This window comes from Chlorogloeopsis fritschii PCC 6912 (assembly GCF_000317285.1).
In the GTDB taxonomy this organism is placed as follows: Bacteria; Cyanobacteriota; Cyanobacteriia; order Cyanobacteriales; family Nostocaceae; genus Chlorogloeopsis; species Chlorogloeopsis fritschii.
This window is the reverse complement of the sequence record NZ_AJLN01000101.1, coordinates 1-57671: the sequence shown is the minus strand read 5'-3', so window position 1 is coordinate 57671 and position 57671 is coordinate 1. Positions and strand designations below refer to the sequence as shown.

Sequence of the window (57671 nt, the reverse complement as noted above, 5' to 3'; positions counted from 1 at the left end):
ATATTAGACGGCTACGTTGTCACCTGCTACAACGATGTCCTGACGATATTAAAAGATCCAGCTCGATATTCTTCCGCCGAAAACCTCAAACCTATTGTTCAGTTTACGCCTGAGGTGATTGGAGTCCTCAGACAAGGTTTTCCCTTTGTTGCTGACTTAGTTAATAGCGATGGCGATCTTCACAAACGCTTACGTGCTCCTTTCATGAAAGTATTTGTACCAGAACGGCTGCAAGCGTTGGAAGATTCTATTCGTGCTATTGCTAATAGGCTAGTAGACAATTTTATCAATGACGGACAAGTCGATATTATTTCCCAATTTACTTATCCGTTACCGCTTGAAGTTATCCTCACCATGTACGGTGTACCTCTAGAGATGATGGCAAACATCAAAAAGTGGTGCCTTGATATGACAACTTTGTTGTCGTCGCAACTGACACCAGAAAAACAGCTAGAGTGTGCTCACAGCTTTGTTGCCATGCAGCACGCCGTTGCAGGTTTAATCGAAGAACGGCGGAAAACTCCTCAAAACGACTTAATAAGTGATATCCAAGATTCTGACTTGAGTATGAACGAGCAGGTCATTATTTTATGTGGATTAATACTTGCTGGACATAAAACTACTAGCCATCTCATTGCCAGTACCATTAAACTTTTGCTCGAACAGCCTCAGTTGTGGCAAGCAGTGTGTGATACTCCATCACTTATTCCTGCTGCCGTAGAAGAGGCACTCAGGTATGATGCCCCTGTTCCAGCAATGATTCGCACTACTACTGAAGAGGTTTCCCTAGCAGGAGTTACGCTGCCCCAAGGTACTCGGCTGTTTTTGATGTATGGCTCTGCCAATCGAGATGAAAATCAGTACAGTAATGCGGATAGTTTTGAGATTGAACGCTTTAAACAGACAACTGCTAACCATCTCGCATTTGGTCATGGGGTTCATCATTGTATTGGTTCAAACTTAGCCCGTCGAGAAGGGCGGATTGCTCTAGAAGTATTGTCTTCGAGGTTACCAAATTTAAGACTTCGCTCAAATCAACAACTAACTTATATCCCAGCATTGATGAACCGTAGTTTTACAAACCTCTATGTGGAATGGGATGTCACTTGATTGAAGTTTTCTGAAAATTATTGATATTAAAAAGGCTGAAAACTCGCCTCTAAACTCTCGTTACCAGGTTGAACCTAGTAACGATAAAAGTTTGAAAATTAAATAATAACTTTTTCAGTCTTATTTTTGAAATCATATTGGCTATCAAATAATATTGATAGCCAAATAGTCTAAGTAATTAAGAGGCCATCTTTATTTCTAAATCCATCCAAATCTATATTTTCTCATAAAAATGACTTAGATGAATTTTGTTTTTAAATTATCAAAAATACGAATATTCAGTATCAATAGATAACAGAATTTATATTAAATGAAATATATAATAATGAAGCAAGCAGATGAGTAGCTCTGCCATGATAAAAAAAACTAAACAAGCCAGCAATGGTAATCAAGACAAGAATTTTTACATCATTATTTGCTTGACGCTGATAGCAATTATCGGGGGAACTATTTATAGTCCTGCACTGCCAAGCATAGCAAATAATTTCAATGTTTCCAGTGACCAAGTTTCGCTAGTATCGACACTATTTCAATTTCCAGGTGCAATTGTAACTCCTATATTTGGGGTTTTAGCTGATAGTTTTGGCAGAAAGCAAGTTCTTGTTCCTTCGCTGCTAGTATTTGCACTAGGCGGAGTTTTCAGTGGTCTTGCCCCTAATTTTCGTAGTCTTGCAGAATGGCGATTGATACAAGGTATTGGTACTGCTAGTTTAGAGTCTCTACAACTCACTATCATCAGTGATATTTATAAAGGGGAAAAATTAAACTCTGTAATGGCATTTGTTGCTAGTTTGAATGGAATTAGTTCAGCAATTTTTCCTCTCATTGGTGGTTTATTAGCTTCTTTTAGTTGGCGATTTCCATTTTTAGTATCGTTATTTGCTATTCCAGTAGCACTGATGGTGTTAACAACACTAAAGCTGCCACAGCAGGAACATCATGCACAAAATTTCCAACTCAAACCCTATTTGAAAAATACTTGGGGCAGTATTAACAATCGTCAGGTAATCGGACTTTTATTTGCAGTGATGTCTCTGTTCATGGTGCAAGTAGGAGCCTGCTTAACTTACATTCCAATTTTTGCAGGAAAACAACTTGGTGCTTCTGAGCTATTAATAGGTATCACCCTGACGAGTCTATCCTTGTCTCTTGCTATAACCGCTTCCCGATTGAATTTGTTATTACGGTATTTATCGCAAGTACAACTTATTAAAATCTCTTTCCTTCTATCTGGTTTAGGATTATTGATTATCCCTTCAGTTCATAACATTTGGTTGCTGTTAATTCCCATTTTTTTCCTTGGTGCAGCTCAAGGTATTGCATTTCCATCTACTCAAACTTTGTTAGCAATGCTTTCTGCTCAGGAATCTAGAGCTGGTTTTATGGCGGTGAATTCAACAATTCAGTCGTGGGGACAAACACTTGGCCCTTTGTTAGGAAGTATTGTTGATGCAATTTGGGGAACACAAGCAGTCTTTTATGCTAGTGCTGTTTTTTCTTTTGCCTCGTTTATAGTTTTCAACGCTCTGTTGACTTCCAAACAGTAGGATAAAATTGTAGTGTTTTTAAACGCAGAGAGAGTTTGAGCGTCGCCTTCCGGCGATTAAAGCTTCGGTGGGTACGCAGAGTAAGCGTAATGGGACGCAGAGTATTTTCTCAAGAGAATTCGCTACGTATTAATGGAATGTTTACTGAGTGTTTGGCGATCGCAGCATCCTCATACTGTAAAATCTACGTTGATTAGGATTGCATGATTTCAGCTAACAGCAAATTTTAGTGAGCGATCGCATTATCAAATCTGCTAGTGTTTTGTGTCTTTGTGATCGGAACTAAACCGCTTGATTATTCTTTAACCTACTCTAAGTCTTCTCAAACAAGCTAGTTTAAGTAAAGAAAGTTAAATTGAGTATTCAATTATGGAACGACAACCTATAAAAGTTATTGGAGGTGGACTGGCTGGAACAGAAGCAGCGTGGCAGATAGCCCAGGCGGGAGTGCCTGTAATACTGTATGAGATGCGCCCCAAACGTTTTAGCCCTGCCCATCATACAGAACACCTGGCAGAATTGGTATGCAGTAATTCTTTTGGTGCAGCTAGTAGCGATCGCGCTGCGGGACTTTTACATGAAGAATTGCGTCAACTCGGTTCTATTGTGATTGCGAAAGCTGATGAACACGCCGTTCCCGCCGGAGGAGCACTAGCTGTAGATCGGGGACAATTTGGTCAAGATTTGACAGAAACTTTGTCTCGTCATCCGTTAATTGAATTATGTCGAGATGAAGTACGTACTATTCCGGAAGAAATTGTAGTTTTGGCAACTGGCCCTCTTACCAGCCCTGATTTAGCGGAAGATTTGCACAGCTTCACAGGGATGGAATACTTAAGCTTTTTTGATGCTGCTAGCCCGATTGTGGTTGGAGAAACGATTAATCGTGATGTTGCTTTTCTTGCGTCTCGCTACGACAAAGGCGAAGCTGCCTATTTGAACTGCCCGATGAATAAAGAGCAGTACCTGCGATTTTGGCAAGAACTTTGTGCTGCCGAACAAACGGAATTAAAGGATTTTGAGCGAGAAACTGCAAAATTTTTTGAAGCTTGTTTGCCGATAGAAGAACTGGCACGACGAGGAGAAGATACCATGCGTTATGGGCCTCTCAAACCAGTTGGTTTGTCCGATAGTCGCACGGATGAACGCCCTTATGCTGTCGTGCAGTTGCGGCAAGAAGACAAAGCAGGTCAACTTTGGAACATGGTTGGATTCCAAACTAACCTGCGTTGGGGTGAGCAAAAGCGCGTATTTCAGTTGATTCCGGGTTTAGAAAATGCTGAATTTGTGCGGCTAGGGGTGATGCACCGCAACACTTTTATTAATGCTCCGCAGCTGATGCTGCCTAGCTTGCAATTTAAAAACCGTCCTACATTGTTGGGCGCTGGGCAGTTAATTGGTACTGAAGGCTACACTGCCGCCGCTGCTGGTGGCTACTTAGCTGGCACAAACGCTGCACGGTTAGCTTTAGGTAAAGAATCCTTGATTCTACCACCAACAACAATGATGGGGGCATTATTTGAATTTATCAGTTCAGCTTCACCCAAGCATTTTCAACCTATGCCGCCTAACTTTGGGATTTTGCCAGAACTGGGAGAAAAAATCAAAAATAAACAACAGCGTTATGGACGTTACCGCGATCGCGCTCTTGCTGACTTAGCAACTTGGAAAGCAAATCAACATTTGTCTTAAGCTAAGTTAAGGCTTATGACTTGCGTTGATCTTGAGTGTAATCGTCTCTAGTAACTGCTAACCCATGTATGCCAATAGCAGCGATAATACCGCCAATAAATCCCCAAGTGCTGTTAGTAAATGCATTGATGCGGTGAACAGTACTTCGATGGTAGGCTAAGTCTAGCTGCCTACTATCACCTCTTCTTTCCCTGGCTAGTCTTTCTATATATCTTTCGGTTCTTTCCATCGCCGCATATTCAGCGTTATAAGCGTAAATCGATGTTCCTACTACCATCAAGCCTGGAAAAACCAAAGCAATTAAAAGAATAGCTCTGCCTATATTCATACAACCTCGATCGGGTGATATGTCTAAATTTAATGCTGACATAGCTAAACTTTTGCATTAGTATATAACGAACAAATTGTGGATAAAATTATGAGAGATTATAGATCCCCGACTTTTTAAAAAAGTCGGGGATCTGACCACCTGTGACTGGTCAAAATTAATTTGGTGGAGTACTAGCCCCTAGTCTCTAGTCCCTAGCCCCTATTTCCAATTCAAGTTGGCTAACTCTGCTTCTAGATGAGCAAGCTGAATTTCTTGCTGCCCGGCAATTCCCAGACGACGCAAGTTGAGAGACTGATTCATCGCTTCTTTTTCACCAACAATAGCAATAAGTGGAATCTTGCGTGCAGACAGTTCTCGAATTTTTTTGGCAATCGTGTGATCGCCTACATCGAGTTCCACTCTAGCTCCTATCTGTTTCAGCCTTTTGAAAATCACTTCTGCCCAATCTGCCGACTTTTCGGAAACTGAAGCAACGGCAATTTGAACGGGAGCAACCCAAAGTGGTAAAACTCCATTGTGATTTTCCAACAAAATGCCAATCCAGCGTTCCAAAGAACCAAGAATTGCTTGGTGTAGTATAACTACCTGCTCTAAATCTCCTTGGTGATTAACAAAGGACAAGTCAAAAAGTTGAGGCAGGTTAAAATCAACCTGAATCGTGCCACACTGCCAAAATCTTCCCAGATGATCTTGCATACTGATTTCAATTTTGGGACTGTAGAACGATCCTTCACCAGGCGCTAACTCGTAGGCATAATCCAGCGATTGAACTGCTTCAATCAAAGCAGATTCAGCCCGATCCCACAGTTCATCTGAGCCAAGACGTTGCTCTGGACGTAGAGCAATGCGAATGGAAAAGTTATTATATCCAAATGCTGCATAAACCTGCTTAACCATCCTAAGAAAATTGCCAATCTCATCTCGAATATCGGCTTCTCGGCAAAAAATATGAGCATCATCTTGCACAAATTGGCGCAGGCGCATACAGCCGGATAGCGTTCCAGACGGTTCGTTGCGATGGGCGATGCCGAATTCCATCAATCGCATTGGCATTTCCCGATAACTCCGCTTGTGAAATTTAAATATATCAATGTGTGCTGGACACGACATTGGTTTTAATGCATAATCCGGTTCTGCATCAGCATCAAAACTCCCCACGAAAAACATATTTTTACGGAACTTTTCCCAGTGCCCCGATCGCTCCCAAAGTGCCCGACTCAATGCTAAAGGCGATCGCACTTCCTCAAAGCCGTGAGCTTGGTAAACCCGTCGCATAAAATCTTCAATCAGCCGGAAGAGCTGAAGCCCGATCGGATGCCAAAATACCATTCCCGGACTATGTTCTTCAAAGTGAAATAAATCCATTGCTTTTGCTAGTTCTCTATGATCGGACATTGTTGTATCTCCTGTGAATTGTTTGATATAAAAAAACCCCTCTAGAGCAAACCTAGAGGGGTTGTTGAGTTTAAATTGCAAGGCAGCAACTATCCTCACGTCCCTCCAGGCGCGATTGTGGTGGTAGTTGTGGTAGTGAGGTAAATAAACCAACAAATCGACATTTGTTTGCTCCTAATTGGTGTTGCCGTAAAAACTCAAAACCCTCCTGGGCAATGCCTGGAGGGTAAATGCGGTGCTGTCGAATTTCAAATCAACGCGATGCCTCACAACCCTCCCGAATTGGTAGTTTGGGTGGTAGTGGTAATCGTTGTTAGACGCACGTTGACTTGCATTGCTAGTTGAAAGCTTTTTAAAAGTGGATATTACCTAATACAAATCCATTTAAACAAATTTCTGATAAAAATAGGGGCTAGGAGCTAGAGGCTAGGGGCTAGGGAAGAAAGTTTTTTCATGTGTTCTGGTATATGCAGTTTAATTTCAACGGAGTATTGAAATAAGTGAATCGAATTTTGGGAACACTACTCTTGATGTTTTGAGCGATCGCTTTTCTGACTCTAACAACATGAGAGTGCTATTTTTAGGAAAAAAGAGAACTTTTCGCTATTTATTTGTTGTATTTTGTGTCATTTTATGCTTAATGTTCTTCTCAGAACTTCCAGCACTGCCTGCAAAGCCGGATGCAATTAAGGGACTGCAACAGCAAAAGCAACAAATCGATCAACAGCGTCAGAGTATTAAAAAAGAGCGCGATCGCCTGACGAATTTACAAAAAGTCGTAAAAGAGCAGCTAAACGGCTTGCAGCAAAATCTGAAAGCTACCAATAGCCAGATTCAAAATAGCCAGTTACAGCTAAAACAAGCAACGGAATATCTGCAACAACTAGAAGCTAAATTAGCAACAGCAGAAGTTTCTTACTACGAACAACAAGCGGCAACCATTGCCCGACTGCGCTTTTTGCAACGCTCTCCGACTAATCAAGGGTGGGCAGTTTTGCTGCAAAGTCAAAATGTTGGTGACTTTATCAGCCGTCGTCGTTCTTTGAAATTAATTTTTCAGGCAGACCAAAAAATTTTAGTAAAGCTCGCAGCACAAGCTAAACAAATCAATAAACAAAGAACCGAAGTAGAACAGCAAAAAAATCAAATTGCGCTCATTCAACAACAATTACTAGCCCAACAAGCTAATACTCAAGCCCAAGCAGGATTGCAAAAGGAATTAATGCAGCGTCTCAATAGCGATCGCTTGGCATTAGAAGCAGCACAAACGCAATTAGAGAAAGATTCACAAGCAATAGCAGCTTTAATTCAACAAAAGATAGCAGCCGCCGCAGCCAAAACAAACAGCCGGAAAAACTTTATTCAAGGAACTGGAATATTTGCATATCCTAGTAATGCTCCCACTAGCAGTCCTTTTGGTTGGCGAATCCATCCTATACTTGGTTATCGCCGCTTTCATGCAGGTTTAGATTTTGCCGCTAGCTACGGCAGCACAATTCGAGCCGCAGATTCGGGAACTGTAATTTTTGCAGGCTGGTATGGTGGTTATGGCAGAGCAGTAATTATCAACCACGGTAACGGCATCACTACTCTTTACGGACATTGCAGCGAATTGTATGTTACAGAAGGACAATCAGTACAGCGCGGGCAAGCGATCGCCGCAGTTGGCTCCACGGGGTTATCTACTGGCCCTCACCTCCACTTTGAAGTCCGGAAACATGGTACACCAGTAGATCCGATGGCTTACCTTTGATGACGATACCTCTCTAACTCTTATTCCTCCGCGCTCCCTGTGCCTGGAGTGGTTTTATTCTTCCATGACTCGTGCGTAAGTTCTAAGCAGGTAAAAAATACGTCTGAGTTGATGGCGCGATCGCCTCTTCTTGCGAAGCTCCACCTAACAAGCTATATTTTTGCCACAGTTCCATGCCGATAATGCAGGCAATCAACCACACTAAACCTACAGCATAGCCAGCTGCTACATCAGTAGGCCAGTGTACGCCCAGATACAGCCGACTAAAACCGATCGCAATAATTAAGCCAGTCATTGAAGCAAAAATTTGTCTGCGCCATTGCGGAAACTGCTTTGCCAGTACATAAGCTAAAAAGCCGTAAATCACCATCGATCCCATTGCGTGTCCGCTCGGAAAGCTGTGGTGCCCCACATGAATAATCCAATCCCACAGTGCTGGGCGTGCTCTGCCAAACAGTAATTTCAGCCAATAATTTAAGCCGAGCGCACCAATGGCAGCTATACCCAAGCTAGTTGCTTCCCTACGACGTTTATAAAACAAAGGCCCAATTGCCAACCCTAAACAAATTAACAGCAAAACTGGTGGATTGCCAAAAGAGGTGATACCAAGCATGATGGTATCTAGAATTGGCGTGTGCAGCCTTTGAATTGCTAGTAAAATGACTGCATCAAGTCCAGATGCGTGCATGAGTAGGGTGCAAAAGACCAGGCTAGAAATAACCCCAGATACAATTGCAAGTTGTCTGCCTGCTTTTACTTTTCTTTGCGTAGGCGTTTGGGCTGAGTCAACCATCTGGCTTTTGGCGTAACCAATGGCTGCATTGGCGATCGCAATACCAGTAATTACTACAGCATTAGTTAATCTCCCAGTCGCAATCGATAACCCAGCGGCAGTGGTAAGTAGAGCTACTGACGGCAATTTAAATTTTTGGATAAAAATATTACGTTTTTCTTGTCTTTGTAAATTCTTGGCTTCTGCTAGGACAGTCTTGAGCGAAGTTGTTCTTACAGGTAATTTTCTATCTTCGATTCTGTAATCTAAAACAACATCTAGAATGAGTGAGGCGATCGCGTTTGGGCTTTGAGGTGAATCGAAAATCACAAGAACATTTCCCGTGAAATGATTGGCACGAACCTCTGCGATTTTTTCTTCCTGTGACAATCTCAATTCCAGGTAACTTTTAAGAGCTTGAGAGCCGTAAAGTCCATTTACTTTATATCTAGCTCTGCCTTTAACGGTAGTGTGTATTGGTTGAATCAAAGGATTGTCATTAGGAAATTTATCGATTTGAGTGCCCATTTTTCTAAGTAAACTGATTTTTGTTGTGATTTGGGAGTACAGAATCACCCTCAAAGGATTTTTCAGAACTAAAAAGCTCTTTTCACCACAAGCTGCTAACAGCGAGTTCAGAGCAATATTTAAATCCTATCGCACTCACCTCAACGATACGAAGGCGATCCAACAGACTAGAACTTGATATTCAGATGAGAGCGAAATCTGAATCATCCAGTCTTAATATGCTACAATTTTTCTGTTAAAATCTTATAAATGAACAGTACGAGGGCGCGTAGCTCAGTGGATTAGAGCGTCAGATTCCGGTTCTGTAGGTCGGGGGTTCGAATCCCTCCGCGCTCGTTTTTTGAATGAATCGACCACGGATGGACACAGATAAACACAGATAAATTATCCGTGTGCATCTGTGATCGTTATCGCCTGATTATTTGGTGAGGCTCAAGGTGAGTTCGGCTAATTCACATTAGACGTATTACTTACATTCTAAAGACTCACGAGTAGACACACCTGTTTTAGAATTAACACCACTTGCCTTAGCACAAAGTTTTTTCAGTTCCGAGCCATCTAAAACTGCATTGGTGAAATCGGCACCTGTGATGTCAACATTATCAAAAGTAGAATACAACATCATTGCATCTGTAAAAATGGCATCACTTAAATCCGCGCCCTCAAAATCAACCAAATAGGCTATGCCATTTGTCAAATCAGCACCATGCAGGTTTGCTTCGTGTAACCATGCACCATTAAAAACAGCACCTCGCAAATCAGCATTACTAAAATTCGCTTTCTCCAATTTGACTTTAGAAAATTCCTCAGCAATTAGGGTTTGGTTAGAGAAATCCTGATTGGATAGTTCTTTATAGCCTGCGAAACGATTCATGCTAGAAGACTTTGCTGCTTCTGCGGATAGGGGAAACAACAGCAGCACAGTAGCTAAAACAAAGCTAGCTAATACTCGCCAAAATTTCATAATGCCAACTTAATAAATCTCAACACTCATACCATTAATTATTAAACCGCACGATGAGCGTTAAGTAGTGCTGAGTATTAAGTATTGCGATCGCGTACTCCAGAAAGGTTATTTTTGATGACTAACGTATTTCTAGTGCTTCATGGCAGCAACAACCCGCCACTTCATCTGTAGATTTAACTTTTGCCACAGTCATCATCGGTATTTCGGTAAGCAAGCAAGACGGATAAAAGTGCCATTGCTCAGTTAAGACGTTCAAGTCTTTAATCAAGCCGGTGTGTATATCCAAAACCCAACCATGTACTGCAGGCGCTTTTTGCTCGTGCATCGCCTTCCGCATGATAGAAGTTTGGTATATATTTTTCACCTGTGCCAAGACATTCAATTCCGCCAGGCGGTTCAAACGTTCTTCTGGGGTTGGCAAGGTATCTATCTCGTCTTGTTTTTGTAAATACAACTCTCGAATCGGAAATCCTTAAAGTAAGTGGGGTTTTCAGCTAGTTTTTCCGCTACCCAAGACTGATTATTTGCGAGGAGTTCTTCAATCTTGTGATATTTCATTAATAAGTCCAGAAAGTCATGATTCTAATTTATTTTGCTTGCTAATCTTCGAGATAGTTAGCAAATATGACTTAATCTTTAGCTATTAAAATTTGGATTTGGATAATAAAGTTAATAAATCTGTGGTAGCCATAAGCTTAAGTCTATAGTTTTCTATATTATGGATTTTTAATACCAAGTGGTAAGTCATGAAATGCGTACACAATAACTCAAAAAAATGTGATATTCTTCACTAAACAATTACATAATGCTCCCTAAAGATTGCGATCGCTTGGGCATAAAGTCTAAGCATTAGCCATCGTAACTTTGATCTTCTTGAGGCAGTCTTGAATAAAAATCCCCGACAAATAGCCGGGGAAGTTAGTGTTTTGACACTCTTGCACTTGATTTACCTACGATACTCACTCTTACATCGATAGACTTGCCAAAATGCCAAAACCCATGGGATCAAGTTACGTGGCTGTTTTTTGTCTATATATTGCAATTAGCACTTTATAAACAGATGGAAATAGGGTAAATAGTGTATGAAACACTTCACAACAGTTTATATGCATACTTTTGCACAATAAAAGACCCCTGCGGTTAAACAGGGGAGGAGACTTTTCTAATTCTCTATGTTCTGTGCAAGAACGGATTATTCACCTATAGTACTTTTGCTTCAATCCGGAAAGTTGCCAAAATGCCAAAATCAAATTCCATTGCTTTTGAGTGCATTTACTCTTGAATGAGGATCGAAAACTAAAATCTCACTGAATGTAGGCAGAGAATTATCCCTCAGGTTAATTCCGAATCCTCTTGGATGGAGAGTACTCAAGCAACAGCCCCGCGATCATGGGTATCTAGATGGGGTGTTATTCAGCTTTTTAGCGATTAAATCTGCCGCTACCGCGATCGTCATCCTTGATCATAGATGCTCCCTAACGATCTAAGGTTCTTCAATTCCATCTACAAGCAACAATAACAAGAACAGGAAATTAGGACAGTGAATTAGACAAATCTCAAAAAGAAATCTAAAGAAATTTGTGCATCTTTGATCACAACAAATTTACAATACACAGAGAAGTCAGTAAAAGCTAAAATTTACACCAATAAGTTAATCCTAATTCCAAGTTTTGCTATCTCATCGCATAATTTCTCCTTACAACTACATAGCAAATAATACATAACTGCTGTCGAGTGAATACTGTTGCAGGTAGTGTTGCAGAGTTTGACTGTAACTTTTACAACTCTAGCAGCGTTAAAAATAGCAACAAAAGTTATTCTTTGCGGATGTCATACACTCAATGTTGACTTTCTAATCGCTTCATTTCGTGTTGTACATCTAAGGCTATTTGTAAAGCTTCATTTAGCAGCTTGCCATGTTCACTGGCTTGTTCAGTAACTTGCATGGCTGTTAAAGCGGCTAAATTATTTATAAACAAATCGGTATTTTTAAGAATAAATTTTTTATTTTCTCTTAAAATTCTTTCTGTTTTCAAGGCTCTAATTAAATCTGTTCTCGTTAGTTGTAGTGCTTCAATCACTTTACTTCTTTCTTTGATTTCTACTCCGGAGTTTCCAGCCGCTTCTATTTGATCGTTAATATCTATAGCTTTGACAACTGCATTATATCTATCAACATCATTTAAGAGAATATTTAACGAATGCGTCATATTCTCTTCAAGTATTTTAAGTTTTTGTTTCCAGATTATGTATAGTGAAAGTTGGATGATAGCTCCACCAAAAAAGCAAAATAATATTAATATTATCCACGAAGGTAAATTTGTTAAATTAGCAAAACTTCTGCCAACGAAAACATCAAATATAATATAACTTAAGAGAAAGATAGCCGTTCCAATAAAAACTACTGTAGCACCTTCTGGCCCTTGAATTTTAGCAATCCAATCCCTGATAATTTTTTTGAGAGGATTAATCAGAATTGTCATCTCATTATTAACAGGTAAATTAGTCAATAATTGTAGTTCATTTTGACTAATTTCTAAGCCTTTTAAATCATCACGCACAGTTTCCAATCCCTGTGAAGATAGTTTTTCAGTATTATATCTCAATCCAGTTAATGGTATAAGGATTGAATTACACTTCGGAAATGATTTTCTTAATAAAAATTATTTCTAACTCAGCACTTAATCAGTGCTTCATATTTGAGTAAAATAGCTCAACAAATTGAGAGAAGATATTTCTAAGTAAAAAAATAAACACTATTATTTTAACTGCTAATACCTTCTCTAGAGCTATTGAGTCACAATCACTCGGTTGGTTACTTTACCAATCAAGTCTTTGTCACATCGTCATACTATGTTAGTGTACTGTTCCTATTCTGTATTCATCTGTGAAAAGTTTGTAAACGAGCAGCAGCTTTCCAAAGGGTGTAGACTGGCGTCGGCAACAGGGGATAATTATTCTCCTTGTCTGGTGTATCCCCCTGTACTCTTCAAGCACCCCTAAGATCAGGACTAGCTTTAATACTTCACTTCGTTGCCAATACCTAGCTCTTTTTTGCTGTGTTTTAACTGTTTCCAAAGCGTCTGAATTTGCTTGTAAGCTTCTTCCGGAGAGAGTTTACCGGCAGTTTCGAGAGCGCTAATGTAGCCTACTTTGCGTGCAAATTCTTGCAAATTGGCATCAAAGGCTAAGTACTCTGGTTTAACTTTTCCGTGGTAACGACTCTGAGCGTAAATAAAGTTATTCTTATCTTGTTGATTTGATTGAATCACGTTATGCCACTAAATCTATCTTATGATTGATGAACTATAAATATTAAAACAGTAATACCCAGTCACTATCCTGTATCCTTTTGTAGAAATTACTCTATCTTTAGCTAGATTTTTAAGAGACATAAAATTGTAAAGATAACTACAAATTTATTCTTGGATGTAAATTGACAGAATTGAATAGGGCTGAAGAGAATTTTAGCGATCGCTACCCAGATAATATCAATTTTTCAATCAAAGCGACAAACCCTTCTTACGTGTCTTAGAGAACTGTCAAAGCTCTACCCCTACTCTTTCCTAGCAACATTTTTATATCAGGTTATATTCGTGACTGGGTAACTGAAATAACGTTACAATTTATTTATTATTTAGGATATTAGTAAAAGTCTATTTGCATCTGAAATTATTCTTGTTTATCTTGAAATTAAGAAAATTTTCAACTTCTGTAAGCAAGTAGTGGAAATTTCCGGTGGATATAGATAAGGCAAAAATCGATAAGTTTGCTGAGATGGCACAGGCAATAGACAAACGTATAGCTAACTTATACGAAAATGCTAGCGCCATACCTCCAATGCCCGATATATTACCAGATGCCCTTCTGGAACTTGCTATGGTTTCCCAAAAAATGCACTATGCAATGGAGGAACTATATCACCAGAATGAGCAATTGGTACATACACAAAATATTTTAGAAACGGAGCGCCAGCATTACCAAGAATTATTTGAGGAAGCCCCATTCGGTTATTTAGTAACTGATATAGAAGGTAAGATCCAACAAGCTAACAATACTGTTGTCAGATTATTTAATATCGACAAGCGGTTGTTGGTGAGTAAATTAATGATTAATTTCGTTGCCTTAGAGGAACGTCAACACTTTCGCAATTTTCTCAGACAGCTGAGTGAACCAAATAAAAGCCAAGAATTAGTTATACGCCTGCAAAAACGTAGTAAAGGGTTTTTTGATGCATCATTGATAGTGGTAGTTGCCCGTGACAACCAAGGTAAGCCTCAAACCCTGCGCTGGCTGTTGCGAGACATAACTAAGTACAGGCAAGCAGAATTGGCTAGAGACTACGATTTCGGTAGCGATCGCCCCACTCATAGATATTCTAAAGGTGAAATTGTTCCTCTCAATCCACAAATAATTTGGTATGTTCGTAAGGGTGCAATCAAGCTAACTACTGTTTGTGAAACTAGTGAAGAAATGCTTGTGGGTTTAGCAGTTCAAGGAATGGTTTTTGGCTCTCACATGACTTCCTTATATACTTATCAAGCTACTGCTCTAGTGGATGCTGAGTTAGTATCAATTCATCTATTAGAAATTACAGCTTCTCCACTTTTAAGCCATATTATTCTACCAAAGATAAATCAACGTCTAAAACAAACAGAATCTTTTTTAGCTATTTTTGGCTGCCGTAAAATCAAAGATCGTCTTTACCTTATTTTGCAACTCTTGAAGCAGGAAGTTGGTGAAAAAGTAGCACAGGGAACTCGCTTATCAATTCGCCTAACTCATGAAGATTTTGCTAACGCCTGTAGCACATCGCGAGTAACGATTACAAGATTAATGTCTAAGCTAAAACAACAAGGAAAAATTTGCTTTGATGATAAAAAACATCTCATCTTGAGAAATATAGATTAATTAATCTAAGTAGGTACAAATAAAGCTAACTAGTTAGGATAGTCATTAGTCATTAGTCATTAGTCATTAGTAAAGATTTCAAGTCTATTTACGTTTCGTAACCCGCATTCTGTTTATTCCCACCAACTTACTTATCAAAGTCTGTTTCAAAAGTCTAATTAGGAAGTGCATCCGTAGAAAGATATATCTTTAAGCTTTTTATAAAAAACTTTTTGCATCAATTTCAGACACAAATATTTCTTAAAAAAATAAGTTCAGCTTTAAGGATGAGGCTACAGCATTACAACTTATCTACGATAAAAGATTATATCCATTAGCTTTCGTAAATAAAACTAACTTCATAACCAATCATCATATATAAGTATGAATACTATGTTTATTCAAGATGTACTCATTTGTTTGCAACTATCTGTAGACTGCTTGAGAGCCAAACAGCCTTCTGATTGTTTATCAAAGCCTTTATGTGGATGCGCTCATCCAGGGAAAGAACTTCAGTGTGAAGATTGTGAACATCTTGAGGCTTGTCTATCTCGTTTCCAGCCTCTTCAGTCTCACAATGACTCATGACCAAGGACAAATGACGACCCTTATTAGTTAATTTATACCGATCTACTTACCAGCCTTTTTCTGTTGTGAAATTGAAAGGGTATATGTATGCTCACCTTTAGACAATTCCCCTACATGGAGCGAGTAGGTTCCCTTTGGCCAATAACCGGACATTTCTGGTTTGCCTCCAGAGTAACTATCTGCTAGTACGCAGAAGCGCCCCCCAGGCCCGTCAATCAAAAGTGTTGGCTGTCCAGAGCTTTCCACGGTTAACCTCAAGTAGGGCAGTGATTCTGTCACTTGGATCACTTGACTGGGTGCGGCTCCAATGTTACCACAATTACTGGAGTTTTGACCTCCAGACTGACCTTTTAAAATCAGTGGATCTGGCTCGAAATTAGGATTAATTTTTACAACTTCTGCTTGACTAGAATTAGCATTGATGGCGATCAAACTCATTGCCAAAATCAAGACAGAGGGAACACTTTTAAATAAGGTATGTAGCTTCATAATTTATACGTATTTATGTTGCTCTTGATGATTTCAAGAGCGATAATCAGACTTATATTCTAAATTTACAGACGGTTACAAATCTGTTTTGTTCCGCTGGAATTTGTATAAAATTTTGATTAACTACTGAAAATTGTCCAAGTTAATCAAATAAATACGGAATTTTTAATTAGCGATCGCCAACTTCAAAGCAAGGACTTTCGCTAAGATCGCTAAGACAACAGCTAACAATTAAATGTAGCTGTTCTGTAGTTGAACAAGTTTGCGAACTGAGGCCAAAATATATGAATCCTCAACCTGAAGAAGAGTTGCAGCAACGCCTCCAAAAACTAGAGGCAGAAATAAATTCATCTTCTGAGAGAATATCCCAGTCTCACTCAAAACAGCACTCGTCTCAATCTGGTTTACCAAGTATTAATTCGCCATTGGAGCGATTGTTAGGTTGGTTCAATACCTTATCTGGAACGGGAAAGCTCGTAGCTGTGAGTGTAGGGGTTTTATTAGGTTTTGCCGTTCTGCAAGCTGTGCTGAGGTTTGTAAGTTCGGCAATTAGTTTGGCACTTTTAGCTGGACTGGTGTACTTTGGATACAAATTTATTGTATCTAGTAGCCGACAGCGCAAGCAATAGTATATTAAAACACGCCTAAGTAGCGTATATATAAATTCAGGGAAAAAGGGAAATATGCAATGACAAGCCCAATTGTGAGGAGAATTAGTAATCAATCAAGTCCCAGTCGGTCAAATAATGAACCGGGAAAAAGTAAATCGTCGCGCTTTACTACTAGGCGCATTGCCGCTTGGGCAACGGAAATGACATTAGTAGTTGTCAGTGGGTTGGTACCTTTTAGTCTCGGTGCATATCTTAATTCTAGAAGCGATATCAACCGAGTCCCACTTAACCCTGTACTGATAATTACAGAAAGAGAAGTTGCCCGTCCCTTGGCTTTACCTGTCAGCTATGGTACACGCAATGTCGCATGGCCAACAAATTTTTTGTGGACAGTGGCGATCTTAGCACCCCTAGCAATTTCTGGTTGGCAGCTATATCTCCTTGCTAAGACAGGTAGCAGTACTGGTAAACGTCAGTTTGGTATTCGCGTTGTCAACGAGCAAGGAGATCCCCCTGGGATTGTGGCTGTTTTGGTGCGGGAAGGTATTGGTCGTTGGACTTTGCCTGTAAGCGCAGCCTATTTGATTTGGCGCTACAGTCCATTTTTCCCTTATTTAAGTGCTTTCATTGCTTTAGGTGGCTTATTTATCTTAGCAGAAGGAAGCGGTTTTTCGTGGCAAAAAGGACGCCGTGCTCTGCATGACACGATTGCAGGTACTTATACTATAGATGCTACTAAACCGTTTACACCTGAGCAACTGCAAGAGCAAAACCAAGAGCAGTCTGAGTGGCCAAAAGAAGACGATGAAGACGCGGCGATCGCATCAATTGTGATGACGCCAGAAACAACTCCACCAGAAACTGCAAATCAGTGGACACAGTTTCGACGCAACCCAAATATGAAACTTTTGGGAATGGCGTTTTTGAGCATGACTGGTGTATTGATAACTTTAGTCGGTACTCAAATCTACATCCAAACTCAACAAAATCGCCGGGTAACAGAACAGCGTAACAGCCAACAGTTTCTTGCGATCGTCAACCAATTAAATCCCAACTCCAGTGCAACAATTGAAGAGCGCCGTAGTGCCATTATGGCAATGGGAACTCTCAAAGATCCCCAGGCGATCCAATTTCTTGTAGATTTATTGGCTAAAGAAACCGAACCCACTATTGTAGAAACAATTCAACAAGCATTGGCAAATATTGGCCCTCAAGCCATCCCCGATTTAAAACGCATGAATCAGTCTCTGGCTGCGGATCTGGAGTCCACAAGCAGTAGCCCATCAACCGAACTGCAATTACGACAACGACGGCTACAAGCCAACCAAGAGACAATCAATAAAATTCTTGCACTATATAGTGGTAAAAATAACGATATCGATCTCAGCCGCGCGGTATTATCTCAAACCAGATCTGGAGATACCCCTTTATTCAACTTAGTACTAGACAAAATTGACTTATCGGGAATAAATTTTAAAGGTGCAGAGCTATCTAGTGGTAGTTTTAAAGGTAGCAGTTTCCGGGGAGTGGGTAAAGATGGACGCTGGGATACCTTTGATGATTGGATTGCAGACTTGAGCGGTGCTCAAATCAAAAAAGCCAATCTCAGTGAAGCGAATCTTAGCCGTGTCTTAATGGTGCGTACAGATTTGAGCCGCGCTACCCTCAACAAAGCTAATTTATCCAATGCGCGTTTGGTTGGTGCAAACTTAAGTAGCGCCCAGTTAGTAGGAGCAGATCTGCGCGGGGCAGTCTTAGAAAATGCCAGTTTAACTGGGGCTGATTTAGGCGAAGCAAAATTGAACGATGCCGATTTGTATGCTGCTCGCTTAGGGCGTGTGATTGCGATCGGTACACAATTATCCTTTGCTAACTTAAGCAAAACTGACTGGCAAGCAGCAGATTTATCTGGAGCAGATTTGGATCGTGCCAATCTCAGCCATGCCAATTTGAGTGCAACTCGCTTAACTAATGCTAATTTACGCTCTGCCAACCTAGAAGGTGCCAACTTCCGAAACGCCGATCTCAGTCTTGCAGATTTACGGGATGCAAATCTAACAGGTGCTGATTTTCAAGGCACAATTCTCTTTCCTAACAAGCAAGATCCCGCAGATCAATTTGTTCAAACTCCAACTATAGGCTCACAATCTGCTGTAGTTAAAGGAGTTGATTTTAGTCAAGTGAAAAACTTAGATACCAAGCAATTGGCTTACATTTGTACTCAAGGTGGTATTCATCCCCGCTGTCCCTAAGATTGAGACAAGAAATTGTGAGTTTTCTGGAACCAAGTCGCTTAAAAATAGTGGCTAGGGGCTAGAGGCTAGGGAAGTGGTTTTTCATCAATTCATCGTGTAATGAAATCACATGGGTGTCTAATTTTTTGAACCTTAAAAAATCTCTGATACCCCCTAATTCTCTGTTAGAAATCAAGGAACTAGGGGGTATCATAATTAGGAGGTATTTAGAGAAAAATATCATTCATTACTGATATCTTGCACGCCCATGCAACAGCCTGGCGGAGCCTCCAAACCCTGGTTACCAGGTTGAACCTGGTAACGAGAATTAGAGCCTCTGGCTCTTGTTGAGAATGATGCAAGATGTTCAGATTACTAACCCTTTGGTTTAACCAGTTACTTATGGGAAGTAAATGCGCAGAACAGATTCCCAAAACTAAACTGGTTCACTGCTAACTTTGAATCTAAAATCCCAATGGTGTGAGGAATCGGGAAATGAGGCGTCTTAAAAATTTAGTGTCAGTGCTTTTAGCTGGTTCAATTTTGAGTTTTACTCAATTTACCCTACCAGCCCATGCTCAAGCAGCCTACGGTAGCTATGTAGGTATAGGCCCAGCAGTCGGCTTTGCAGACGGTGCTAGAATCGGAGGAGTTGTTGCCTTTCGTTACAAACTTTTGGAGTCACCTATTTCTCTGCGCGGACAAGCTTTCCTTGCAGATAATGTAGCGCTTGTACCAACTGTTTCCTACGACTTCCCCTTGAATTGGCAAACTGATGGCTATTTGGGAGCCGGACTAATCTTTGCTGGTGGTGATACGCCGTCTCCTGTAGGTAATAAAATTAGTTTTGCCTTGCAACCAGGTATTGATTACGTTGTACCCAATAGCAACACTGTTCTTTTTGGCAACGCGATTATTGGCTTTGATGCTTTGCGTAACGGCGGTACAACATTCTCATTACAAGGTGGTGTAGGCTGGAGATTTTAACTGCTAATAACTAAAAACACAGATCCCGACTTTTGTAAGAAGTCGGGGATCTTTACATTTATACTTAATACTTGATGTAAATAAAAATGCGTTAATTTTATTTGAGATTCGGAGATTTGTAATTTGTTAATATAGAGCCATTGACCGTTAAATATAAAACTTTAATGTAGTAGCGTATTTTAAATTTTCCAATCAAAACATATAAATATAAAAGACAAGCCATGGTACAGGAAATTAGATCTAATGAACCGCAATACATCTGTGTTGTAAAGATTGAACGCATTACAAACAATCAAGATGAAGAAATTATGGCATTTGGTGTATCTGAGGATGATGCAAAAAATCAAGCCCAACATTTATTAGCTAAAAATTATGGATGCAATGAATCGCAAATTCTGGAATTAATTCAAGAGGCGAGAATTGAACCAATAGGCCAGTGGTGTGCTCCTCAAGAACATCAAGACTAGGGCATTTTTACTCCAGAAATTTCTACTTATTTTACACTCCGAAAAGTTGTTCTTATTATGTGGATCTAAATACATATTGGCTTATTCTCATTGCTACTAAATTGTGAAATCGCTCATGCGTCGAATGCTATTTTGGGTAGTTGCCCCTATGAGTGTCCTAACCGGATGCTCTGTTGAGCAGGTAGTTCAACCTGAATCTATTAGTTCTGAAGCTCCTCAAGCCGACTCTGACTTAGTGACAAGGGGAAATACCCTCTCGCCATTGGAACAACAAGTGATTGTCGAAATGAATAAGGCGAGGACAAATCCCGCAGGTTATGTGGTTGTACTAGAAAACTATAGAAAGCGCTTTGAAGGTAATCGAGTCAGAATTTCTCCAAATGTCTATTTACAAACTCAAGAAGGTGTCAAAGCTGTTGATGAAGCGATCGCTTTTCTTAAATCTGTTCATCCTGTATCAAGTTTAATTGCATCCAAAGGTATGTCTTTGGCAGCAAGAGATCATGTCAATGATCAAGGAAAAAAAGGCATAACCGGGCATTATGGTAGTGACGGTAGCGATCCCTTTACTCGCATTAACCGTTACGGTAGTTGGCAAAAAACTGCTGGTGAGAACATTAGCTATGGTTCACACACGGCACAGGATATCGTTATGCAGTTAATTATTGATGATGGCGTGAGCGATCGCGGTCATCGCAAAAATATGTTTAATCCTGCTTTTAAGACTACAGGGGTTGCTTTTGGTATTCACAGCACCTATAGGCAGATGTGCGTTATTACTTATGCAGGGGGATATACAGAAAAATCGGCTTAATATTTTATGACAAAATTAGAAAATATAGAACAAATAAACTAAATATGAGTACGGAAAGATTAGATCGCAAAATTCATGCCACCTCACCTGCTGTTAATCTCAATGTCCACATCCAAGGTACTGGCTTTCCCATTCTTTGCTTACATGGACATCCTGGTTCTGGTTCTAGTCTTTCTGTTTTTACCAATCATCTTTCCAAGCGCTTTCAAACTATTGCCCCTGACTTACGTGGCTACGGCAAAAGTCACTTTGATGGCAATTTTGATATGACTGACCATTTGATAGACTTGGAGGCGCTTCTAGACCGTTTGTCTGTTGATAAATGCTTGATATTGGGATGGTCGCTAGGTGGCATTTTAGCAATAGAATTGGCACTGCGACTACCAGAGCGCGTTAGCGGGCTAATTTTGGTAGCAACAGCTGCTAGACCGCGCGGTAATCATCCGGCTATTAGTTGGCAAGATAATATCTATACTGGAGTCGCCTCTGTTTTGAATTGGATCAAACCAAGTTGGGAGTGGAATATCGAGACTTTCGGCAAGCGATCGCTGTTTCGCTACCTGATCCAACAACATACTCCTACCACCTACAGCTACATAGCCAAAGATGCTGTGCCAGCTTATTTACAAACTTCATCGGCTGCAACTCGCGCTCTGTATACGGCAATTAAAGCAGGATACAATCGAGTCGCCGATCTCAATCAGATTCAGTGCCCCACTCTGGTACTTTTTGGCGATCGAGACTGCCATATTACAGCTGATTCCAGCTTAGAAACAGCTCTACACCTCAACAATTGCCATTGGCAATGTTATGCCAATACCGCCCATCTTTTCCCTTGGGAAATACCCACTCAAGTATTAAACGATATCGACCTTTGGCTGAGAGCGCATCCGCAAGTGATTAGTCATAGCTAATAGCTAATAACTAAGAAAGTATAATTTTAGTTATTAGCTATTAAAACTTAGCAATTAGCCTGTGACTTACATTTGACCGCTAAAGGCAGGCCTTACTTTACGGTCAACTCTTTCCCCCAAGTCTTCGGCAATAGTCAAATTATCCGGTTTACAGCGCTTGATGTTGACAATTATTCCTTGCGCTCCTTCTTGTTCCAAATCTTCTACATAGCCTTTCATGGCAGCTTTTGCATCTGCAGAACTTAAAAATGGGCCAAAGTAGTAGGTGCAGCGGGGATTTTGTGTGACAACCTCTACCCACCAAGCCAAGCCGAAGCCTTGGAATGCGTTAATCAACAATTCCTTAAAGTCATCCAAAATATTTTTCATGGTTTTCGCTGATTTATAGGGTTTTAAAGGTTTGCTGCTAATTTTCTTTTTACATTTCTTTATACTCTGTTACTCTTCTTTTTTCCAGGGAGTTCTCTGTAGTTTATCGAAATGCAGTGTATTTATCCATCTTTTGCGATAAATTTCATACAACGCCATGCCTGCTGCGACTGATGCATTCAGGCTAGGTGTTTTGCCCTGTAAGGGAATTGATACCAAAACATCGCAGTAGCGTTGTGTTAACATACTCAGACCTTCACCTTCTGAGCCAACTACCAAAACGATAGCACCACTAAAATCAACTGTATGTATTGGTTCGCTCACATTAGCAGCGGTACCGTAGATCCAAAAGCCTGCGGCTTTCAATTCTTCTAGAGCGCGGTGCAGATTCACTACTCTAGCAACAGGAAAGTTTTCTAACGCACCAGCTGCTACTTTCATGACTGTAGAAGTGATCCCCGTTGCTCGGCGTTGCGGGATCACTAATCCTTGAGCGCCGATCGCTTCGGCTGTGCGAATAATTGCCCCCAAATTATGGGGATCTGTGATTCCATCAGCAGCCACAATGACTGGATCGGTTACGGCTTTTGCCTGTTCAATCAATTCGTGTAAATCAATGTAGTCATAGGGAGCAATTTGTGCTGCTACACCTTGGTGATTGGCTTGCTCGGTAATTTGATCGAGGCGCTTGGGATCAACTTCGTCCACAATCGCGCCATTTTCCTTCGCTTGTAAAATCAGGGAGTGAAAACGGGAGTCATAGCGCAGGCGGGGAGTAATCCAAATCCGGTTGAGGCGGCGCTGACTTTCCAAGGCACTCAACACTGGATGGCGTCCGTAAATGAGATCGCTATCTTGTGTTTGCCTTCTAGTTGGTTCTCTATCTTGTGTTTGCCTTCTGGTTAGTTCTCTATCTTGTGTTTGCCTTTTGGTTGGTTCGCTATCTAGAGCTTGCTTTTTAATTGGCTCTTTAGCTGGTGTTTGCTTTTTAATCGGCTCTTCATGGTTACCTTTAAAGGTGCGAAGAGTTTTAGAAACGACTCGTTTGCCCTTTAATTTCAAGGTTTGCCCACGATTCGTTTCACCAGAAGTCTTAATTATTTTTTTTGTTTTATGCGCCATAAAAGTCTTGTGTTAAGCGTATGGGTGGGCATCCCTAACTCATCATCTCAATTTACCGAACTAAAATAAGGTATTTGTAACTACTTTTCTAAATGTAGTTTTTGTAATAGTTCAGTTAAACGTTGACAATCAGTGAGATATAGGTAGCCAATTAAAGTTTCTAAACTTGTTGCTTGTTGATAAGTTTCGGGATCAACTCGTTTTGGGCGTCCTGTGGCGGCATTTCGACCCCGTCGGACAATTTCTAATTCATTTTGTTGTAAATGCGGGATGAGCGATCGCAAATGTAGCGCCTGCTTTTCCGCTCTGACTTGTGCCACTACCAACCGATGATAAGCTTCGCTTTTTTGAGGTGGCAGCAAATAGTACATTCTAACATAGAATTCATAAATAGCATCTCCCAAATATGCCAAAGCTGCAGGAGAAAGCTGTTGCAGTTGTGCCTGGGGAATTTGTTGAGATATATGCTCTGTATTTGCCTTCAGTAATTGGCACCAAGATGAATCTGGTTTGGAAGGCTCATCTGGTTCGTATAATAACTTTTCCTCCTTTGCTTTCACAAGTTAATCATTCCTGGCAGTCTATAATTTGGAAGGCTTTATTTGCGGATTTGCTTTTGAGTGCAAACTGTAGCGCAGGTCTATCAAGCATGATCCAGGCTACAAAATGAACTTACTAATTTTAGCGTTTTCATCAAGAATTGGCATTTTGTCAACTGCGGGTTTCAAGAACATTTGGCAAGGAAATAGAAATTTCTGGACGCTGCTGCCTTGTGTTTTCCTACAAGAGCAGTTTTCCTTAGCATAGGACGAACTCTGGAGGTGTGAAACAGAGAGTTTTGATTTTTTATACTTTTTTTGGGATTGTTCTCCACAACTTTTTTTGAACTCTAAAGGCGATCCTCAATTCCCGCGGATAAAAATTAAGCTATCCGATATTTACATCTGGATAGCTAATTTCAACTCATCGGTCAAGCAATCAAGACTACTTGATGTTTTCTAGAGCCGCTTCAACTGATGGTTGCAGCGCGAGAAACTTCTCTAAGCGAACAAGCTTGACAGTTTGAGTGACACGGGCATTAGTGACAATTTGCAAAGTACCGTTGGAGTTCTGTGCTTGCTTGGCTAGCTGCACCAGAGCTCCCAAGCCGGAACTATCAACAAAGTCGATTTGCGAGAGATCCAGAATAATATGCTTTGGCCCCTCGTCAACCTTACTTCCGAGTACTTTGCGAAATGTCGGCTCGGAAAAAGCGTCTAACAAACCTGTGAGGCGGAATAGCTGACAGTTATCCCGGACTTCACGAGTACCTCTCAGGCTCACGGTTAGATTTAGTGGTTCAGCAATAATTCCCTCCTCATAGTTAAGGTGAACGCTCAAGTATAGATGTTTTTTGTGGAAGTTGTCTAGATTGGGTACAGGGGATGGGGGATTGGGGATCGGGTATTAAGCTTTCTTTATTCCTAGTCCCTAGTCCCTAGTCCCTAGTCCCTAGTCCTTTCTCCATTTTTACTTTACTTCAGCCGCTTGTGATTGACGTGCCGATCGCATTGCTTGGACAAACTCTTCAAACAAATAATCGGCATCGTGGGGGCCGGGAGATGCTTCTGGGTGGTACTGTACTGAGAATACAGGTAAGTTCTTGTGGCGTACACCGGCAACCGTGCGATCGTTCAAGTTCAGGTGGCTAATTTCCACAACTTGTTTGGGCAAAGAATCTGGATCAATTGCAAAACTGTGGTTTTGGCTGGTAATTTCCACTCTGCGCTGTAATCCGGCAGGCTGATTCAAGCCACGGTGTCCAAATTTAAGTTTAAACGTTTCTGCTCCCAGAGCGTGACCTAAAATCTGATGTCCCATACAAATACCAAACATCGGTTTTTGAGCCGACAGTAGAGCTTTGGTAGTTTCGATTCCTTCGGTCACAGCTGCTGGATCGCCGGGGCCATTAGAAAGAAAGATACCATCTGGATTATATTTGAGAATTTCCTCTGCTGGTGTATCGGCAGGAACAACTATCACCCGGCAGTTGTAACTTGCCAAGCGACGTAATATATTGCGCTTGATACCAAAGTCTAGAGCTACAACAGTTAATGTTTCCCCTGGATTAGCTGTGGCATCAGGGTTAAATTCCCAAACAGAGTCAGTAGGCTCTGACCATTCATAAACCTTTTGTGTAGTCACTTCACGGACAAGATTTAATCCACTCATGCTTGGAGCTGCTAGTACCCTTTCTAACAGTTCGGCTTCATCCATAATCTCTGTGGAAATTCCACCATTCATAGCACCAAAGTTGCGAATTTTACGCGTAATACCACGGGTATCAATGCCATAAATGCCGGGAATTTGGTGTTGTTTGAGGTAGTCAGGCAAAGATTGTGTAGAGCGCCAGTTACTTGGACGGATGCATATATTGCGGGCGATCGCTCCTCGTACTTGGGGTTGTTGTGATTCTTCATCCTCTTGATTAACGCCTGTGTTCCCCAATTCAGGATAAGTAAAAACCACTATTTGACCACAGTAACTAGGATCGGTCAACACTTCTTGATATCCGGTCATACCAGTGTTAAATACTACTTCTCCAATCACGGTGCCCGTAGCACCAAAAGACCAACCGCGATAACTGGTTCCATCAGCAAGGACAAATAGAGCAGGTGTTGCATCAAGCAGGGGCATAAGCAGTTCTTATTGTAAAGACAAGCAGCAATTCGTCAATTTTATTTTGTCAACGGACTTCAGAATAGGTAAAGCAAAACTTAAGGAATTATAATTCAGAGTTTGAAATACTGAATTTTGTCATAGTTATGCCGCGTCAATCTTAACCTAATTAAACTCAAAATTTTCATGGGTGTCCCCATGGTATATTAAGAATGCGTCAGAGACTGAAAACCCGCTTAAAGTTAAGCTTAAGATATATGAATGGCTAGAAAGTAAGAATGGTAAGAGTGTAGGGAAGTCTTCTGCTTGAAATGCTTAGAAATTTAAATACCGTAAAGTTGAGCATATAATACTGCTCAACCTTTGTTAGCGGACAAGGCAACCGAAGCTGTCTTTTCGACCTCTAATCCTACACCGCAGGGTAAACCCCTGGTTAAGCCCAGTGGGCAATGCATCACAAATTATTATGCTTCAGTCTTCTTTATCCCAAGCTGCGCTAATTTTTCTCTCTACTACAATGGTTGTTTTAGCTGTTGCCTGTCGCGAAGACAAACAAACTGTTGTAACGGCTTACAAGCAAGAGTCTAAACCGACGGCATCCAGTAGAGTTGAGCCTAACACCACAACATCGGCACCAACTGCAAGCCCAGAACCAATCAAAACATCTGCTGAAATGGCAGCCAGCATATTTGAATTGGGGCTAGACAAAGCTGCCAGTGCCCACAGTATTAGCCAATCTGCTCAATCAATAGAGGATTGGAATTTAGTAGCCAGTCAATATCAGGATGCGATCGCGCTCATGAAGCAAGTTGAGCGTGATAGTCCCTACTTCGCTAAGGCTCAAAGCAAAATTCTGGAATACCAACGCTTGTTCAGATCCGCTCAACAGCAAGCCTTTCCTGTTGCTTCACCAGCACCTAAAGTCAAACCACAAAAGTTAGTAGCTGCTGCTCCGAAAACATCTTTCACACCTAATATTCCCCAACTACCTCCACCAGGAGAAGAAGAACCACAGCCCTTTTCAACTTCTTTAGATACTTATACAAATAATCAACAACAAATATTTGTTACTCCTCATACTAAACGTAGTGAACCAGTAGTATTTGTTGCCCCAATCAAACGCCGAGTTGGAGGCACGCCAATTATTGAAGTTACCTTTAATGGCAATCAACAATTTGAGATGATTGTAGATACAGGTGCAAGTGGTACTGTCATCACCCAACCTATGGCTGCTGCCTTAGGAGTTGTGCCTGTGGGGCGAGCAAAGGCAAACACTGCCAGCGCCAAAGCTGTAGAATTTACAGTTGGCTACGTGGATTCAATCGAAGCAGGCGGGATAACAGTCAGAAAAGTTGGAGTAGCGATCGCTGGTTCCGAACTAGAAACTGGATTGCTAGGACACGACTTTTTTGGCGATTATGAAATCACAATTAAGCGTGATGTTGTAGAATTTCGTCCCCCATCCCACTCGCAGCAACTCAATCCTGCAGAAACCGAACTAACTGCTCCAACTTCACCCAAGCCGCGCCGCTTTGAAGAATATCCTTAGCTACTTGTATACCCTGAGCATGATCCAGCAACGGTATTGCACCACCCACTTGCAATGCCAAAGCAGCATTTAAAGCTACTACATCTTGTTGCTCAACAGTTCCTTTGCCTTGAAGCACTGCTTTGAGAATCTCCGCATTTTCCTGAACATCGCCACCCTTGAGTGCTGTTATGGGGGCAGGAGTTAAGCCCAATTCTTGAGGGTTTACTGAAGTTAGCTGGATCTCACCTGCCGATAATACAGCCAACTCAGTGAAATCACCTAAACCAGCTTCGTCTAATTTTTCTCGCCCGTGTAGAACAATTGCCTTCTGCGTACCCAGTTGTTGTAAGGCTTGAGCAATTGTTAACAACAATTTGGGATCGAAAACGCCAATTACTTGCCCAGTTGGATGTAAGGGATTTACCAAAGGCCCTAGTAAATTAAATACCGTGCGCACTTTGAGAGTTTTTCGCAAAGAGGCAACTGCTTTGAGCGCAGGATGCCAACCAGGGGCAAACAAAAAGGTGATCCCCACCTCAGAGAGCGCTGCTTCTACCTTCTGGCTAGAGGAACTCAAATTTACGCCCAAAAATTCCAACACATCTGCGCTACCGACGCGACTCGATGCTGAACGGTTGCCATGTTTAGCAACTGGTATACCATAGGCAGCAGCAACAAAGGCTACTGCGGTAGAAATATTAAAAGTTGAGGCTCCATCTCCCCCCGTGCCACAGGTATCGATGAGAGGGGTTGAAGAAGACACGGAGAGAAAATTCCCCGCGTCTTGTCCTCCAAGAGACTGAGATTGCAATACTTCCGCCATTCCCGCCAATTCTTCGGCACTCACACCTTTACAATGCAATGCGGCTAAAATTGCCCCCGATAATTCTGGAGCGATCGCTTCATTGAGCCATCCTTGCATCAATTCTGCTGCTTGAGTACGAGACAAGGATTGACCATCTAGTAATTGTTGTAACAGGATTGACCAGCTAAGTGAGGATTCTGGGGCAGAAATTGACGAATAATTCATAAATCTAAGATTGATACTCCCATTTTTGGTATGGGGATGCTTGGCAAAAGACGATGTGCGACTGCCTTTGTGTAATTGCGTCTTAAATCATTACACACTGTTTTAGGCTTCTGCTCAAGCTTTGTCTAGATGTTTTGCAAATTTTATTGCCTACTCATGTATCTACTGACATGGATAAAAGTAATAATTAACACGATTTTCTTGAAAATTTATTTAGCAATAGCTGTAGAAAATCGAAAAAATAAAAGAATTTGCAAATTGCCGTGATTTCACTATGGTGTTTTTAAAGCCAAATAAATTACAAGTTTTTACAAAGGCTAATTATCATGAGTTGTTGCAGCCAATCTTCTGCAACAGCAATAGCGGAGAATGAAGAACTACTTTAGTATGCTGACAGATACCGCTTCGATGTTGATTTGGATGGCAGGATGCGACACACTTTGTAACTACTTCAATTCTGTTTGGCTGGAATTTACTGGGCGATCGCACCTGCAAGAAGTAGGCAACGGTTGGCTAGAAGGAGTACATCCAGAAGATAGACAACAACTTTACGAGCTTTATTTAACTGCCTTAGAAAAGCGTCAAAATTTTCAAAGACAATATCGTCTGCGCCGTGCTGATGGAGAATACCGTTGGATTTTGGATACAGTAGTACCACAATTTACAGCAGATGGTAGCTTGATTGGTTATATTGGCTACGCTGTGGATATTACTGATGTCAAATTTCAACTCGCTACAGCATCGGAAAATGAAACTAGTTTTGAGCTGGAACTGGATACAGCCCAGATGGGAGTCTGGAATAGGAATCTTAGAACGCTAGAAATGACACACAACCAGGAAGAAGTTGTTGGTGATTTAGCTAAAACAGAAGATTGCGTAGAGCAAGGGGTAAAAAAAATAAACGAGGATAATGTGCAACTGCAAGATAAGTTTTTCCAACTGTCGTTGGATATGCTTTGTGTTGCTGGATTCGACGGCTACTTCAAACTACTCAATCCGGCTTGGGAACAAACCTTGGGATGGACAGAGGTAGAGCTAAAAGGCTCACCATTTATTGATTTTGTCCATCCAGACGATCGGGAAATAACTCTTGCCGAAGCTCAAAAACTTGCTCAAGGTATTGAAAACGTTTCTTTTGAAAATCGTTACCGCTGCAAAGATGGTTCCTATAAATGGCTGTTGTGGACATCGAAAACATTGTCTGAACAACAACTAATCTATGCCATAGCCCGTGATATTTCGGAGCGCAAACAGGCAGAAGAGTCGCTACAAGCAAGCTATAACCTTTTAAATTCGGTGATTAACAACGCTGCCGATATCATCCTTGTTAAGGATATTCAGGGGCACTATGTGATGGCTAATTCCGCTTTAGCCCGCTTTTTCCAAAAATCGATTGAGGAAATTATTGGCAAAGATGATAATGAGTTTTTTGAAGCAGAAACAGTGGCTCGAATCAGGGAAATAGATTTGAGAGTAATCGCTACAGGAGTTGCCGAAACGTTCGAGGAATTAGTACCCCAAAATGGAATAAATTACACTTACCTGACAACTAAAAATCCTTGGCGTGATACCCAAGGTAATATTATTGGTTTAATTGCCATCACTCGTGACATTAGCGATCGCAAACGCAGCGAAGAATCCCTACAAGCTCTCGTGGCGGGAACAGCCTCAGTCACGGGCGAAGAATTTTTCCCTGCTTTAGTACGTCATTTAGCCAATGCTTTGGGAGTCGGCTATGCCTTAGTTGCCGAAAAATTAGATCAAAATCCAGACAAGGTAGTATCTTTAGCGTTCTGGGAAATAGATAAACTAGGAGAAAACTTTGAGTATGAGTTAGCCAATACTCCTTGCGAACTTGTTTACGAAGACGGAGTACGTTGCTTTGCCCATAATTTACAGCAACTGTTTCCTCAAAGCCAAGATGTAGTGGCTATGAAGCTAGAAAGTTACTTAGGAATGCCGATTTCAGATACATCTGGCAATGTCATTGGTCACTTGTGTGTATTTGATACAAAACCGATATTACAACAAGAATATGCTCAAGCAATTTTAAAAATCTTTGCTGCACGAGCAACAGCAGAACTACAGCGCCAGCGTATGGAATTTGCGCTGCGACAATCGGAGAGAAAGTTTAGAGAACTAGCCTCCAAAGAATCACTACTCAACTGTCTTGCCAGCCAAATTCGTGCTTCGTTGGATATTAATACTATTCTGGAAACCGTTGTCACAGAAATACGCAACTTATTGCTAGTCGATTTATGCGTTTTCACTTGGTATCGTTCTGAAGCACAACCTCCCCACTGGGAGACTGTTCAAGAAGCCAGGAACCCTGCTGTACCAAGTTTACTGGGTTTACGATCAAATACTGAAGAAATAGGGCCGATCGCTCACAAGATTTTCTATAAAGAAATCATCAGGCTAGATGACGTTCAAAATACACCCGATCCCAAATCGCAACAGGTTTTCCTCAGTTTGGGATTAACAGCCATACTAGTACTGCCAATTCATACTCAATCTGGTGAGATAGGTGCTTTATCTTGCAATCACTTTAGTGGCTCCCGACATTGGATGGATAGTGAGGTAGAGTTGCTATTGGCGGTTGCGGATCAAGTTGCTATAGCTATCGATCAAGCGGAACTTTATAAACAAAGTAATATCGCCGCTCAAACTGCTCAAGAGAAAGCGCAGCAGCTAGAAGAGACTTTAAGTGAACTGCAAGCAACCCAAACGCAACTGATTCAAACTGAAAAAATGTCGAGTTTAGGACAGCTGGTTGCTGGTATTGCTCACGAAATTAACAACCCAGTTAACTTTATCCACGGAAATATCAATCACGCAAGTGAATATACACAAGATTTACTGCATCTAGTGGAACTTTACCAGCAGCGCTATCCCAATCCAGCAGCAGAAATTCAAGAGGAAATTGAGGCGATCGATTTAGAGTTTCTCAGTCAAGATTTGCCCAAAATTCTTACTTCGATGAAAATTGGCACCGATCGCATTCGCCAAATTGTTCTGTCTTTACGCAACTTCTCTCGTTTGGATGAAGCCGATATGAAAGAGGTTGATATTCACGAAGGAATTAATAATACTTTATTGCTACTACAAAATCGTCTCAAAGCTAGACCAGAACATCCAGAAATTCAGGTAATTAAAGAATATGGTAATCTCCCACCTGTAGAGTGCTACGTTGGGCAACTCAATCAGGTATTTATGAATTTATTAGCTAATGCGATCGATGCTTTAGAAGAGGGATTAGAGACTAGAGACTGGGGACTAGGAAGAACTTTTCCCGATACCCAATCACCAGTACCCAATCCCCAATCCCCGCCTCCACAAATTCGCATTCGCACTGAACTTCAAGGAAATCTTGTCTTGATCAACATAGCTGATAATGGCCCTGGAATGAAAGAAGAAGTACGACAAAAGTTATTCGATCCCTTCTTCACTACAAAACCCGTAGGTAAAGGTACGGGGATGGGACTATCAATTAGTTACAAAATTATCGTTGAAAAACATCAAGGTCAACTTCGGTGTATTTCAGCACCAGGTAAAGGAGCAGAGTTTGCGATCGCTATTCCCCAACGACAGCCTCAATCCTAATTATTAGACTGAACTATACAGAATTACTGCAAAATATCATTACAAAACTGTGGTAAATGTCATCTATTGTAATGATAGATATACTTTTGATGTATTCTTTCTTAAGACTACGACAAAATATGAAAATTTCGTACTTTCCTTTAGATTTTGCAACAAAATTGCAATCTCTGATAACATCGATTAGAAAACATTAACTTGGTCATTTATACAGAAATCCAGGTATTAATTATTTTTTATTCTTTTGGATAAAAGAACAAAATCTCGGACAAACTTAAGTAAATTTAACCAAATCTTAGTCAAAAATTATCTAATTAGCTGTTAATCTATTAATAATTCACTTTTTGCTGCAACATTTGAACCCTCCAAAACCTATTTTTTGCAAGTTTTGGAGGGATTCTTTATCTAAAGATGAAAGTGTACAGATTCCTATAGACGCTTCCCTGGGTGAGATGAAGTAAGAAGCCTTTATACTTCATACTTAACTTTGTTAAGCTAACTAGCGCCTATGGATTGTGATGCAAGAGTGTTTCCAAAGAAAAGCTGCTCTGTTATAGATACTGCCAAGCCATACTTGCTCAACCAAGTTGCAGTTCAAGCCAACGAGATCGACACTAACCCAAATATTTTAATGGGTGCGTTGCGCGGTCTAGGAGAATTGGGTTTACTAGCATTGCGCGTTCCACGTCATTGGGGTGGAAAAGAAGTTAGCGAAGCAACTTTTGGTGAATTTCAAGAACTGATAGCGCGGTATTCTGGTGCATTAGCTTTCCTGCAAACTCAACATCAAAGCGCTGCTAGTATGCTTGTTGCCAGCAGTAATTCCCCTGTTCGGGAAACATATTTACCTCGGATGGGGAATGGTGAAGTTTTAGTAGGGGTTGGCTTTTCTCAACTGCGACGTGAAGGTGAACCGCTAACTATGGCGGTACCAGTACCAGGAGGATATCAACTAGACGGAATAGTACCTTGGGTAACTGGATGGGGTATATTTCAAGATTTTATTGTCGCAGCCACATTACCTGATGGTTGTGCTGTTTTTGGAGTTGTACCTTTTCACGAAACCGAACAAAAATCGGGAGGTAGAATAACATTTACTTCCCCAGCCCAACTAGCGGCAATGACATCAACTAATACTGTCACTGCCACCTTAACTCGCTACTTCTTGCCTCAAGAACTTGTCATTGATATTAAAACAGTCGGTTGGATTCACGAAAATGACAAAAACAATGTTCTCCGCGCTACCTTTCTAGCTACAGGTTGCGCTCTCGCAGCTCTGGATATTATCGAGTCTACCGCACAGACTAAATCCTTACCCGCGATCGCTAAGTCTTTTGTATCTCTTCAGCAAGAACTAAGTGACTGTCGCAACGCTATTCATCAAGCACAACAACATCCTGGTTTAGAACTAGAAAAAAAATTACAACTGCGAGCTTGGGCAATTGATTTGGCAACACGCATAGCTCATGCAGCTGTTACTGTTTCCAGTGGTGCTGCTAATTATTTACATCACCCAGCACAACGAGTATATCGTGAGGCGTTGGTGTTTACTGTTACAGGACAAACTAGTGCTGTAATGGAAGCGACATTGGAGAGGTTAACGCGTAGGTGGGGAGAGGAAGAGGAGGTGGGGACAAGGAGACAAGGAGACAAGGGGAATGGAGAGGAGGCGGGGAATTTTCTGGCTGCGTACAAAAGTATTACTTACTCACAAATCATTCACCTCAGCCACGTCATTGACTCTGATATACCTCAGTGGCAGGGCGATCCGAATGTAGAGTTTGAGACTGTAGCAGAATTAGAAAAAGATGGTTATTACCTTCGGCGTTTTTCCTTAGGGGAACATAGTGCTACCCATATCAACGCTCCTAAAAGTTTTCACAAGTTTGGTTTAGGCATTGATCGATACCCTGCCAAATCCCTTGTTGTACCTGCGGTGGTAATTAATATTAAACAACAAGTAACAGTCAATCCAGATTATACGCTGGCGATCGCAGATATTTTGGCTTGGGAGAAGCAACACGGGGAAATTCCACCTGATAGCGTTGTCTTACTATATACAGGTTGGCAAGAAAAATGGAGCGATCGCACTGCCTTTATGAACCAAGATGCTCAAGGAAATATGCATTTTCCTGGTTTTGGTAAGGATGTAATTCAGTTTCTACTCAATGAACGTCAAATAGCTGGAGTTGGAATTGATACTCACGGCGTAGATCCTGGGCAAGATACCACTTTTGCCATCAATAGTTTGGTATTGGAGAAACCGCGTATTGTCCTAGAAAACCTCACTAATTTGGATCAACTACCACCGAAAGGAGCTACCCTCGTAATTGGGATTTTAAGGTTACGAGATGGTTCTGGTTCTCCCGTTGGGGTAATAGCCTTAAGCTAGTCACAATTAAATTTGCTAATTTAGGCTGTAGGTTTTTGGAGAGCAAACCTAGACATTGTTTAAGTTGACGGTAACCTAGAAAACCAGCCACAATTGCTACAATTTAGTACAAAAGTTCCAGCCTATCAGTCGGAGTGCTGAATATTATGACTACTCCGCTCATTTGCAATAATTACATTAACGGTGAATGGGAAGGTGCTGCATCGGCAGCTACCCTAGAAAGCCGCAATCCTGCTAACAAGCATGAAGTTGTTGCTACTTTCCCACGTTCAACAGCAACTGATGTAGATGCAGCAGTCAGCGCTGCCCGCCAAGCTTATCGTAGTTGGCGACTTGTCCCCGCCCCAGCTAGAGCAGAATACGTTTTTAGAGTTGGGGAATTACTAAGCAAATATAAAGAAGAACTAGCACAATTAATTAGTCGGGAAATGGGTAAGCCCCTCGTGGAAGCGCGGGGAGATGTGCAAGAAGGTATTGATTGCGCTTTTTATAGTGCGGGTGAGGGGCGGCGGTTGTTTGGGCAAACTGTACCCTCGGAAATGCCCAATAAATTCGCCATGACGGTACGGATGCCCATCGGTGTTTGCGCCCTGATCACTCCTTGGAATTTCCCGATCGCGATCCCATGTTGGAAAGCGATGCCAGCTTTAGTGTGCGGCAACACCGTCATTCTCAAACCAGCGGAAGATACTTCTGCTTGTGCCACTAAACTGATCGAAATTTTTGCAGAAGCAGGTTTGCCACCGGGAGTTGTTAACTTGGTGCATGGAGTAGGTGAAGAAGTAGGAAAAGCTTTAGTTGAACATCCCAATGTGGATTTGGTATCGTTTACAGGTTCCTCTGAAACTGGTGCGGAAGTTGGCGCTACCTGCGGGCGCACTCACAAGCGTGTGTGTTTGGAAATGGGTGGAAAAAATGCCCAAATAGTCATGGAAGACGCAGACTTGCAACTTGCCCTTGATGGTGCAGTTTGGGGAGCATTCGGTACTGCCGGGCAACGATGCACCGCTACAAGTCGCTTGATTCTGCACCGGGATGTCAAGGAAAAATTTACCACCATGCTCAAAGAACGTGCCAGTAAGATTCGCTTGGGCGCTGGCAGCGATCCTAATACCGAAGTTGGGCCGATAATTAATGAAAGGCAACTGCAACGGGTAAATAAATATCTAGATATTGCTCGTGAGGAAGGAGCAACAGTATTAATTGGTGGAGAAATTGCTCGCGAGGGAGAATTACAACACGGTTACTTCTTTGAGCCGACTATTCTCGACAATGTCACACCCCAGATGCGAGTTGCCCGTGAAGAAATATTTGGCCCAGTGGTAGCTTTGATAGAGATTAGTAATTTTGAGGAAGCTATAAATATCTTGAATGATTCAAACTATGGTCTTTCTTCTTCAATTTACACCCGCGATATCAACCGTGCTTTTGCTGCCATGCGCGATATTGAAGCCGGAATTACTTATATAAATGGCCCTACTATTGGAGCAGAAGTACATTTACCCTTTGGCGGGGTGAAGCATACTGGCAACGGACATCGCGAAGCAGGCACCACCGCTTTAGATATTTTTACGGAATGGAAAACAGTATACGTAGACTTTTCCGGCAACCTACAACGTGCTCAAATTGACAATCGGGAATAGTTAGACAAAACAACACAGATCCCCGACTTTTCTAAAAAGTCGGGGATCTTACAGAGCGCATTTTAAGTTTTATATTTAGGACTTACGCAAAATTTCTCTCAAAACCTCTTTCCTCCGTGTCACGGACACTTGCTACAACGGAGGGAACCCTCCGAAGTTCTGAGCCTCCTTCGGAGGAGCTTGCGCTAACGGCGGAAGCCGCCGCACCCTTGCGGGAAGCCCTCCGGGTTCGCCAGTTCCTTTATGCCGGGGAACCCGTCCACCGGACTGGCTCACCGCTCCGCGTCTACAGACTTCTCTCCGCAACGCAGTGTTCTCCCCTGCGCCCTCTGTGGTTTATTATTCCATAACTCGTGCATAAGTTCTTTTGCAAGCTACCCATTACTATAATCACGAGTCAAAATAGAATCAAATACTACTGCAAGCGCTTGGAAATCAGCGTTAATTTTGAGTAGCAATTATTTCAAAATTCTAAAAAACAATGTTAAGTATCTCTCTAAATAAAAATTTACCACGATCGCCTCGTTTGGTAACTTCTTTACCTGGCCCCCGTGCAAGGGATATTGTGGAACGCGATCGCGCTGTAACTTCTCCTTCCTATACCCGTGACTACCCTTTGGTTGTGGCTCGCGGTGAAGGTTGTATGGTAGAAGATGTGGATGGCAACGTCTTTTTAGATATGACTGCGGGAATTGCCGTCACTGCCACAGGGCACGCTCACCCGGAAGTTGTGCAAGCTATTCAAGAGCAATCTGTGAAGCTGTTGCATATGTCGGGTACTGATTTTTACTACGAGCCGATGGTGGAATTGGCAGAAAATTTAGCTAATCGCGCTCCTTTCCCCGATAATGCGAGAGTATTTTTTACCAATTCCGGTGCGGAATCTAATGAAGGTGCAATTAAACTAGCAAGATACTACACCGGACGTTCTCTGATTGTTGCCTTTTTAGGAGGATTCCACGGACGCACCTATGGGGCAATGTCTTTAACTGGTTCTAAAGCAGTACAGAGAGCAGGATTTGGCCCTCTTGTTCCAGGTGTAACGCATATTCCCTACGGTACTCACGCTAGCTTAGATTATCTAGAAAAATATCTATTTCCGGCAATGTTACCACCCCATGAAGTGGCGGCGATTGTTGTTGAACCAATTCAAGGTGAAGGCGGCTACATTGTGCCAGAGGATGGATTTTTACAACGCATTCGCCAAATATGCGATCGCTATGGCATTCTCATGGTAGTTGATGAAGTGCAATCGGGAATGGGACGCACCGGACGCTTATTTGCGATTGAGCATTGGGGTGTGATGCCTGATATTATTACTACAGCCAAGGGTATTGCCAGTGGATTACCTTTAGGGGCAATTCTTTCTCGCTCAGAAATTATGACTTGGCCTCCAGGTTCCCATGCTACTACCTTCGGTGGTAATCCCGTTGCCTGTGCTGCTGCTCTTACTACCCTACAACTTCTAGAAACAGGCTTGATGGCAAATGCCTCCCACATGGGAGAACTCTTGCAAGCTGGCTTGACTCAGTTGCATGAGTCGTTTCCCAGAATTTCGCTGCCACGCGGTAAAGGTTTGATGGTAGCAGTAGATTTACTAGATAAGGAAGGAAATTTCGATCCCAAATTGCGCGATCGCATTATCCAAGCAGCTTTTTTACACGGTTTATTGTTGTTAGGTTGCGGCAAGGCTGCGATCCGCTTCTGCCCTCCTTTGGTTATCGATAGTGACCAAATTCAGATAGCTCTAAGTATTTTCAAGGAGATATTAAGTAGTTTAGAGTGAGAATTTATAACTTGACTAGTCATCCTAAAGTTGGAGCAAGCCGACACCCTTAAGGATGGGCTACACGGACAAAACCAGCCTACGCAGCCTATAACTCGTAGGCTGATCTAAATCGTATGGACAGCGATCGCAACTCAATCCGGGTTCGGGCAATATACTTAAAATCTTCACTAAAAGATATTTTGCCCGATGATAGCAAACACTGAATAAATTCAAGTTTTATGTACCTTTTCTATAAATAATAAGTAAAAATACGGTTTTTTACCTTTAGTTAACCTAAATCAAATTTTTTCTTAATCTTTGACCGATATTTTTCAAAAGTAACTGTAATCGCTAATCGATGTAATTCCAGGTAATAAATTCCCCAAAGTGCTGAGTGGGTTGTTTTTTCATGCTCTCATTTTGGGATCAGGGATAAATCGTACCTAAATCTAATTGGTATCTCTCGGCTCAACGCTCAATTATTTCCGAAAATCATGACCATTAACATCAAAAAGCTTATCGGTTTAGTTGCTCTATCTGCTGCTTTGTTGGTGGCATTGGCAACTCCAGTAAATGCAGTTTTGCTCAAACCTATTGGTACTTATAGCACGGGTTTATTCGATGCAGGGGCTGCGGAAATTCCTACCTACGATCCAAAGACTCAACGTTTATTTGTAGTCAATGGTGCCAGTAATAGCATTGATGTCATTAGCATCAAAGAACCTACTAATCCTTCTTTGGTATCAGCAATTGATATTTCTCGCTTTGGTAGTAGTGTTAATAGTGTCGCCTTTAATAACGGCATACTGGCAGCAGCAATCGATGCGGATAATCCACAAGATCCAGGCAAGGTGGTATTTTTTGATGCTAATGGAGAATTTATCCAATCTGTGACTGTGGGAGCAATACCAGATATGCTCACTTTTACACCGGATGGCACCCGTGTATTAGTGGCAAATGAAGGCGAACCAAATCAAAACTATGACGTTGATCCTGAAGGTTCGGTTAGTATTATCAATTTGTTAGGTTCGAGTCCTGGTAAAAAACCTGCTGCTGTAGTGCAGGGACAAATTCTTAATCATAATGCCGACATTGCACGGCGTTTCAATCCTAGTGTAGTAAATGTTAGCTTTACTAAATTCAATAGTCAGATTGATAAACTACGTGCTGCTGGAGTGCGAATTTTTGGGCCGAATGCCACGGTAGCACAAGATTTAGAGCCAGAGTATATCACTGTTGCTGATGATGGTAATAAAGCCTGGGTAGTCTTGCAAGAGAACAACGCGATCGCAGTTCTCGATTTAATTAATAATGAATTTACCGACATTATCCCCTTGGGCTTTCAAGATCATAGTTTAGGAGAAAATGCCCTCGATGTTAGCGATCGCGATAGCGTCATTAACATTGCTAACTGGCCTATCTTGGGTATGTACCAACCCGATGGTATTACATCCTATAAAGTTAGAGGTAAAACCTACATTGTCACCGCTAACGAAGGTGATGCTCGTGATTACGATGCTTTTAGTGAAGAGGTGCGATCTGGTAATAATAGATATCAGCTAGACTCCAATGTTTTTCCCAATGCTACCGAACTCAAGCGTCCAGAAAATTTGGGTCGGTTGACTGTTACTAACACTCTAGGTGATGTGAATGGGGATGGGCGATTTGAGCAGATATATTCGTTCGGATCTCGCTCCTTCTCGATTTGGGAATGGGATGAAGCTAACAACAAACTTAGCCGAGTTTACGACAGCGGCAGTGAATTTGAACGCATCACAGCCCAAAGATTCCCTAACTTCTTTAACTCTAACCACGTGGAGAACAGTTTCGATACCCGCAGTGATGACAAAGGGCCAGAACCAGAAGATGTGAAGATTGCTAGAATTAATGGTCGCTTCTATGCATTTATCGGATTGGAACGTATCAGTGGTGTAATGATTTATGATGTTTCTGATCCCCACAAACCCGTTTTTGTCAACTACTTCAACAATCGTAACTTCAATGTGCCAACAAACTTCGGCGATCAAACTAACCCAGCTGTGGGAGATCTAGGTGCAGAAGGTTTGCTGTTCATCCCCGCTACAGATAGCCCTAATCGCCAGCCATTACTGGTTGTGGCTAATGAGGTAAGCGGAACAACAACTCTATTTTCCATTGATATTCCCAGAGGGAGAAGATCCTTTAACCAGCCTGGATTGATTTTTGGCATCATAGCCTTTGGTTCCATGGGCATCTGGAAATTCAAACGGCAACGCTAGATTTGGAGTGGGGCATCTTGCCCTTCCTCAGTGCAGAATTTGTGATTGAAATTCCTATGAAACAGAAATTCTGCGCTAGTGTTGATACATGAATTAGGATGTCCCTATGAAGCGTCTACTTGCCCATCACCTTTGGGAATTGCTTTGGCAAGAATATAGCACCAGGGTAAGTTATGCTCGAACCTACGCAAAGATGATAACTAATGCTGGTGGAACTGTCGCCAATGACCATATCGCCTTTCGGTCTTTACGCTTAACGGTGGATAGTTCACATGGTAAGGTGAACCTGGGAATAGACTATCTGGCTCAACTTGCCGAAGCTTTAGGTTACGAAGCCGCAGGGGAGTATACTTTTCCAGACAGCCATCTTTACGCTCGTCATTATCGCCATCCTCAACAAGAAGAATTTGATTTGCCCAAGTTGTTCATCAGCGAGTTGATTGTAGATGAACTGCCAGAAAAGACTGCACAACTCATTCAGAAAACAGTATCAGGTGTAAATCTATTTAGCTTTTCAGCCATATTTGATACATACAGTCACGATCGCGATCGCCTTGCCAAGGAACTGCAAAAAGTTTTTACCTATCATTGGCAACCTCCCCATCGCTCTGTTGTAGAAGAAGTTAACAAAGTCACTCAGTACGGTGCTTGGGTGCTGCTGCACGGTTATGCAGTCAATCACTTTACAGGCTATGTTAATCGGCAAAACACTCCAGAATATCCAGATATCGATACTACAGCTCGTGGTTTAGCTAATTTAGGCGTACCGATGAAAGCCGAAATAGAGGGTGATGTTGCTTGTGGTTTGCGGCAAACGGCAACGCAAGCAGTGACTGAATACGTGACAGTCTTAGATGATATTACGGACACAGAAATTCAAATTCCCTGGACTTACGCTTATTACGAAATCGCCCAGCGTTATATGGTGGAAGTAGAGCCTGGTAAGCCAATGCTGTTTGATGGTTTTTTGGGAAAAAATGCCCAGCAGTTGTTTGAAATGACTCGTGTCAACAGGTAAGGTTTGGTTGAATGTCGCTCGTTTCCTCGTGTCGCGTCTCTACATAAACTTCTTGCAAAAATCAGGATCTAGGTTAATTACAACCACAGATAGACACAGATTTTATCAGTGTTCATCTGTGTCCATCTGTGGTCGATTTATTTAAACTAGAACTTACACACGAGTTATGAAATATTAAACCGCAGAGGACACAGAGAACACGGAGTCAAGAGGTTTTTGGAGGGATTGTACGTAAGTCCTATAAACATAGAATGAGCGCAACGGGTTATCGCGGAAAAAAGTCAGAATAACCCCAATTACGCCGGGTAGAATGAGATGGATCGAAACCTTCATTGCGGGAGCGACGCCGTAAGTCACCTACATCCGGTGAGGCATTGATAGCATCTTCAATACTAATTTGACCAGATAACATGAGCTGACAAAGGGCTTGGTTCATTACCTGCATTCCCTCATGAGTGCTATCTTCCATCAGCTGGAAAGCTTCAGTTTCCTCGCCCTTCAACAAGAAATCTTGCATAGCAGGTGTATTGATTAATACTTCCATCGCTGCAGCCCGCCGACTATCTGTTGTTGGCAGCAACATTTGAGCAATGACTGCAACCAATGATTCCAGGATTTGAACGCGCATTGTTGCTTGTTCTTCGGGATTGTAAATGTTAAGCAGGCGATTAATCGCACCAATAGCACTCTTAGTATGAAGAGTACCTAAAACCAAGTGGCCAGTTTGTGCTGCTTTTAGAGCTGTATCTACAGTCACGCGATCGCGCATTTCCCCAATCAAAATTACGTCTGGATCTTCCCGCAATAGCGATCGCAAAGCTTGGTGAAATTCATGGGTATGCAATCCCACTTCCCGTTGACTAATTAAGCATTGTTGGGAGGTGTGAACGTATTCGATTGGATCTTCAATTGTGATAATGTGTTTTTGGGTTGTTTCATTGAGATAGTGAATCATCGCCGCTAGAGTGGTAGATTTACCAGCTCCTGTCGGCCCCGTCACTAAAATTAATCCTTGCTTATTACTAACAATATGTTTGAGAACTGGCGGCAAGCTTAAATTGTCAATTGAAGGCACCTCAAGGGTAATTAGCCGTAATACCATCGCACCACCGCTTAAGCTTTCAAAACAATTGACACGACAGCGCAAAAATCCAGGATAAAAAATAGCCGTATCCAGTTCTTTAGTTTCTGTAAAATGCTGACGCTGCAAGGGGGTAAGAATCTCTGACAAGTAGGCTTCAAAAATTTGCGGCGTAACTATTTCTCCTGCCTGATATGTCACCATCTGCCCCCCAATCCGAAATCGGGGTACTTCACCAACGCGAATATGAATATCAGAGGTTTTACGGGCATGGGCATCGCGTACCATCTGCTGAATGGAAGGAAATTTTACGGGAGTTTGTCCTATTTTTCCTAAAAGAAAGTGATTTGGTGGTGGTGGTAGTGGCAGATCCGAAAGTTTAGAAGTCCCTACTTGGGACACGATCTGGTCTTCCATTTCTGTTCCCTCTGGCAATATAAATCACATATAAATTTTTCACTAACGGTTTGCATTAAGTTTAAAAATAACAATTTAAACCGTGTAGTTACTTAGATTCTAAATCTTCTCCGTTAATCTACTCATTTTTGAGATTGACTTCATAAAATCTTCAGAAAAACCTTTATTTGTATGAGTTTTAAGCGTAATTGAGTTAGTCTTAAAAGTAAATATTTAGCTATTATTGATTGTTTCGATTTTTGGATACAAGTATTATTTTCAACTCACCATCGTCTGCTTAATTGTGTATAAACTATGAAAATTATTAAACGTATTACTACCTGGTTAGAGATTTGTGCTAGCACCCCTGCATATGGTGGTTGGATATTAGTGGGAATTGCTATTTGTTTTTTTGGAGCTGGCATCAATACAATGGCTGGTTGGCTTTACGTTATTAGTGGTGTCAGTTTTGCTTTGTTGGGTGTAGCAGCTGTTTTACCACCGCGATCGCTCGTGGGTTTAGTTGTCAAACGGCATCCGATTGAGCCAATCACAGCCGGAGACAGTTTGACGGTTGAATTAGAAATCATTAATTCCAAAAAGCAGCCTGTGAGCTTAATCCAAGTTACAGATGTGCTCCCTTTCGTTTTAGGGAAACCACAACAGCAAGCAATAGAAACAATTCCTGCCCAAAAAAGCTACCGTTGGATCTACTATCAACCCACTGTGCGCCGGGGAGTTTATCGCTGGCATACAGTCGATTTGGGGAGTGGTGCGCCCTTGGGATTGTTTTGGTGTCGCCGCCAGCGTGATTGTGCTGCCACTGCAATTGTGTATCCTACAGTGCTACCCCTCACAAACTGTCCCCTCATCGATGAAATTGGGCAAGAAGACAGTCTCAAAGGCGATCCCTGCGGTAAACCATTGCAGACAGCAAACGAAGGACTCGTGCGATCGCTACGTCCATATCGCATTGGCGATCCTATGCGTCTGATTCACTGGCGTACCAGCGCCCGCTACGGAGAATTACGATTGCGAGAGTTAGAAATGATGACTGCCGGGCAAGACACGATAATCGCCCTTGACAGCGCTGCCAGCTGGGAAGAAGACAATTTTGAGCAAGCAGTAATTGCCGCAGCTTCACTGTATTTTTATGCACAGCGACAGCAAATGCAAGTACAACTGTGGACAGCATCTACAGGTTCAATTAAAGGCCATCGCGTGGTTTTGGAAACCCTAGCAAAAACCAATGCAGATGAAGACGCCATAAATGAATGTCCTAAAAGTAACCCCATCATTTGGCTCACTCAAAATCCCTTAACCCTCTCTTCGCTTTCTAGGGGTAGTCGTTGGGTATTGTGGCAAAATTTGACAGCCACACCCGAAAAAGTAGTAGTGAACAGAGATAATCCTGGGATTGTGCTGCAAGCAGATCAACCACTACAACTCCAACTGCAAAAACCGTTGGGTTTATAGTCTATGCAAATTCAATGAATTCATAATTTCAATGCTAGGCGATCGCAACTATCTAGATGCAATGCCTGCTTTGTTTTGATCCCAGTACGCTTAGGATCTGGGCGAAAACACAAATTCAGGTAACTTTGACAAGGCAAAAAGACGGGGAATTCTCCCCAGTTATAGCTCTGTTAGCCTGCGGTACAATGCAAAGAAATGTGTAAATTATGAGTAGCCGATCCTATGATCTCACCAGAGGTAAACACAACATCCAGCGATAAGAATTTAGAAGCAATGCGGCATTTTTCCGAACAATATGCCAAGCGCACTGGAACCTACTTCTGTTCTGAACCTTCTGTTACCGCAGTAGTAATTGAAGGACTTGCCAAGCATAAAGACGAACTCGGATCTCCTTTGTGCCCCTGCCGTCATTACGAAGACAAAGAAGCTGAGGTAAATGCTGCTTATTGGAACTGTCCCTGTGTACCAATGCGGGAGCGTAAAGAGTGCCACTGTATGCTATTTTTGACCCCAGATAATGAGTTTGCTGGTGAAATGCAAGAAATTTCTCTAGAAACCATTAAACAAGTGCGAGACAGCATGGCGTAAGCAACGCAAGGCTGTAAGCCTTTGGCTTCAGCCCTACATAGAGAACTTAACATTATCTAGAATTGACATCTGCATTGCTAATGCTAGCCACAGTCACCTCACAAGGATTTTTATGAGCGAAGATTTGCCCCAGCAATTTTGGCAAGGTATAGATCAGTTCAATACTGGGCAATTCTATGCCTGTCATGACACCTTAGAGGCTCTGTGGATAGAAGCAACAGAGCCAGAAAAAACCTTTTATCAGGGAATTTTGCAAATTGCTGTGGCACTTTATCATCTGGGTAACCATAACTTCAGAGGTGCAGCGATTTTGTTAGGAGAAGGTAGCAATCGCTTACAACGTTATCCATCAGTTTACGGTGGCATTGATGTAGATGAATTATTGGATCAAAGTACTGATTTATTGAAGACATTACAGCAAACCCAGTTAGAAAAGATTGCCTCGGTGAAGTTGACTGAAGAGCAAGCCTTAACCCTGCCCAAGATTCAGCGAGTTGGGGATAGGGGATAGGGAATGGGGGACAGGAAACAGCATAGAGAATGTGTAATTAATTTGGTTTAGGTAATTAGCTATAGGGAAAACTTATTAACATCCTTCAATCCTTGTTAGGATAGAAATCCTAATACCAATTCTTTCAAATCACAGCTAAAACTTTTCTCATTAGACTAGGCAAAGTTTTCAGTCCGTTTTAACTGAGTATCTTGCATTCAATTGAGAGAGCCAGATTGCTCTAGTGTCTTGTTACCAGGTTCAACCTGGTAACGAGGGTACCCCGTACTGTACCCTGTACCCTGTAACCTATTCCCTATTCCCCGTTCCCTATTCCCCCAATCCTGTTAAGAAGTGAAACCTCCAGTTAAGACAAACGTCAATATTTCCCGTGAGTAGCTATCCTGAAAATGTCCAGCTTATGGATTCAATATCTGGATCGGGTACTTGAGATAATTACAATACAAGCTAAAATCTTAAATCCCAAATTGCTATGAAGCCTTCTTATCCATTACCTCAATTTCCGCTGCATCGCTTTGGATTAGCCTTGATGCTGCCATTTGCACTTGTAGGGGCGATCGCTTTCCCAAATCAACTACAAACTGCTACCGCACAAACATCAGGACAAACCTCAGGGGAAAATCGCCCTTTAACCATTCGTTCTGATGTACAAGAGTATGACGCAAAAACTCAAGTGGTAACAGCTCGCGGCAATGTTCAACTTTTATATCCAGCTCGTCAAATTCAGGCAACCTCTGCTCAAGCTCAGTACTTCAGTAAAGAACGTCGCATTGTTTTGAGTGGTAACGTTTATATTTTGCAACAGGGCGGCAATAGTATCAAAGGTGAGACTGTAACATATCTAATTGATGAAGGGCGATTTGTCGCTCAACCTAGAACCGGTCGTCAAGTAGAATCCACTTATATTGTTAACGACAATGACTTGAATCAAGCTACTGCACCAGCACCGCCTACAGGAAATTTTAGGCGTTCTAATTAAGATTGACACTGAGATATTATGGCTAATGGCTAACACCTAATTGCTAAGAGTGCTATTAGCAATTAGCAAGTAACAATTAGCAATCCTGAAAAAGGGTGCAGAGAGTGAAAATAGTCTTAGAGAATGTTCATAAAACTTACGGTAAGCGAACGGTTGTTAATCGCGTTAATCTGTCTGTGGCTCAAGGTGAAGTCGTTGGCTTACTAGGACCAAATGGTGCTGGTAAAACGACTACCTTTTATATAGCTACAGGTTTAGAAAAACCGGAGCGGGGAACCGTATGGTTAGATCACCAGGATATTACTAATTTGCCAATGCATAAAAGGGCACGGTTAGGCATTGGTTATTTGGCGCAGGAAGCAAGTGTTTTTCGCCAGTTGTCAGTGCAGGATAATATCTTATTGGTACTAGAGCAAACTAACGTACCCCGTTGGGAATGGCCACGACGACTAGAATCATTATTGCGAGAGTTTCGTTTAGAAAAACTGGCTAGAAGTAAAGGAATTCAACTATCTGGAGGTGAGCGACGCCGAACTGAATTAGCAAGAGCCTTAGCATCTGGCAGGGAAGGGCCAAAATTTTTACTTTTGGACGAACCATTTGCGGGAGTTGATCCGATCGCAGTTGCAGAAATTCAAGCTCTAATTGAACGATTGCGCGATCGCGACATGGGGATTTTAATTACAGATCACAATGTGCGTGAAACTCTGGCGATTACAGATCGGGCTTATATCATGCGCGAAGGACAAATTCTTGCTTCTGGCAATGCCAAAGAACTCTATACTAACCACCTCGTGCGCCAATACTACTTGGGCGATAATTTCCAGATTTAGTCATAAGTCACTTGTCCTTTGTCCTTGGCTAATGACTTAATGACTAGTGAGCAATGACTAATAACTATTAACTAATGGTTAAATACAAATCTTTCTACACCATTAACTCGCTGCTGCCATTCTCCATCATGGATCGTTACCTGGCTAGCGAATTATTGCCACCGTTTTTGTTTGGTGTGGGGGCTTTTTCTTCCATTGGCGTCACAATTGACGCTGTTTTTGACTTAGTTAGGAAAATCGTAGAATCAGGGCTACCAATAGGTATTGCCTTAAAAGTTTTTTTATTGAAATTTCCGAATTTTATTGTTTTAGCTTTCCCGATGGCTACACTCTTAGCTACATTGATGACTTACAGCCGTCTATCTAGCGAGAGTGAATTAATTGCTTTGCGTGGTTGTGGAGTCAGCGTTTATCGCATGGTGATGACTGCTGTATGTATGAGCTTCTTGGTGACAGGAATGACATTTGTTTTTAACGAACAAATTGCACCAATAGCTAATTATCAAGCAACTCTGACTCTAGACCAAGCACTGAAGTCAGACAAACCCATGTTCAAGCAGGAAAACATTTTTTATCCCGAATATCGGTATATTAGGCAGAAGGATGGGGGTAAAGAAAAGATTCTGACACGCTTGTTTTATGCTGACAAGTTTGATGGAAAGCGAATGTCAGGCTTGACTATTATTGACCGTTCTCAAGAAAGTCTCAATCAAATTGTTGTGGCAGAATCAGCTCAATGGAATGCAGCTCAAAACGTTTGGGATTTTTATAACGGTACCATCTATTTAGTTGCAGCCGATCGCTCTTATCGCAATATAGTGCGCTTTGAAAAACAACAGCTCGAATTACCCCGCACAGCATTAGATGTAGCGCAAAGAAGCCGCGACTACGATGAGATGAGTATTACCCAATCGCTAGAACAACTAGAATTAGAACGTCTAGCTGGTGATGAGCAAAAGATTCGCAAACTCCAAGTACGGATTCAACAAAGAATATCCTTGCCGTTTGTCTGTGTGGTTTTTGGTTTAGTTGGCGCAGCAATGGGAACAATACCCCAGCGCACCGGGCGAGCCACAAGTTTTGGGGTAAGCGTCATAGTTATATTTACTTATTATTTATTTTACTTTATTACTGGTGCTATGGCACAAGCGGAAATCTTTTCTCCTTTTATGGGAGCTTGGTTGCCTAACTTTGTATTTTTGGGGATAGGTATATTTTTATTGAGGCGAGTAGCGCAGCGATGAGGCTCACATTTAACCTTTCAAATAAAAAGCCCACTCTTGGGAGTGGGTTCGGGGAGTTAAGTTAACAGGATTTAGTCTGAGTCAATCTTGCACCTGTTACCTGAAGAATAAGGTTTTTTGCCTTGGATGAAAAGTGAAAATCGTGATTTTAAGTTTTAATTAAAAAATGCGATCGCACTCAACAACAAAAAACCTCGGCGAAACCAACCGAGGCAAAAGAGATACGAATAACAATGAGAGATAGCGAGCCGAGAGGTAAAAAATCTTAGCTAACGCCCAAGAAAAACAAATTTTTGTTATTCCACACTAGAAATAAAGAGTGTAGATATTACAGCATAACCAGCTAAAAAAATAACAGCGGCAAACATATAAAACTCCCTTTTTTGTTTTAGTAATTCAGTAATAATTAATACTTTCAATATATGATTATCACCAAGTACAAAAATCTACTCAAAAGACTATTCTAGTGAATGTCGATTGGATGAGATTTTGTTAAAAAAAGTTGCTTTGTACTAAGTGCGAAGTATATCTGGAGGATTATTGATTACTGTTGCATAGTACTAAGCAATGTTTGTAGGGTGGGCACTGCCTAACTTTCCTCAAACCCTTACTTTTACATTGTGAACAGTGCCCACCTTACTCTTATTGAGAAGGATGTAAGATCTCAGCCTTGCCACTTTTATACCCATATCGTATATCTACCAGCGCGTAGGTAGTCTACATCAAACTATGATTCATCAAAATTCAACTACATCATTACCAGGTTGGACTTTATCAGCGCGAGATCCCCAGTTTATAGAATCCTTAATGCCGATATGGGAATGGCTTTACCGCTACTATTTTCGAGTACAAACTTCAGGTTGGCATCATATTCCAGCTGATGGACAAGTTTTGCTGGTTGGTTCGCACAATGGCGGTATGGCATCTCCCGATTTACACATGATGATGTACGATTGGTTCCGTCGCTTTGGAGTGCAACGTCTGGTGTATGGTTTAATGCACCCTTATGCTTGGCAAGTAAGCCCTTCCATCGCCAGCCTGGCACAAAAACTCGGAGCCATTCCTGCTCATCCAACAATGGCAAGCGCTGCTTTCGATATTGGTGCAAGTGTGCTTGTTTATCCGGGAGGACAATACGATATGTTTCGTCCTCATCGAGAGCGTTACAAAATTCACTTTGCCAATCAAAAAGGATTTATTAAGCTGGCGTTAAAGAAATCAGTACCAATTATTCCGTTGATTTCTGTGGGTGCCCACGATACTTTGATTATTTTGGGTGATTGCTACGAACAGGTAAAACATTTACATCATTGGGGATTACCGTGGTTATATGGTATCGATCCAGGGGTATTTCCCATATATCTAGGTTTACCGTGGGGTTTGGCGATTGGCCCCTTACCCAATATACCCTTACCTATACAAATCCATACTCGTGTTTGTGCCCCAATTGTGTTTGAACGTTATGGTAACCAAGCAGCACGCGATCGCGACTACGTGAATGCTTGTTATGACTTAGTTTATAGGCAAATGCAACGCGAATTGGATATTTTAGTTATGGATGCAGGTTAAGCTTTTAAGGTTTTTATCCTAATATTTTCCACAATAGACCAATACCAATCATTCTCATTTAATAAAGCATGAATAATAAATTTTAGGTTTTCTATATGATTTGTAAACAGAGGTTGAAAGCCTGATTGAATTAGCTTTTGTGGATTTCCCCATGTATGAATAACGTAGTTTTTCATATATTGAGGAACTTCAGTTTCAAGAATGATAGGTTTCATGGTTGATGGTACAAGTTCTTCAATTTGTTTTATCATTTCTCGAACTGAGACGGGTTTACCTTGTCCGATGTTATATGTAAGACTGGAAATATCATCAACTCTAGGACTAGGAGCAGGTAAAGTCAGCAAATGTAAAATTGCGCGTGAAACTTCAGGTGCAAAAATGATATCTCTTGTTTGCTCGCCCGGTGCAAAATAACCTGTTTGTCCCCAGACTTCAAATGGCTTTCTTTTGATTGCATACCAAAGAATTTGAGTATACAGATTGCCAAAATTATTTTTGTGTTGCTCTGTAACACCATAAACAGAAAAAAATCTGCAAATTTGCACTACTAAATCATTAGAAAGGGCTTGTTGAATAGCCATTTCTTCCATCATTAGTTTTGCAAGTTCGTAAAGAGAACCAGGCCAAACCCTTTGTGTTTCTACCGAAGGACGCTGCTTACATAAACTGCTCGTGCTTGCAAATATTAATCTAATTTTTTTAGCAACACACCATTCTACAGTTGCCCTCCACATTTCAATTTCTTCCATCACATCGTTCAAATTTTGAAAGTGAGGGGCACTCGATCGCCCTCCCACAAAAATAACTATGTCCGGCTCGTGTTGGGGGTTTTGTGAATATTCAAGATGGGTTCTTGTATCTAGGCGATCGCGTAAAGGTTCTGGCAAGTTCTCTCGCTTTCCCAACCTTAGATCGTCGTTAATATAAATATTGTCAATTGGAAAGCCAAATTCATATAATTTCGCTATAACATGGGAACCAACTTGTCCGCAGCCTCCCATGACGCTGATTTTTTTGTTTTTCAGTTCCTGAATATTTTCTATAAGTTGATCGTTTACATTTTTGTTGATGTACCAACTTCCTACTTCTTCTTTGGTATATGGTAGTTCTATTTCTTGTTTTGACATGATTTTTTTACTAAAAATATATAGCTACAGATAAAACTGAAATCAGCCTGTATACATAGAAATTGCAGTTGCGATCGATAACCTCAGCTACTTCCACCCAAAATGTACACATACGAACCCAAATTTTCATCATCCGTAGCGACGATCGCACCACCTTCTGCACCTGGAACAAGTTCTATAGCTTCTATTTTGTGGTAATCACAGCGGTAGAGAGGAAAAAGTTGAGGATTCTGCCGCCATGCGATTTTGTTACCGCGAAATCCCAGATAACCAGCAACGTATACACCCGACTGGAACGGCCCGTCATTGCCTGGATCGCTTGCAGAGGTGATATATATAATTCCAGCAGGATCTACCTTCAAATCCGAAATATGGCGAATATTTCCAGATGGAAAGGGTACTTTCAGATTGGCAGAACCAACAGGAATAATTTGATATGTGGCTAAGTCAAGCATTCCCCAGTAAATAATGGCTGGTTGTTCTCCTTCACCCCGGTGTGCCCAAACAGCAACTAATTTACCCTCTATATTTTGTAGGGCAAATGCTTCAAAATTACTTCCTTGAGGAATTTCTGGTAAATTAAATTCCTTGATTAACGAAATCACCTGTTTAGAACGTTCTAGCCTAATGTAATAAGCTTTTCCAGAACTACTTAAAGCAATAAAAGAGGAGTTTATTTTCCCTGGAATAGATGTTAATGCCTCTAAATCGATAGGTAGTTCTATGTTATTTTGCCAGTTCAAAGGAAAGTATTCGGGTTGATTTTTACCCTTAATCCTAATGATTGCTAAACGACCTTGATTTTTTTGTTTGTTGTCATGAACAATCAAAAAATCTAGAGAATTTCTTTGCTGCCCGACTAGAGCCATCCCACTGATTCCAAAAGGAATGCCACCACGAACGGGACGCCAATTTTGTGCCCAAACTTGCTGGGATATAAATAATAATGCTGCCAAGACTACTATGTTTATGATTAACTTAAAAAAACGAGACATATTAATTTATCCAATTTTCCTCACACCGATCGCAGTTTTGCTTACAGAAGATGTTAAATCTTAGCAGCGAACAAACTCTCTACTTACTACTGCTCACTCATTGTCTTGTCGGTAGCATAGCAGCAGTTATTGCTTGGCGTAAGGGCCGTCCTTTAGGATTATGGATATTTTTAGGTATTTTTTGCGGTGTGGCTGCTTTGCTTGTAGCACTATTGATGAAAACAAGGGTTTCAGTTAATTAGGTAATCGCAAACCTACTCAAAATCCAGATTTCCACCTTGATCTATCCAAAGATTTAAGGCACTTCTCAAAGGCGCGATCGCACGTTCTACTCTTTTGTGTTGTTGCACCCATAACCATAACCCCGCAGAAAAAGATTTACCGCACTGTTAATACGACACTTAACTTGCTCGGAATTTGGCACAGGTTCAACCCCTAGTAAAACTCGGCGGTGGAGTTCGCCAAGAACCATATTCAAGAATTGCTCGGCAGCAATGTTAGCATCAATTAATTCGAGCACTCCAAGTTCATTTTGATGCTGGAGATAATTGGCAAGGGCAAAAATAGCACGTGCTGGCCCATTATCATAGTACAGCTTTGCCAATTCGGGAAAACGACTTGCCTCACCAATCACTATCCGCTGCAACCCAATCGCTTCTTGCGATGTCACCCTGGTTATAAGTTGTTGAGCAAAAGCTACAAGCACCTGTTCGATTGGTCGAGTATCCTCGCTCAAATTAGGGAACGGTGCCAAAACAGAATCACTCAAACGGTGAACAACAGCACCAAACAGTTCTGCTTTGTTTCCAAAATGCTGATAAATTGTGCGCTTGGCAACATGAGCTTCACGAGCAAGAATATCAATGCTGGATAGTCCATAGCCGTATTCCAAAAATACCCGTGTAGCCTCATTGAGCAAACGCTCCATACGCTCTTTGGCTGTTCCTTTAGCGGGGCGTCCACCTTTAGAACGACTTTCACTAATCTTCATGCTCTCAATCATGTTGCTGTGCCGCAGCTAGGGTTTTAGCTCTCAGGGCTTGAACTATAACATAATCTACGCTATTGTAAATGAAACGAAACTAAACCGTTTCATTTTTTGTAGGTAAAAGACGAGTATTTATATCGCCCAACCCTTCTAGGGTTTGGGCTATAAGGACTAAGCCCGTCTGCACGGGCGAAGAAGCTCCTGAATAACTGGTTCCCAGCCTGGAGGCTGGGAACCAATCCTGGGAGGCTCCGCACAAGTTAAATCCTCTTCCCTGTTCCCGGTTCCCTTAGTTTTTAAGAGATAAATAGTTATGGCAAAGAACAATATCGACAATGCTTCAGCTTGGGAGAGCTACTGGAGTACTGCTGCACTTAAGTCTGCACCGATTCTTTGGAATTGCGAACCTGCTTTTGCAGCAGCCATTGACTTGCCTCGGTTTCTAGATTGGATGGAGCGAGATCTGCCTCTGATTGACTTCGGGTGTGGAGATGGTAACCAAACTCGTTTTCTTGCCAATCATTTCCTAAGAGTGATGGGGGTTGATGTCTCACCTAGTGCAGTGGCTTTAGCACAAGCCAACAATAACGCCCCAAATGTTGAATACCGGGTTTTAGATGCCTTACTTTTAGAGCAGGCGGCAGCGTTACATTCTGAAATCGGCAATGCCAACATTTATACTAGAGGTGCCATGCATCAATTCGATCGCGAGCAACGCACTTTGTTCGCACGTTCTTTGGAAGTGCTTGCAGGGAAAGAAGGCATTATTTACCTAATAGATATTGGTTATGAGGCAAGCAGCTACTTTGCTTCCCTTGTAGAAATGTATGCAGGGAAATTACCAGAAGAACTTGAAAGAGTGCTCAAGAGTGGAATTAGCAAAGGTAGTTTGACACGGGAAGACATCGCTACTATTTTTCCAAACTTTGAGGTACTAGCTGATGGAGAAGACGTCATCCATACAATTCACATTCTTCCCAACGGAGAAAATGCAAAGGTTCCTGCTTACTATGCACTACTTAGACAAGCACGCGATCGCTCATAAGATGATTTAGTTTGGTTGGGAAGATGGTTTGCTTGTGAAAAATTTCCAGATTCTTTGAATAGCAAATATTAGAATACCAATTACAATGATTCCTGCTACTGCTGGGGTTGCGATCGCGAGTACAGATAGTCCGATGGCAATGACTAGCTCAACAGTTGACAAGATTGGATTGGTTAATCCACCTGAAACACCTGTAGAGGTTATTCGTAAGATATTCATCAATCCCTTAGTTAACCCCGCAGTTCCACCACCGATAACTAAAGCTAACGTCCATTGCACTATTGGACTCATTTCAGGGGCGAAGGATGCTGCTACAATCGTCCCAGCGATAAATGCCGCAGGTGTGGCAACAGTATCCAGGAGATGATCCAGCCAGGGAATGTAGTAGCCGATAATTTCAAGCAAACAAGCGACTGCAAATACAACTAAGGCTTGAGGCGTTTCCACCCAATCCAACTCAGTTGGCAAATTTATGTGTCCCAACACTGATGCCATACTTAATGCCAGCAGTGGTACAAATACTCGAAAGCCAGCCGCCGCACTCAAGCTAATTCCCAGCAGAAACTCAATCAATGTATCGAGATTGAATAAAGTCATATTATCCTCTTGCCGATCAAGTTGAGCGATCAATTTACTTTTGAGTAATCCTGCACTCTAACTCCAGAATGCCCACTCAACAGCAATTGCGAGTTAACACTAACAAATTGTCCTCAAATCTTCATCAGCCTTTAGATTTTGATGAGGGGCTTGGCAACGTTTGCCCCTGCAAGAGTTATGAGAAAAATGAGCTAAAGTTCTTGAAAGCAGCCCCACAGGCGGCGCACCGCTCGTTATGAATGAAATAAACAAGTCAATCCTCTTTCCTACCTACGGAAGCCGCTACGCATCTACTGCCTTCTGCCCCCTGCCTTTTTTCTTCAAAGCATTAGTTATCGTCAGGGAAAACCCATTTGGGTGGTTCCATCAACTTTCTCATCCTTGCTTCTTCAGCCATCTCTAGCATCTTGTCTAAAGAAGTTTCCTCAATAAACTTGGCTGCGGCTTCTCTAAACTCAATATTGGGACATTTATCACCCAAAATGCAGCCGTTCACACAGGCTTCTTTACAATTGATGTTAAGATTACTGTCTTCCATGTAAACCTCCTTGTTTGTGATTCTCCATCGGACAACAGCAGACAGCAATTACGGCTGCTAAGTAAAAATACTTTTCCTAGATAAATGTTATCGTCTCTTTGATTCTATTCATTAATCAAAAAGCTATATTGCTACCCTAGCCAATAGACGTAACTTGATTTTAAAAAAAGCGCTCATGTCAGAAATCTTTGCTACCACTGGAACTATCGCTGCGATCGCCACTGCCATTGTTCCCCAACAAGGCAGTGTGGGGATTGTTCGCGTCTCCGGTTCGGAAGCAATGCCCATTGCCAAAACTCTTTTCCATGCGCCTGGGCGTCAAGTTTGGGAAAGCCACCGCATCCTCTACGGTTATATTCGTCATCCCCAGACACAACAACTGGTGGATGAAGCACTGCTTTTAATCATGAAAGCGCCCCGTTCCTATACCCGCGAAGATGTGGTGGAGTTCCATTGCCACGGTGGAATTATGGCAGTACAGCAGGTATTGCAACTATGCTTAGAAAACGGTGCAAGATTAGCACAGCCAGGAGAATTTACTCTACGGGCGTTTTTAAATGGCAGGTTGGATTTAACGCAAGCGGAAAGTATTGCTGATTTGGTAGGAGCGCGATCGCCCCAAGCCCAAGCGTCTGCTTTAGCTGGTTTGCAAGGTAAATTAGCTCATCCAATTCGCCAGTTACGCGCTCAATGTTTGGATATCTTGGCAGAAATTGAAGCGCGGATCGATTTTGAGGAAGACTTACCTCCGCTGGATGATAAAAGTATTATCTCAGAAATTGAGAGAATTACCGCAGAAATTACCAAGCTACTTGCAACCGCCGATCAAGGCGAACTCCTCCGTACTGGATTAAAAGTAGCAATTGTCGGGCGTCCAAACGTAGGAAAATCAAGTTTGTTGAATGCATGGAGTAGAAGCGATCGCGCTATTGTTACTGATTTACCCGGCACCACGCGCGATGTAGTTGAATCGCAGTTAGTAGTGGGTGGCATACCTGTGCAAGTACTGGATACCGCAGGCATTCGGGAAACAGAAGACCAAGTAGAAAAAATTGGTGTTGAACGTTCTCGTCGTGCTGCTAGTGCAGCTGATTTGGTACTGTTGACTATCGACGCTTCTGTTGGTTGGACAGCAGGCGATCGAGAAATTTACGAACAAGTAAAACACCGCCCGTTGATTTTGGTGATCAATAAAATTGATATTGCACTAGCAGAAATAGTGCAATATCCAGATGAAATTAATCAAATTGTCAAAACAGTTGCGGCACAGAATCAAGGAATAGATGCTTTAGAAATAGCGATTTTAGAGATAGTTAAAATAGGAAAAGTACAAGCTGCTGATATGGATTTAGCGATTAATCAAAGACAAGCAGCCGCACTAGTAAAAGCCAAAACATCTTTAGAACAGGTGCAAGCAACTATTGCCCAAGAATTACCGCTTGATTTTTGGACAATTGACTTACGTGGTGCGGTTCGTGCTCTTGGAGAAATTACGGGAGAAGAGGTGACAGAATCAGTGCTTGATAGAATTTTTAGTCGGTTTTGTATTGGCAAGTAATACAAACATGGTAAAGCTCCTCTAACTAGAAGAACTATTTAACTAGTTAGAAAAACAACCTGAAGAAAATTTATGAAAGCCACCCGACTGGGCTGACACAGCTAATTTTGTGCATTAAACTTCTTGCACTAATTCTATTTGCAAATAAATCGAACACAGATGGACACAGATAAACACCGATAAAATCTTTGTACATCTGTGGTTGTAATTAACCCAGATTTTGATTATTGTAAGAAGTTTATTATATTAGTAGGTAAGTTCTGCTAAGAAAGCACTACGAGTGGGAGCCTTTTCTATGGCATTATTTTCGTCGTGTCAGTCCACTACGTGTTTTTAGAACAGCTTTATCGTTGCATTACAAAAAATCTCCAAAAATCTACTGTAAAATCCAGTAAAAATTAGCTCACTAAATAATGGTGGCTAATCAATTCCAAAGCGCTGCCGTATTTTTTGTATTAGCAAACACATCGTTATCAATCAACAAGCCTAGATGTAAGGCAAAAATTCAAAACAAACACCGAGATTTTCTGATGTTTCTACCAGTGTAATCATTACATTTTGGAGTGAGTAGTACTACCTTAATCCAAAATGAAAGAACTTCCTCCCGCACCACAAAAGCCAGATTTATCAAATCTCAAGCAACTGCGTTGGCAACTACCCACCTTAGA

General features: G+C 41.6%; 49 protein-coding genes and 1 tRNA gene (1 of these 50 running past the window's edge). 30 read left to right on the top strand and 20 right to left on the bottom strand.

Translation table 11 applies throughout. From position 1 onward, the window contains the following. The 3 genes from UYC_RS0121175 to trmFO all read left to right on the top strand — a co-directional run. Positions 1-1110, top strand: the 3' portion of a protein-coding gene (locus UYC_RS0121175) for a cytochrome P450 (RefSeq protein WP_026087496.1). Its footprint begins 147 nt before the window's first position; the window shows 1110 of its 1257 coding nt (coding positions 148-1257); its start codon lies off the left edge, out of view; the stop codon is at positions 1108-1110. A 353-nt stretch (positions 1111-1463) separates the two neighbouring features. Continuing rightward, entirely contained in the window at positions 1464-2657 is a 1194-nt protein-coding gene (locus tag UYC_RS0121170; RefSeq protein WP_016875309.1) for an MFS transporter, read from the top strand. A 369-nt stretch (positions 2658-3026) separates the two neighbouring features. Beyond that, entirely contained in the window at positions 3027-4349 is a 1323-nt protein-coding gene (gene trmFO / locus UYC_RS0121165; RefSeq protein ID WP_016875310.1) for an FADH(2)-oxidizing methylenetetrahydrofolate--tRNA-(uracil(54)-C(5))-methyltransferase TrmFO, read from the top strand. A 13-nt stretch (positions 4350-4362) separates the two neighbouring features. On the opposite strand, the gene UYC_RS0121160 is transcribed toward trmFO, so the two are convergent. Continuing rightward, entirely contained in the window at positions 4363-4677 is a 315-nt protein-coding gene (locus UYC_RS0121160) for a hypothetical protein (protein ID WP_026087497.1), read from the bottom strand. A 201-nt stretch (positions 4678-4878) separates the two neighbouring features. After that, positions 4879-6075, bottom strand: a complete 1197-nt coding sequence (gene thrS / locus UYC_RS35685) for a threonine--tRNA ligase (protein ID WP_081588144.1) — start codon at positions 6073-6075, stop codon at positions 4879-4881. 168 nt (positions 6076-6243) lie between these two features. Between thrS and UYC_RS37985 the strand changes: the two genes are divergently transcribed. Continuing rightward, positions 6244-6420, top strand: a complete 177-nt coding sequence (locus UYC_RS37985) for a hypothetical protein (RefSeq protein WP_157171262.1) — start codon at positions 6244-6246, stop codon at positions 6418-6420. Positions 6421-6640: 220 nt separating this feature from the next. Next, positions 6641-7828 carry a murein hydrolase activator EnvC family protein gene (locus UYC_RS0121150; RefSeq protein ID WP_016875313.1) on the top strand — a complete coding sequence of 396 codons (1188 nt, stop codon included), beginning with the start codon at positions 6641-6643 and terminating at the stop codon, positions 7826-7828. Between the two features lie 82 nt (positions 7829-7910). Here UYC_RS0121150 and UYC_RS0121145 read toward each other — a convergent pair whose 3' ends face one another. After that, a complete protein-coding gene (locus tag UYC_RS0121145) occupies positions 7911-9128 on the bottom strand; it encodes a phosphatase PAP2 family protein (RefSeq protein WP_016875314.1) in 1218 nt (405 codons plus the stop codon). 262 nt (positions 9129-9390) lie between these two features. Between UYC_RS0121145 and UYC_RS0121140 the strand changes: the two genes are divergently transcribed. Beyond that, positions 9391-9464, top strand: a tRNA-Arg gene (locus UYC_RS0121140). Positions 9465-9594: 130 nt separating this feature from the next. On the opposite strand, the gene UYC_RS0121135 is transcribed toward UYC_RS0121140, so the two are convergent. The 4 genes from UYC_RS0121135 to UYC_RS0121120 form a co-directional block, all read right to left on the bottom strand. After that, complete coding sequence (locus tag UYC_RS0121135; RefSeq protein WP_016875315.1) at positions 9595-10092, bottom strand: pentapeptide repeat-containing protein; 498 nt, start codon at positions 10090-10092, stop codon at positions 9595-9597. A gap of 121 nt (positions 10093-10213) precedes the next feature. Further along, a complete protein-coding gene (locus tag UYC_RS0121130) occupies positions 10214-10549 on the bottom strand; it encodes a carbonic anhydrase (protein WP_016875316.1) in 336 nt (111 codons plus the stop codon). A 1384-nt stretch (positions 10550-11933) separates the two neighbouring features. Further along, complete coding sequence (locus tag UYC_RS0121125; protein WP_016879649.1) at positions 11934-12656, bottom strand: hypothetical protein; 723 nt, start codon at positions 12654-12656, stop codon at positions 11934-11936. A 456-nt stretch (positions 12657-13112) separates the two neighbouring features. Then, the gene (locus UYC_RS0121120) at positions 13113-13367 is read right to left on the bottom strand and encodes a DUF7219 family protein (RefSeq protein WP_016875318.1); all 255 of its coding nucleotides are present in this window, start codon (positions 13365-13367) and stop codon (positions 13113-13115) included. 466 nt (positions 13368-13833) lie between these two features. On the opposite strand from UYC_RS0121120, the gene UYC_RS0121115 reads away from it, so the two are divergent. Further along, positions 13834-15006 carry a helix-turn-helix domain-containing protein gene (locus UYC_RS0121115; protein WP_016875319.1) on the top strand — a complete coding sequence of 391 codons (1173 nt, stop codon included), beginning with the start codon at positions 13834-13836 and terminating at the stop codon, positions 15004-15006. Positions 15007-15615: 609 nt separating this feature from the next. Here UYC_RS0121115 and UYC_RS0121105 read toward each other — a convergent pair. Next, complete coding sequence (locus UYC_RS0121105) at positions 15616-16062, bottom strand: hypothetical protein (RefSeq protein ID WP_016875321.1); 447 nt, start codon at positions 16060-16062, stop codon at positions 15616-15618. A 284-nt stretch (positions 16063-16346) separates the two neighbouring features. Between UYC_RS0121105 and UYC_RS0121100 the strand changes: the two genes are divergently transcribed. From UYC_RS0121100 to UYC_RS0121075, 6 genes are all read left to right on the top strand, one after another. Next, positions 16347-16691 carry a hypothetical protein gene (locus tag UYC_RS0121100; protein ID WP_016875322.1) on the top strand — a complete coding sequence of 115 codons (345 nt, stop codon included), beginning with the start codon at positions 16347-16349 and terminating at the stop codon, positions 16689-16691. A gap of 59 nt (positions 16692-16750) precedes the next feature. Then, the gene (locus UYC_RS0121095) at positions 16751-18925 is read left to right on the top strand and encodes a pentapeptide repeat-containing protein (protein WP_016875323.1); all 2175 of its coding nucleotides are present in this window, start codon (positions 16751-16753) and stop codon (positions 18923-18925) included. A gap of 477 nt (positions 18926-19402) precedes the next feature. After that, on the top strand, positions 19403-19894 hold the full coding sequence (locus UYC_RS0121090) for a hypothetical protein (RefSeq protein WP_016875324.1): 492 nt from the start codon (positions 19403-19405) through the stop codon (positions 19892-19894). A 221-nt stretch (positions 19895-20115) separates the two neighbouring features. Next, on the top strand, positions 20116-20361 hold the full coding sequence (locus UYC_RS0121085) for a hypothetical protein (protein WP_016875325.1): 246 nt from the start codon (positions 20116-20118) through the stop codon (positions 20359-20361). A 115-nt stretch (positions 20362-20476) separates the two neighbouring features. Further along, entirely contained in the window at positions 20477-21175 is a 699-nt protein-coding gene (locus UYC_RS0121080; protein ID WP_016875326.1) for a CAP domain-containing protein, read from the top strand. Positions 21176-21219: 44 nt separating this feature from the next. Continuing rightward, positions 21220-22089, top strand: coding sequence for an alpha/beta fold hydrolase (locus tag UYC_RS0121075; protein ID WP_016875327.1), 870 nt, complete (start codon positions 21220-21222; stop codon positions 22087-22089). Between the two features lie 66 nt (positions 22090-22155). On the opposite strand, the gene UYC_RS0121070 is transcribed toward UYC_RS0121075, so the two are convergent. The 5 genes from UYC_RS0121070 to carA all read right to left on the bottom strand — a co-directional run bounded on the left by UYC_RS0121070 (position 22156) and on the right by carA (position 26256). After that, positions 22156-22458 carry a DUF1816 domain-containing protein gene (locus UYC_RS0121070; RefSeq protein WP_016875328.1) on the bottom strand — a complete coding sequence of 101 codons (303 nt, stop codon included), beginning with the start codon at positions 22456-22458 and terminating at the stop codon, positions 22156-22158. A 69-nt stretch (positions 22459-22527) separates the two neighbouring features. Continuing rightward, positions 22528-23580 (bottom strand): 23S rRNA (guanosine(2251)-2'-O)-methyltransferase RlmB, encoded by a 1053-nt coding sequence (gene rlmB, locus UYC_RS0121065; protein ID WP_016875329.1) that lies wholly within the window; start codon positions 23578-23580, stop codon positions 22528-22530. Between the two features lie 80 nt (positions 23581-23660). Next, positions 23661-24140 carry a Mini-ribonuclease 3 gene (locus UYC_RS0121060; RefSeq protein ID WP_016875330.1) on the bottom strand — a complete coding sequence of 160 codons (480 nt, stop codon included), beginning with the start codon at positions 24138-24140 and terminating at the stop codon, positions 23661-23663. Between the two features lie 424 nt (positions 24141-24564). Continuing rightward, on the bottom strand, positions 24565-24960 hold the full coding sequence (locus UYC_RS0121055; protein ID WP_026087499.1) for an STAS domain-containing protein: 396 nt from the start codon (positions 24958-24960) through the stop codon (positions 24565-24567). A gap of 129 nt (positions 24961-25089) precedes the next feature. Continuing rightward, on the bottom strand, positions 25090-26256 hold the full coding sequence (gene carA / locus UYC_RS0121050; RefSeq protein WP_016875332.1) for a glutamine-hydrolyzing carbamoyl-phosphate synthase small subunit: 1167 nt from the start codon (positions 26254-26256) through the stop codon (positions 25090-25092). 448 nt (positions 26257-26704) lie between these two features. On the opposite strand from carA, the gene UYC_RS0121045 reads away from it, so the two are divergent. Next, positions 26705-27787, top strand: a complete 1083-nt coding sequence (locus UYC_RS0121045) for a retropepsin-like aspartic protease family protein (protein WP_026087500.1) — start codon at positions 26705-26707, stop codon at positions 27785-27787. On the opposite strand, the gene trpD is transcribed toward UYC_RS0121045, so the two are convergent. Next, positions 27717-28799 carry an anthranilate phosphoribosyltransferase gene (gene trpD, locus UYC_RS0121040; protein ID WP_016875334.1) on the bottom strand — a complete coding sequence of 361 codons (1083 nt, stop codon included), beginning with the start codon at positions 28797-28799 and terminating at the stop codon, positions 27717-27719. The genes UYC_RS0121045 and trpD overlap by 71 nt on opposite strands. 369 nt (positions 28800-29168) lie before the next feature. On the opposite strand from trpD, the gene UYC_RS0121035 reads away from it, so the two are divergent. The 6 genes from UYC_RS0121035 to UYC_RS0121010 all read left to right on the top strand — a co-directional run bounded on the left by UYC_RS0121035 (position 29169) and on the right by UYC_RS0121010 (position 41478). Beyond that, positions 29169-32402: a PAS domain S-box protein gene (locus tag UYC_RS0121035; RefSeq protein ID WP_016879648.1), complete on the top strand. Its 3234-nt coding sequence runs from the start codon at positions 29169-29171 to the stop codon at positions 32400-32402. Positions 32403-32907: 505 nt separating this feature from the next. Then, a complete protein-coding gene (locus tag UYC_RS0121030) occupies positions 32908-34791 on the top strand; it encodes a cyclase family protein (RefSeq protein ID WP_016875336.1) in 1884 nt (627 codons plus the stop codon). A 146-nt stretch (positions 34792-34937) separates the two neighbouring features. Continuing rightward, on the top strand, positions 34938-36434 hold the full coding sequence (locus UYC_RS0121025) for an aldehyde dehydrogenase family protein (RefSeq protein ID WP_016875337.1): 1497 nt from the start codon (positions 34938-34940) through the stop codon (positions 36432-36434). A 481-nt stretch (positions 36435-36915) separates the two neighbouring features. Continuing rightward, a complete protein-coding gene (locus UYC_RS0121020; protein WP_016875338.1) occupies positions 36916-38220 on the top strand; it encodes an acetyl ornithine aminotransferase family protein in 1305 nt (434 codons plus the stop codon). A gap of 476 nt (positions 38221-38696) precedes the next feature. Beyond that, positions 38697-40460: a choice-of-anchor I family protein gene (locus UYC_RS0121015; RefSeq protein ID WP_016875339.1), complete on the top strand. Its 1764-nt coding sequence runs from the start codon at positions 38697-38699 to the stop codon at positions 40458-40460. Between the two features lie 106 nt (positions 40461-40566). Continuing rightward, positions 40567-41478: a DUF1338 domain-containing protein gene (locus UYC_RS0121010; protein WP_016875340.1), complete on the top strand. Its 912-nt coding sequence runs from the start codon at positions 40567-40569 to the stop codon at positions 41476-41478. A 265-nt stretch (positions 41479-41743) separates the two neighbouring features. Here UYC_RS0121010 and UYC_RS0121005 read toward each other — a convergent pair whose 3' ends face one another. Further along, entirely contained in the window at positions 41744-42976 is a 1233-nt protein-coding gene (locus tag UYC_RS0121005; protein ID WP_016875341.1) for a type IV pilus twitching motility protein PilT, read from the bottom strand. 294 nt (positions 42977-43270) lie between these two features. Between UYC_RS0121005 and UYC_RS0121000 the strand changes: the two genes are divergently transcribed. From UYC_RS0121000 to UYC_RS0120970, 7 genes are all read left to right on the top strand, one after another. Then, entirely contained in the window at positions 43271-44431 is a 1161-nt protein-coding gene (locus tag UYC_RS0121000) for a DUF58 domain-containing protein (protein WP_016875342.1), read from the top strand. A gap of 222 nt (positions 44432-44653) precedes the next feature. Continuing rightward, positions 44654-45019 (top strand): ferredoxin thioredoxin reductase catalytic beta subunit, encoded by a 366-nt coding sequence (locus UYC_RS0120995; RefSeq protein WP_016875343.1) that lies wholly within the window; start codon positions 44654-44656, stop codon positions 45017-45019. 112 nt (positions 45020-45131) lie between these two features. Next, positions 45132-45530: a DUF309 domain-containing protein gene (locus UYC_RS0120990; protein WP_016875344.1), complete on the top strand. Its 399-nt coding sequence runs from the start codon at positions 45132-45134 to the stop codon at positions 45528-45530. Between the two features lie 472 nt (positions 45531-46002). Then, entirely contained in the window at positions 46003-46509 is a 507-nt protein-coding gene (locus tag UYC_RS0120985) for an LptA/OstA family protein (RefSeq protein WP_016875345.1), read from the top strand. 104 nt (positions 46510-46613) lie between these two features. Continuing rightward, a complete protein-coding gene (gene lptB / locus UYC_RS0120980) occupies positions 46614-47342 on the top strand; it encodes an LPS export ABC transporter ATP-binding protein (protein WP_016875346.1) in 729 nt (242 codons plus the stop codon). Positions 47343-47470: 128 nt separating this feature from the next. Continuing rightward, entirely contained in the window at positions 47471-48586 is a 1116-nt protein-coding gene (locus tag UYC_RS0120975) for an LptF/LptG family permease (RefSeq protein ID WP_016875347.1), read from the top strand. A gap of 729 nt (positions 48587-49315) precedes the next feature. Further along, on the top strand, positions 49316-50155 hold the full coding sequence (locus tag UYC_RS0120970; protein ID WP_016875348.1) for a lysophospholipid acyltransferase family protein: 840 nt from the start codon (positions 49316-49318) through the stop codon (positions 50153-50155). On the opposite strand, the gene UYC_RS0120965 is transcribed toward UYC_RS0120970, so the two are convergent. Next, positions 50152-51282: an NAD-dependent epimerase/dehydratase family protein gene (locus UYC_RS0120965; protein ID WP_016875349.1), complete on the bottom strand. Its 1131-nt coding sequence runs from the start codon at positions 51280-51282 to the stop codon at positions 50152-50154. The two genes, UYC_RS0120970 and UYC_RS0120965, sit on opposite strands and share 4 nt — an antisense overlap. Positions 51283-51365: 83 nt before the next feature. After that, positions 51366-52277: a hypothetical protein gene (locus UYC_RS0120960; RefSeq protein WP_016875350.1), complete on the bottom strand. Its 912-nt coding sequence runs from the start codon at positions 52275-52277 to the stop codon at positions 51366-51368. A 50-nt stretch (positions 52278-52327) separates the two neighbouring features. On the opposite strand from UYC_RS0120960, the gene UYC_RS0120955 reads away from it, so the two are divergent. Beyond that, entirely contained in the window at positions 52328-52519 is a 192-nt protein-coding gene (locus tag UYC_RS0120955) for a hypothetical protein (RefSeq protein ID WP_016875351.1), read from the top strand. Positions 52520-52605: 86 nt separating this feature from the next. On the opposite strand, the gene UYC_RS0120950 is transcribed toward UYC_RS0120955, so the two are convergent. Beyond that, positions 52606-53268: a TetR/AcrR family transcriptional regulator gene (locus UYC_RS0120950; protein ID WP_016875352.1), complete on the bottom strand. Its 663-nt coding sequence runs from the start codon at positions 53266-53268 to the stop codon at positions 52606-52608. 310 nt (positions 53269-53578) lie between these two features. On the opposite strand from UYC_RS0120950, the gene UYC_RS0120945 reads away from it, so the two are divergent. Then, positions 53579-54310 carry a class I SAM-dependent methyltransferase gene (locus tag UYC_RS0120945; RefSeq protein ID WP_016875353.1) on the top strand — a complete coding sequence of 244 codons (732 nt, stop codon included), beginning with the start codon at positions 53579-53581 and terminating at the stop codon, positions 54308-54310. A gap of 6 nt (positions 54311-54316) precedes the next feature. On the opposite strand, the gene UYC_RS0120940 is transcribed toward UYC_RS0120945, so the two are convergent. Both UYC_RS0120940 and UYC_RS0120935 read right to left on the bottom strand, forming a co-directional pair. After that, complete coding sequence (locus tag UYC_RS0120940; RefSeq protein WP_016875354.1) at positions 54317-54907, bottom strand: DUF4126 domain-containing protein; 591 nt, start codon at positions 54905-54907, stop codon at positions 54317-54319. A gap of 328 nt (positions 54908-55235) precedes the next feature. Beyond that, positions 55236-55445, bottom strand: coding sequence for a hypothetical protein (locus tag UYC_RS0120935; RefSeq protein ID WP_016875355.1), 210 nt, complete (start codon positions 55443-55445; stop codon positions 55236-55238). Positions 55446-55620: 175 nt separating this feature from the next. On the opposite strand from UYC_RS0120935, the gene mnmE reads away from it, so the two are divergent. Next, positions 55621-57003 carry a tRNA uridine-5-carboxymethylaminomethyl(34) synthesis GTPase MnmE gene (gene mnmE / locus UYC_RS0120930; RefSeq protein WP_016875356.1) on the top strand — a complete coding sequence of 461 codons (1383 nt, stop codon included), beginning with the start codon at positions 55621-55623 and terminating at the stop codon, positions 57001-57003. The last annotated feature ends 668 nt before the right edge of the window (positions 57004-57671 follow it).

What these genes read in the sequence shown, in the direction of transcription:
- UYC_RS0121085 (WP_016875325.1), top strand. Translation starts at nt 20,116, where the DNA reads ATGGTACAGGAAATTAGATCTAATGAACCGCAATACATCTGTGTTGTA.
- UYC_RS0120990 (WP_016875344.1), top strand. Translation starts at nt 45,132, where the DNA reads ATGAGCGAAGATTTGCCCCAGCAATTTTGGCAAGGTATAGATCAGTTC.
- UYC_RS0120975 (WP_016875347.1), top strand. Translation starts at nt 47,471, where the DNA reads ATGGATCGTTACCTGGCTAGCGAATTATTGCCACCGTTTTTGTTTGGT.
- UYC_RS0120955 (WP_016875351.1), top strand. Translation starts at nt 52,328, where the DNA reads ATGTTAAATCTTAGCAGCGAACAAACTCTCTACTTACTACTGCTCACT.
- UYC_RS0121025 (WP_016875337.1), top strand. Translation starts at nt 34,938, where the DNA reads ATGACTACTCCGCTCATTTGCAATAATTACATTAACGGTGAATGGGAA.
- carA (WP_016875332.1), bottom strand. Translation starts at nt 26,256, where the DNA reads ATGCCCCTGCTTGATGCAACACCTGCTCTATTTGTCCTTGCTGATGGA.
- UYC_RS0121105 (WP_016875321.1), bottom strand. Translation starts at nt 16,062, where the DNA reads ATGAAGCTACATACCTTATTTAAAAGTGTTCCCTCTGTCTTGATTTTG.
- UYC_RS0121145 (WP_016875314.1), bottom strand. Translation starts at nt 9,128, where the DNA reads ATGGGCACTCAAATCGATAAATTTCCTAATGACAATCCTTTGATTCAA.
- UYC_RS0121075 (WP_016875327.1), top strand. Translation starts at nt 21,220, where the DNA reads ATGAGTACGGAAAGATTAGATCGCAAAATTCATGCCACCTCACCTGCT.
- UYC_RS0121090 (WP_016875324.1), top strand. Translation starts at nt 19,403, where the DNA reads ATGAGGCGTCTTAAAAATTTAGTGTCAGTGCTTTTAGCTGGTTCAATT.
- UYC_RS0121150 (WP_016875313.1), top strand. Translation starts at nt 6,641, where the DNA reads ATGAGAGTGCTATTTTTAGGAAAAAAGAGAACTTTTCGCTATTTATTT.
- UYC_RS0120940 (WP_016875354.1), bottom strand. Translation starts at nt 54,907, where the DNA reads ATGACTTTATTCAATCTCGATACATTGATTGAGTTTCTGCTGGGAATT.
- UYC_RS0120960 (WP_016875350.1), bottom strand. Translation starts at nt 52,277, where the DNA reads ATGTCTCGTTTTTTTAAGTTAATCATAAACATAGTAGTCTTGGCAGCA.
- UYC_RS0121000 (WP_016875342.1), top strand. Translation starts at nt 43,271, where the DNA reads ATGAAAATTATTAAACGTATTACTACCTGGTTAGAGATTTGTGCTAGC.
- UYC_RS0121095 (WP_016875323.1), top strand. Translation starts at nt 16,751, where the DNA reads ATGACAAGCCCAATTGTGAGGAGAATTAGTAATCAATCAAGTCCCAGT.
- UYC_RS0121070 (WP_016875328.1), bottom strand. Translation starts at nt 22,458, where the DNA reads ATGAAAAATATTTTGGATGACTTTAAGGAATTGTTGATTAACGCATTC.
- rlmB (WP_016875329.1), bottom strand. Translation starts at nt 23,580, where the DNA reads ATGGCGCATAAAACAAAAAAAATAATTAAGACTTCTGGTGAAACGAAT.
- UYC_RS0121160 (WP_026087497.1), bottom strand. Translation starts at nt 4,677, where the DNA reads ATGAATATAGGCAGAGCTATTCTTTTAATTGCTTTGGTTTTTCCAGGC.
- UYC_RS0121035 (WP_016879648.1), top strand. Translation starts at nt 29,169, where the DNA reads ATGAAGAACTACTTTAGTATGCTGACAGATACCGCTTCGATGTTGATT.
- UYC_RS0121005 (WP_016875341.1), bottom strand. Translation starts at nt 42,976, where the DNA reads ATGGAAGACCAGATCGTGTCCCAAGTAGGGACTTCTAAACTTTCGGAT.
- UYC_RS0121030 (WP_016875336.1), top strand. Translation starts at nt 32,908, where the DNA reads ATGGATTGTGATGCAAGAGTGTTTCCAAAGAAAAGCTGCTCTGTTATA.
- UYC_RS0120935 (WP_016875355.1), bottom strand. Translation starts at nt 55,445, where the DNA reads ATGGAAGACAGTAATCTTAACATCAATTGTAAAGAAGCCTGTGTGAAC.
- UYC_RS0121015 (WP_016875339.1), top strand. Translation starts at nt 38,697, where the DNA reads ATGACCATTAACATCAAAAAGCTTATCGGTTTAGTTGCTCTATCTGCT.
- UYC_RS0120945 (WP_016875353.1), top strand. Translation starts at nt 53,579, where the DNA reads ATGGCAAAGAACAATATCGACAATGCTTCAGCTTGGGAGAGCTACTGG.
- UYC_RS0120970 (WP_016875348.1), top strand. Translation starts at nt 49,316, where the DNA reads ATGATTCATCAAAATTCAACTACATCATTACCAGGTTGGACTTTATCA.
- UYC_RS0121170 (WP_016875309.1), top strand. Translation starts at nt 1,464, where the DNA reads ATGATAAAAAAAACTAAACAAGCCAGCAATGGTAATCAAGACAAGAAT.
- trmFO (WP_016875310.1), top strand. Translation starts at nt 3,027, where the DNA reads ATGGAACGACAACCTATAAAAGTTATTGGAGGTGGACTGGCTGGAACA.
- mnmE (WP_016875356.1), top strand. Translation starts at nt 55,621, where the DNA reads ATGTCAGAAATCTTTGCTACCACTGGAACTATCGCTGCGATCGCCACT.
- thrS (WP_081588144.1), bottom strand. Translation starts at nt 6,075, where the DNA reads ATGTCCGATCATAGAGAACTAGCAAAAGCAATGGATTTATTTCACTTT.
- trpD (WP_016875334.1), bottom strand. Translation starts at nt 28,799, where the DNA reads ATGAATTATTCGTCAATTTCTGCCCCAGAATCCTCACTTAGCTGGTCA.
- UYC_RS0120985 (WP_016875345.1), top strand. Translation starts at nt 46,003, where the DNA reads ATGAAGCCTTCTTATCCATTACCTCAATTTCCGCTGCATCGCTTTGGA.
- UYC_RS0120995 (WP_016875343.1), top strand. Translation starts at nt 44,654, where the DNA reads ATGATCTCACCAGAGGTAAACACAACATCCAGCGATAAGAATTTAGAA.
- UYC_RS0121020 (WP_016875338.1), top strand. Translation starts at nt 36,916, where the DNA reads ATGTTAAGTATCTCTCTAAATAAAAATTTACCACGATCGCCTCGTTTG.
- UYC_RS0120965 (WP_016875349.1), bottom strand. Translation starts at nt 51,282, where the DNA reads ATGTCAAAACAAGAAATAGAACTACCATATACCAAAGAAGAAGTAGGA.
- UYC_RS0121100 (WP_016875322.1), top strand. Translation starts at nt 16,347, where the DNA reads ATGAATCCTCAACCTGAAGAAGAGTTGCAGCAACGCCTCCAAAAACTA.
- UYC_RS0121135 (WP_016875315.1), bottom strand. Translation starts at nt 10,092, where the DNA reads ATGAAATTTTGGCGAGTATTAGCTAGCTTTGTTTTAGCTACTGTGCTG.
- UYC_RS0121045 (WP_026087500.1), top strand. Translation starts at nt 26,705, where the DNA reads ATGCTTCAGTCTTCTTTATCCCAAGCTGCGCTAATTTTTCTCTCTACT.
- UYC_RS0120950 (WP_016875352.1), bottom strand. Translation starts at nt 53,268, where the DNA reads ATGAAGATTAGTGAAAGTCGTTCTAAAGGTGGACGCCCCGCTAAAGGA.
- UYC_RS0121080 (WP_016875326.1), top strand. Translation starts at nt 20,477, where the DNA reads ATGCGTCGAATGCTATTTTGGGTAGTTGCCCCTATGAGTGTCCTAACC.
- UYC_RS0121010 (WP_016875340.1), top strand. Translation starts at nt 40,567, where the DNA reads ATGAAGCGTCTACTTGCCCATCACCTTTGGGAATTGCTTTGGCAAGAA.